This is a genomic window from Streptomyces sp. Act143 (genome assembly GCF_003143935.1).
Taxonomy (GTDB): domain Bacteria; phylum Actinomycetota; class Actinomycetes; order Streptomycetales; family Streptomycetaceae; genus Streptomyces.
Genome location: NZ_QFRX01000001.1, coordinates 506,080 through 563,750 on the forward strand (window position 1 = coordinate 506,080; position 57,671 = coordinate 563,750).

Sequence of the window (57,671 nt, forward strand, 5' to 3'; positions counted from 1 at the left end):
CGTCCCACTGCTGGCAGCGGCCGCTGTTGCAGGGGAACGAGCGGGGTCGTCGCGGCCGTCTTGAGCGGCTTCATGTCATCCCCCGGGTGTGCGAGTGGTCGGGCTCGCTCGCCAGGACTGGAACCGGGGCCCCACAGCCACCAGACGCTTCAGCTGTCCCGGAAGAGTCGGCGGACCGGCGGAGACAGACTTCAGGACGGGGACCGGGCGGGCGTCGTCCAGCACACCGCGCGAGGGGCCGGAGGCTCACCTGGAGGGTGCCTCGGCGAGCGAGAGTCTGTTCCCGTCGGGGTCCAGCACGACGACATGGCGTACGCCGTTGCTGTAGGTCTCGACCGGTTCGTGGCTGATCCCGTGTGCGGCGAGCCGGGCCAGGATGGCGTCGAGGTCGTGCACGCCGAGCGTGATCATGGCCCCGCCCACCCGCTCCGCGCGCGCGTCGCGATCGTCGACGACGACCCACGCGTTCTCGCCGACCCGCCACAGGCGCTCCGCGCCGATGATCTCGTCCGCAGGTCGCCCGAAGAACACCTCGAACCACCGCAGCGCCTTGGTCCGGTCACTCACGCACATGACGCTGTACAGGTCCACCGGGATCACCCCTCGTAGTCGTGTCGGAAGCCGGACCGCTGACGCGACCAGAACTCGTCGGAAGCGGCGGCCGCAGGGCGAGGTCGGCGTGAGACCCGGTCGAGCGGTCGCCCGCGGTGCGGCGCCACCTCGGCGGCGGGCCGGTGCCGCAGTACGCCGTCGGCATCGCAGGGCACGGCAGCGTACGGCGAACGGTTCCGGCTCCCGCGCCCGCCGCGGGGTGCGGCGGGCGCGGGAGCCGGTGCGGTCGGGTGGTTCTTCTCAGCAGGGGTTGACGGTCAGTTTGAACGTGGACGTCGTGTTGCGGATGTCCTGGGCGTTGTTGCCGGTGCGCAGGCAGTTGATCGTGGCCTCACCCACGGCCGGGCCCTGGCCGGGTTCGGGCATCTCGTTGGCCCAGATGCCGAAGCCGGACTTGGCGTCCCAGGCGTCACCGCTCTTGCGGGCGCCGGTGATGGAGATGTCGGTGAGGACGGTGTCCTTCACCGGGTTCTCGGGCTGGGTGCCGTTGTACTTGGTCTGGAACATGATGCCGCTGTAGGTGGGATCGACGATGTCGACGTGGTTGACGCGGATGCCCTGGAAGACCTTCGAGGCGGAGAAGAGCCAGATGCCGGGGAAGGTCTGATCGCCCCAGAAGTGGCCGCCGGCGCGGACGATCGAGATGTTCTCGAACGTCGTCGGATCGGTGCCGAAGCCGTTCATCGGGTAGCCGAAGTCCAGCGAGGAGATGGTGATGCCGGAGTAGACGAGGGTGTCGGCGATGTGGATGTTGCGGAAGGTGTTGTTGTAGCCGCCGTACACGGCGACACCCGCGGCACGCCAGGTCAGGGTGGTGGTGAGGTTCTCGTAGACGTTGTTCTTCATGTCGGCGCCGCCCGCGTCGATGGCGGAGAACAGGGCGAAGCTGTCGTCGCCGGTGGCGCGGGCGTCGTTGTTGGTGACGAGGTTGTCGGTGGAGCCGTTCGTCATGTTGATGCCGTCGGCGAACAGGTTGCGGATCCGGGAGTTCTTGATGGTCATGCGGTCGGTGTTGGCGCCCCAGTAGAGGCACACCATGTGCTCGTTCCAGATGTCGTCGATGGTGATGTCGGAGACGTTGCCGAAGTCGAAGACCTTGCCGGGGCCGTCGATGCGCGACGTGTAGTTGCCGAAGTAGGCGAAGCCCTTGAAGAGCGAGCCCTTGGCGGTGGCGTCGGCACGGAAGCCGATGTCGGTGTTGTCCTGCGTGGTGGGGGCGTGGAACTGGGTGTACCAGGGGCCGGCTCCGACCACCTTGACCGGCTTGCCGTAGACCTGGAACTTGCTCCCGGTCTCGTAGTCGCCGGGCGGGAGGTAGACGCCGACGAGGGTGTTGGTGGTGTCCATGCGCACCTTGTCCAGGGCGTTCTGCACATCCTGGTGCGTGAAGCCGGCGGGCACGGCGTACGTCGCTGGGTCGGGGTTGGCCGCCGGGGCGACCTGTTCGAGGTTGATGAAGTCGATGGTGTAGGTGGAGGTGTTGGCGGAGCCCTTCTGGAGGCGGATCTTGCTGCCGGCGGGCACGGTCTCGCCGAGCATGAGGTGTGCCTCGTCGTAGATGTGCCGTGGGGCGCCCGCGCCGGGCGAGTTGCCGGGTGAGGCTTCGGCGCCGTAGAGCCAGGCGTACTTGGAGGTGAGCGGGATGGCCTTCTTGAAGGTGCCGTCGACGTAGAGGTCGAGGGTGGCGTCGGTGCCGCCGCCGCCCGCCGCGTCGGGGATGGAGAAGCGGGTCACCAGGGTGTTGGTGGCGGCGCGGGTGGTGAACTCGACGTACTCGCCGGTGGCGTCGAGGCGGACGGCCTTGCGGCCGGAGGCCTCACCGGCGGGGTCGCCGACGGTGCGGTTGGGGCCGAGGACACTGGCGCCGCCGCCGGTGGTGCCGTCCTCCGCCTCGTACATGTCGTAGGGCATGTTGGCGCCGCGGCCGACGAACAGGGACTGGGTGGCGGTGTTGTTCTCGCGCTTGACGGGGAGTTCGTTGGTGTCGGCGGCGAGGACGGTCTTGATCGTGTAGGTGCCGTTGGCGGCCGTCCAGGGGCCGAGGGTGACGACCGTGGAGTCGCCGGGGGCGAGGGCACCGTCGTAGGAGCCGGTCAGGGTCTTGACCGTGGCGCCCTGCTTGTCGAGGAGGGTCAGGGTGACGCCGTGGCTGCCCGCGGCGGTGGGCTCGGTGCCCTGGTTCTTCACGGTCGCCTTGAAGTTGACGGTGTCCCCGGCCGACGGGCTGGAGGGGGTGGTGGTGACCGAGGTGGTGACCACGTCGGAGCTGGCGACCGGCTTGACCACCAGGGCCGTGGGGCGGGTGTAGGTGTTGTTGGACTCGTTCTGCTCGATGACCGTGCCCGCGTCGTCGGCGACGGCGCTGAGCTCGTAGGAACCGGCCTCGCGCTGACCGATGGAGGCGGTGACGGTGGTCTGGGCGCCGGCCGCGAGGGCGCCCACGTCGGCGGTGGCGACCTTGGTACCGCCCAGACGCACCGCGAGCTTGCTCGCCGCCGCGGCGGCGGGGCCGTCGTTGCGGACGGTGGCGGTGACGGTGATGGCGTCCGACTCGACGGGCGCGGCGGGTGTCGTCGTCAGGTCCGTCACCTGCAGGTCGGGGTTGGGGGCGGGGACGCCGATCACCTGGAACTCGGCCAACTGACCGGCCGGAGCGCCGGAGTTGGCGGTGAAGCGGAGCCTGACGTCGGCGGTGCGGGCGGTGAGCGGGATGGTGACCGTGTTGGCGTCGGCCGGGTCGAAGGCGTAACTCTTGGCGGCGACCAGGCTGGTGAAGTCGGTGGCGTTCTGGTCCCGTCCGAGGACCTCGATGGTCTGGGTGCGGGCGGACCAGGCGCTGTCGGGGTTCAGCTTGAGGACGAGGCGTTCGAGGTCGGCGTTGGCGCCGAGCTTGACGGTGAGGGTGTTGGGGTAGCTGCCGCCGGCGCCTTCCCAGTAGGTGGTGGTGCTGTTGTCGTTGGCGTTGGCGGCCACATAGGTCTGGACGGTGGAGGAGGCGTCGATCGGCTTGCCGACGGCGAGGTTGGAGCCGGTGCCGCCGCTGCCGTTGCGGGTGACGCTGTTGCTGTTGCCCGACTGGTTGCCGGCGGCGTCCTTGGCGCGGACGTGGTAGGTGACGGTGCTGGTCGCGGGCTGGGTGTCGGTGAACGTGGTGACATTGCCGGCGACGCTGTCCCTGAGGACGTTGTTGGCGTAGATGTCGTAGCCGCTGACACCGACGTTGTCGGTGGACGCCGTCCAGGTGAGTTTGATCTGGTTGCTGCCCGGCTCGGTGTAGGCGAGGTTGGCGGGGGCGGTGGGTGCCTGGGTGTCGCCGGCGTCACCGATGCGGGTGACGGTGTTGCTGTCGGCGGACTGGTTGCCGGCGGCGTCTCGGGCCCGGACGCGGTAGGAGACGGTCTGGTTGGCCGGGCGGTTGTCGGTGAAGGTGGTGACGTCGCCCGCGACGGAGGTGAGCAGGGAGCCGTTGGCGTAGATGTCGTAGCCGGTGACGCCGGTGTTGTCGGTGGACGCCGTCCAGGTGAGTCTGATCTGGCCGGTGGCCGGCTCGGTGTACGCCAGGTCGCCCGGGGCGCTGGGGGCCTGGGTGTCGCCGCCGCTGGGGCCGTAGATCTCCAGCTCGGATATCTGGGCGGCGGGCTGCACCGTGTTGGCGGTGACCAGGACGCGCACGAAGCGGGTGGTCGTCGCGTCGAAGGAGATCGTGGCGGTGTTGTCGTTCGCCGCGTTGAAGGTGTAGCCCTGCGACGCCGACAGATCGGTGTAGGTGCTGCCGTTGGCACTGCCCTGGATCTTCAGGGTCTGGCTGCGGGACTCCCAGCCCGCGGGGAGTTTCAGGACCACGCGGTTGACGGCGAGGGAGGCGCCGAGGTCTGCCTCCAGCCACTGCGGGAGGGCGTTGTTGGTGCTCTCCCAGTAGCTCGCGCGGTTGCCGTCGTTGGCGTTGGGCGCCGCGTACACGTCGGTGTGGCTGCTGGCCTTGAGGGTCTTGCCGGAGGCGAGATCGGCGGAGGACTCGCCCGCGGCGTGGACTTCGAGTTCGGAGAGCTGGGCGGCCTGCCAGCCGGTGTTGGCGCTGATGGCGATGCGGACGTAGCGGGCCTGCGCGGCGGGGAAGCCGATGGTGACGGTGTTGGCGGCCCCGGGGCTGAAGGTGTAGGCGGCGGAGCTCTTGAGGGTGTTGAAGCTGGTGCCGTCGGCGCTGCCCTGGACGGCGAGTGTCTGGGTGCGGCTGTCCCAGCCGCTGGGCAGCTTCAGGACGACTTCGTCGATGGACCGGCTGCTGCCGAGGTCGGCCTGGACCCACTGGGGCAGGCTGCTGCCCGCGCTCTCCCAGTACGTGGCCTGGTTGCCGTCGGTGATGTTGGCGGCGGCGTACCCGCTGTTGGCGCTGCCGGCCGAAGCGGTGTCGCCGAGCGCGATGTTGGGTCCGCCGGCGGCGTGGGCGGTCATCAGGGGCCCGCCCAGGGCCAGCAGGCTCGTGACGATCACGGCGCTCAGCCACCGTGATCTCCAGGTGGGGGTTCTCATCGTTCCTCGCATTTCGGGATCGCACGTTGGGGTGCGGGTCGCGGCTCCGGAGGGGGCATCTCTTTATGACGCCCTGGAATTCAGACTTTGCGTTGAACGGTCAGAGAGTTGCAGAGGTTTGTCGCAGCGTCTACAGCTCCGACACGGTGAGTTGTCGGCCCGCCGAACGCGCCCGGCCAGCGGGCAGCCACCCCCCGCATGAGCGCGGGGCATGCCGATTCGGCGACCCGCGCACGGCGGGCCGCCGGACCGGTTGCCCCGCAGGTCAGTTGCGGTTGATCACGAACTGGGAGCCCGGCTCCACACAGACGTCGCCCTCCGCCGAGTCCGTGATGGTCACGCCGGTCAGGGTGGCACTGCCGCGGGCCCCGCCCATGGCGAGCACACCGCAGCCGTTGCGCGACTTGTCGATACGGACGTTGCTCACCTGCACGCCCGGCATCGCACCGCCGCCGGTCTTGAACTGGAGGCCGTCGTAGGTCGAGTCATGGATGTCGGTGTCGCGGATCCTCACCCCCGGAATGTCCGGGCCCTGCGCGAACAGCGTGATGGCACCGAACTCCTGGTCCTCGTTCCAGAACGCCCCGCCGGTGCGGTACAGCGCGTTGTTGGCGATGAGGGTCTGTCCTGAGAACGGGATCGGGTCGTGGTCGGTGGCCAGCATGATGCCGGGGTAGTTCATGGTGTCGGAGACGACGTTGTTCTCGATCGTGTTGCCGTAACCGCCGTACACCGCGATGCCGTTGGCGCGCCAGGGCAGTTGGACGGTGTTGTTGCGGAAGTGGTTGTCGTGGCCGACGTCCACCGAGGTGTCCTTGACGTACTTGCTGGACCAGACGGCCAGGGCGTCGTCGCCGGTGTTGCGGAAGGAGGAGTTGTACACGGTCGAGTTGCGGGTGCCGTTGGCGAAGTTGATGCCGTCGGCGTAGGTGTCGCGCACCCGCATACCGGTGAACTCCAGGCCGTCGCCCGGGTTCCAGAGCTCGGGGATGTTGGAGTAGTCGCGGCCGACCCACACACCGACGTTGGCGTGCTCGATCCACACGTTGCTGATCTTCGTGTTCTTGCCGAAGCGGCCGTTGAGCCCGACGCCGCCCTCGGCGTTGCCGTCGCCGCCCCGGATGGTGCCGGAGCCGAAGACGGCGATGTCGGAGATCTTGGTGTTGTCGTCGATGTCGAAGCCGAAGTTGCCCTCGTGCGGGTGGTTGATGCCGCCCGCGTCCTGGGGTGCGGTCAGCGTGTACAGCTGCGAGTGCCACATGCCGGCGCCGCGGATGGTCACGTCCCGGATGCCGACCTGGTTGTACTGCCCGCGGTCGAGGGGGTCGTCGGTGAGGATCTTCTGCTCCTGGCGCCACTGCCCGGCGGGTATCCAGACGCAGGCGATGTCTCCGTTCTGGTCGGCCGTGACGGCCCGCTGGAGGGCGTCGGTGTCGTCGATGCCGTCGTTGGGCACCGCGCCGTAGGCGGTGATGGAGGTGCACTCGGCGGGCTTGGTGGCGGGCGGCGCCACCTGCTCCAGGTCGATCAGGTCCAGCACGTAGTAGGCGGCGGTGTCCCCCGCGTCGCGCTGGAGGCGGAAGGTGGTGCCCGCGGGGTAGGTGGTGGTCAGCAGCGCCTGCGCCTCGTCGAACAGGCGGCGCGCGTCGCCGCCGGGACGGTTGGTCAGTCCCTCGGGTTCGTCGGTGCTGCCGTAGAGCCAGCTGTGCTTGGACGAGAGCGTCAGCTTGCGCACGAACGTGCCGTCGGCGTACAGGCTGAGCGTCGCCTCCTGGCCGCCGCCGGCCGCCGCGTCGGGGATGGAGTTGCGTACGACGAGGGAGTTGGCGGCGTTCGTGGAGGTGAACTCGACGTAGTCGCCGGTGGTGTCGAGGCGTACGGACTCGCGGCCGGAGGACTCGGTGGCGAAGTTGGTGTGGCCGAACGTCCGCTTGCTGTCGGCGGTCAGCAGCGTGCCCCGGTAGCGGTCGGTCTCCGCCTCGTACTCGGTGTACGGCACGGCCGCCCCGCGTCCGACGACGAGGGAGCGGGCGAAGACGTTGTTGTCCTCGTTGGTCTCGGTGACCGTGCCGGTGGCGTCCGCGGTGGCCGTGAGGGTCGCGCCGCCGCTGGTGGCCTTCCAGGTACCGCCGATCGCGACATCGGCCGTGGCTCCCGCGGCGATCGCCCCGGCCGTGCCCTTGAGTGTCTGCTCCCCCACGGTCAGCTGGGTGACGCTGCCCGCCGGGACGGAGGTGGTGCCCCGGTTGCGGACGGCGACGGTGAAGGAGACGTCGGTGCCGACCGCGGGCGAGGCCGGGTTGGTGGTGATGCCGGTGACCGTCAGGTCGGGGCCCGGGCTCTGGGACACGGTCAGCTTGCCGGCCGCCGTGCGGCTGTTGTTGCTGTTGTCGGACTCGGTGACGGTGTCGCTCGGGTCGACGGCGGCCGAGACGGTGTAGGAACCCATCGGACGTTTGCCGACGGGCACGTCGACCGTGGCGGACTCCCCCGCGGCCAGCCCCGCGACGGAGGCGGAACCGGCGACGGTGCCCTCGACGCTGACGTCGAGCGCGCTCGCGGGTGCGGCGGCGGTACCGGCGTTGCGGACCGTGGCCTTGACCGTCACCGCGTCCGCCTCGGACGGCGCGGCCGGGGACCAGGTCAGGTCGGTGACGACGAGGTCGGGCTGCGGGGTGGCGGTGCCGAGCACCTCGACCTCGGCCACCTGGGCGCCGGGCGCACCGGAGTTGGCGGAGAAGGCGAGCCGGACGTCGGCCACCCGGCCGGTGACCGGGATGAGGACGCTGTTGCCGCCGGAGGAGGGACTGAAGGCGTAGTCGCCGCGGGCCTTCAGCGTCGTGAAGCCGGACACGCCCGTGGCGCGGCCGAGGACTTCGAGGGACTGCGTCCGCGGCCCCCAGACCGCGTCCGGGCTCAGTTTGATGCGTACGGCCTCGACGTCCGCGTCCGCGCCGAGCTTGACGGTGAGGTTCGCCGGGAAACCGGCCGACTCCCAGTAGGTGCCGAGGTTGCCGTCGTTGGCGTTGGCGGCGACGTAGTTCTGGGTGGTGGAGGATGCCTCGACGGGCTTGCCCCGGGCGAGGTCGCCCGCTTCGACAGGCGGCTCCTCGGGTTCCTGCCCGGCGTCACCGAAGACCTCCAGCTCCGACAACTGGGCTGCGTTCCAGCCGGAGTTGGAGGTCACCTGCACCCGGACGTAGCGGGCGGTCGAGGCCGGCAGGGCGATGTTCACGGTGTTGGCGGCGGACGGGTCGAAGGCGCGGCCCTGTCCGGCGGCGAGGGTGCTGAACGAGCCGCCGTCGGTGCTGACGAGGACGGACAGCGACTGGGTGCGCGCCTCCCAGCCGGTGGGCAGCTTCAGCGCGACACGGTCCAGGGTGACCTGCGCGCCGAGGTCGACCTGAACCCACTGCGGGAACGACCCGGTGGGCCCCTCCCAGTACGTCTGCTGGCTTCCGTCGGTGACGTGGGCGGCCGGGTAGCCGCCGAGGGCGCCGCCGGCCGTGGCCGTCCGGCCCAGGGCCAGGTTGGTCTCGGCCGCGGCGTGTGCCGGGGCGGGGAGCAGTCCGGTGGCTGTCAGCCCCGCGAGCAGCAGGCCGACCCCCAGCCGTCTGCTCAGGTTGATGCGTCTCATGGTGGCCTCTCCGCAATCCGGGCACGGTGCGGCAGCCCCGCCGCCACCGCTGGGGCCGGGCCTGCGGGCGCGGGTCGCGCGGCGGGGCCGGGGGTGGGGGGTGACGAGGTCGCGCGCCGAGGACCCAGCAGGACTTCACTGAGGGATGGCGCCGTTGAGTCGATTTATTGAGTAGTTCTGTGACTCAGTTGCAACGCTGAGGTGACAGGTTTCTCCAAAATGAGGTCTGTGTCAACGCTTCCGTCAGGTTCACGACAGAGAAATGCCGGGGAAACGACAACGGCACCGGTGTCACGTCCGCCGGGAAGGCGGTGACACCGGTGCCGTGCGGCGGCGCGGGATCAGACGGTCACGCGGCGGGCGGCGGTGCGGTGGAACCGCGCACCACCAGCTCCGGCTCGAAGAGCAGCTCACCCGGGTGCGCCGCGCTCCCCTGGATCTGTGCGCACAGCAGATCCACCGCCGCGCGCCCCATGGCCTCGATGGGCTGGCGCACCGTGGTCAGCGGCGGTTCCGTGCACGTCATGAACGCCGAGTCGTCGAAACCGACGACCGAGACCTCCGCGGGCACGGCCAGCCCCCGTCGGCGCGCGGCCCGGATGGCGCCCAGGGCGAGCGGGTCACTGGCGCAGACGATGCCGGTCACCCCCGCTTCGAGCAGCCGGGACGTCGCCGCCTGGCCGCCCTCCAGGGAGAAGATCGAGCGCTGGACCAGGGCGTCGTCCCACGCCGTGCCCACCGCGTCCGCGGCCAGCCGGGCGGCCGCCAGCTTGCGGCGCGAGGGCATGTGGTCCTCGGGCCCCAGGACCAGACCGATCTTCTCGTGCCCCAGGGAGGCCAGATGCCGCCAGGCCTGCTCGACCGCGACCGCGTCGTCGCACGCCACGCACGGGAAGTCCAGGCCGTCGATGGAGGCGTTGACCAGCACCACGGGGATCTTCCGTTCCGCGAGCTGGTGGTAGTGCTCATGCGGGGCGTCGGCCTGCGCGAACAGGCCGCCCGCGAAGATGACGCCGGAGACCTGCTGCTGCAGCAGCAGCTCCACGTAGTCCGCCTCGGACACGCCGCCCCGGGTCTGCGTGCACAGCACGGGCGTCAACCCCTGCTGGGCCAGTGCGCCGCCGATGACCTCGGCGAACGCCGGGAAGATCGGGTTCTGCAGCTCGGGGAGCACCAGGCCGACGAGCCGGGCCCGCTCGCCGCGCAGCTGGGTCGGCCGCTCGTATCCCAGCACGTCCAGGGCGGTCAGGACCGACTGGCGGGTGGCCTCGGACACCCCGGGCTTTCCGTTGAGGACACGACTGACCGTCGCCTCGCTGACCCCAACCTTCTTCGCCACCTGAGCAAGTCGTCGCGTCATGAACGCAAGCCTAGCGCAAAATACGCAAGCGAATTGCGGAAGGTTCCTATTTCTCGTCGTCTGCGCGACGCTTCGCCAGCAACCTCCAGGGCTTCCGTCGGGGCGGTGCTTGCAACGACCTGTCCGGCGGCCGAGAGGGAGCGCACCCGGCGGCCGGAGGGTGCCGGACTTGACCGCGTCACCAGGGCGCGGGCGCCGGGGGCTCCACCACCGGGGGCCGGTCGTCGCAGGTGAGGGTGTTCGGCAGCATCCAGCCGGCGAGCCAGCCCCCGTCATTGCCTCCGAGGTCGGTCAGCGCGAACTCCGATCCACCGGCCGGGAAGTTGAAGGAGCCGCAGTTGTTCACCCCGATCGCGCCGACATTGCGGGCGTCCACGTTCTCGAAGGTGGCGGAGCCCTTCGTGCGGGCGCTGAGCACGGAGTTGCCGGTGCCGTCCACCCGGATGTCCTTGAAGTGGACGGATGGGATGTCGTAGCGGTCCTTCACCCCGTACTCGCTGACGAGCATGATCGCGTTGTGGGTGCTGTCGAGGTAGTGATCGCCCGTGACCCGGATGTCGGCGTCGATGGAGCCGTCCAGGGCGTAGAACCACAGAGCGCCCAGCCCGATCCGCCAGTTCAGGTCGAGGGTGCCGGCGCGGACCGTGGTGTTGTCGGTGAAGTGCAGGAACCCGCCGAACGGCGTGGCGCCGAAGCGCGCCCCCGCGTGCAGTCCGCTGCCTTCGCGCACCGGGTCCGCGACCAGGTTGCCGCTGACGGTGTTGTCCCGCCCGCCGTAGATGGCGATGCCGTTGGCGAGGGTCGGGGACTGCACCGTGTTGCGGGTGAAGATGTTGCCGGAGTCGGCGGTCTTCTCCGACCACATCGCCAGGCCGTCGTCACCGGTGTTGCGGATGAAGTTGTTCTGCACGAGCGAACCGGTCACGCCCGTGTGGAAGTTGAGCGCGTCGGCGATCTGGTCGACGATGACGTTGTCGCGCACGCGCAGGTTCTCCATGGGGCCGTCGAACCACAACCCGGCCTTCGTGTGGTGCAGATACAGGCCGCTGATGGTGGAGTCGCTCATGGCGCCGCCGATCGCGTTGACCTGATCGGTGTCGACGCGGACACGGACGTCGCCCTCGACGGCGAAGCCCGACAGATGCACGTTACGGCTGCCGCCCTCCGCGGCGCTCTTGCCGTACAGGCCGACGCCCGTGTGCCGGGAACCGTCGGGCGCGGGGGTGTCCAGGGTGACCTGGCGGCCCTTGAGGACCGTGTACCAGCTGCCCGCCCCGGTGATCGTGACGTCGTCGACCTCGATGTGCCGGTCGACCTGGAAGGTGCCCGGCGGGAGGTAGACGGGCCGGTCGGCGCGGCGGGCGAAGGCGATGGCCCGCTCGATCGCGGGCGCGGCGTCCCGCCGGCCGGTGGGGTCCGCGCCGAAGCCGCGGACGTCCACTCCCCCACGCACAGTCCTCGGCGGGGCCACCAGCTGGGAGTCGAGCAGATCGATCACGGTCCAGGCCGCGCGGCTGCCCGCGGGCACCGTCAGGCGCACGCGGTCGCCCGCCCGGTAGGTGCGGCCCAGGAGCAGGCGCTGCTCGTCGTAGAAGTGCGTGGGCCGGAACGGCTTGTCGATCTGCGGGGCGGGCGTGGTGGCCGACGGCACGCACGAGCACTCGGTGATCCACCAGTCGGGGTGCAGCAGGCCGGCGCGGGGGTCGTTGGTGAAGGGGTACTGGTTGTAGAGCCAGGAGTACTGCGACGTGAGCGTCATGGTCGCGCGGTGCCGGCCGGCGACGCTCACGTCCAGGGGCGCGGTGGTCCCGCCGCCCTCGGGCGCGTCGGGGACGCTGTAGCGCACGTTCAGAGCGTTGGCGGCGCGCGGCAGGACGAATTCGACGTACTGCCCGGGCGTCAGCCGGACGGCCCTCCGCCCGGACGCCTCCGAGGCGAGGGTGTACGGGGTGCGGTCGGGCCCGATGACCGTGCCGTCCGTGGTGACGTTCTCGGCTTCCTGCTCGTCGAAGTCCACGTCCGCGCCGCGTCCGGCGACCAGTGCGGGGTCCAGTCCGGCGCGGGTGACGACCGGCCGGGTTCCGGAGGCGTCGGGTGTGCGGGCGGGCGCCGCGGTGGCGGTGCCGTCGGCCGCCAGGCCGAGGGAGAGCAGCGCGCACAACACGGTGGTGGCTCTCGCGCCGGTGCGGGCGCGGACACGTCTGGAGGACATCGGGGCTCGCTTCTGTCGAGGGGTGTGCGGTGGACGTGAACCAGGACCTGGACATGCGCGGGGTGGCACACCCCAAGGCGGCGGGAGCACGTGGAACCTGCGCGCCCGGCCGGCCTGCTCCGGACGGCCGGGCGCGCAGGGAACCGTGGGTCAGGCTCCGTCGGCGGCCCGCAGCCACACCGCCGTGTCCGGCGGCAGCGTGCCGTCGGCCCCGAGCGGCCCGCTGGCCAGCAGGAGCTCCCGGTGCGGGGGCAGGCCGGCGGGCGCGGCCGACAGGTTGACGACGCAGATCACTCCGCCGGGGCGGGCGAAGGCCAGCACTCCTTCCTCGGCGGGCAGCCACCGCATGGGCCCGTCGCCGAAGCCCGGCTCGGCGCGGCGGAGACGCAGCGCCTGCCGGTAGAGCGCGAGCATCGAGGCGGCGTCGGCGCTCTGGCGGTCCACGGCGTACTGTGCCCAGTCCTCGGGCTGCGGCAGCCAGGGGACCGCTCCCGCGCCGAACCCGCAGTACGGGGCATCCGCCTCCCAGGGCAGCGGGACCCGGCAGCCGTCGCGGCCCGGGTCGGTGCCGCCGGAGCGGAAGTGCATCGGGTCCTGGATCCGGTCGAGAGGGATCTCCGCCTCGGGCAGGCCCAGTTCCTCGCCCTGATAGAGGTAGACCGACCCGGGCAGCGCCAGGGTCAGCAGGGCGGCGGCGCGGGCTCGGCGGCTCCCCAGGGCGAGATCGGTGGGGGTGCCGAAACGCTTGGCGGCGAAGTCGAAGCCGGTGTCGTCCCGCCCGTAGCGGGTCACGGTGCGGGTGACGTCGTGGTTGCACAGCACCCAGGTGGCGGGCGCGCCGACCGGGGCGTGCTCGGCGAGGGTGTCGTCGATCGTGCGGCGCAGCCGGCCCGGCTCCCAGGGGCAGGACAGGAAGGTGAAGTTGAAGGCGGTGTGCAGTTCGTCGGGGCGCAGGTAGCGCGCGAAGCGTTCGGCGTCGGGCAGCCACACCTCGCCGACGAAGACCCCGCCGTACTCGTCGGCGATGGCCCGCCAGGACCGGTAGATGTCGTGCAGCTCGTCCTGGTCGATGTACGGGTGGGGGTCGACGCCTTCCTCGAAGTCGGCGAGCGCGGGGTCCTTGGCGAGCAGTGCGGCGGAGTCGATGCGGACGCCGGCGACGCCGCGCTCGAACCAGAAGCGCAGGACGTCCTCGTGCTCCTGGCGGACCTCGGGGTGGGCCCAGTTGAGGTCGGGCTGTTCCGGGGTGAACAGGTGCAGATACCACTCGCCGTCCGGGACGCGGGTCCAGGTCGGTCCGGAGAACTGCGAGGGCCAGTTGTTCGGGGGCAGTTCACCGTTCTCGCCCCGTCCGGGGCGGAAGTGGAACCGCTCCCGCTCCGCGCTGCCGGGGCCTGCGGCCAGGGCCGCCTGGAACCAGGTGTGCTGGTCGGAGACGTGGTTGGGGACGATGTCGACGATGACGCGGAGGTCGAGCGCCGCGGCCTCGGCGATGAGTTTCTCGGCTTCGGCGAGGGTGCCGAAGGCGGGGTCGATGGTGCGGTAGTCGGCGACGTCGTAGCCGCCGTCGACGAGGGGTGAGGCGTACCAGGGGGTGAACCAGACGGCGTCGACGCCGAGTTCGGCGAGGTAGGGCAGTCTCGCCCGGACGCCCGCGAGGTCACCGGTGCCGTCGCCGTCGCCGTCGGCGAAGCTGCGGGGGTACACCTGGTAGATGACGGCGTCGCGCCACCAGTCGTCGGTGCGGGGCGCATGAGGGGCTGCCACAGAGCGTTCCTTTCGGGCAGGAAGAGGTTCCTCGCCGCCGCCCCGGTTGCTGCGGGGCGGATGGACGGGGCGGCGGCGAAGTTCATGGGGGGTCCGTGCGGTGGGCGTCAGCCCTTGAGGCCTCCGGCGGTCAGGCCGCTCATGATGTTGCGCTGGAAGACGAGGAAGATGAGCAGCGTCGGGATCGAGGCGATGGTCAGTGCCGCGATCAGCACGTTGACGGGCACACCGTTGGACAGCGAGTAGATACCGACGTTGAGCGTCTGTCTGGCCGGGTCGGGCAGGGTGAGCATCGGCCACAGGAAGTCCTTCCAGACTCCGACGACCGCGAAGATCGACACCACGCCGAGGATGGGCCGCGAGATCGGCAGCACGATGGAGCGCAGGGTCCGCATCGGACCGGCCCCGTCCATGGATGCGGCGTCCAGGAGCTCCTGCGGGATGGAGTCGAAGAAGCGCTTCAGCAGGAAGATGTTGAACGCGTTGGTGACCGACGGCAGCCAGATCGCCCAGGGCGAGTTGAGCAGGTTGCGCTCCACGATCGGCACGTCCAGAACGGTCAGGTACTGCGGTACGACGAGGACGGTCGCCGGGATCATCAGCGTGGCGAGCATCATGCCCAGGATCGCCTTGCCCAGTACGGGACGGAGCTTGGACAGCGAGTACGCGGCCGCGACGTCCAGGACGAGTTGGAAGGCGAGCGCGCCGAACGCGTAGTAGAGGGTGTTGAACAGCAGAGAGGACAGGTCCATGACGTCCCAGGCCTGGCTGTAGTTCTCCGGTGTGAAGCTTCGGGGCACCAGGGTGGGCGGGGTCTGGATGACCTCCTGGGTGTCCTTGAAGCCGCTGGAGACCAGCCAGTAGAGCGGCCCGAGGAACACCAGGCTGAATCCGCCGACGACCAGGGCGAAAACGGTCCAGTACACCGCCTTGCCCTTGCGTTTGGCGAGGACGGCCGGCGCGATGAGGGTGCGTGTGGACATGGTGGACTCCCCTGGCCTACTTGTCCTCGGCGCGGCTGAGCTTGACGTACAGCGCCGACAATCCGGCGAGCAGTACGAGGAGCATCAGACCGAGCGCCGCCGCGGCACCGTAGTTGTTGAAGTTGAAGGCGTACTGGTAGATGAGGTAGACGACGGTGGTCGTGGACCCCTCGGGGCCGGCGCCGCCGGTCAGGAGGAAGGGTTCGACGAAGACCTGCATCGTCGCGATGATCTGCATGAGCAGCATCAGCGACAGGATGAGGCGGGTCTGCGGGATGGTCACGTGCCAGATCTTGCGGAACAGGCCCGCGCCGTCGAGTTCGGCCGCCTCGTACAGCTCACCGGGCACTCCTTGGAGTGCGGCGAGGTAGATCAGGGTGGCGCCGCCCATGTTCATCCAGGTCGCGGCGATGACCACGGACAGCATGGACAGGTCGGGGTCCTGGAGCCACTGCTGTTCGGGCAGGTGCAGGAAGCCGAACAGCTCGTTGAGGAGCCCGTATCCGGGGTCGTAGAGGTACTTGAAGAGCAGGACCGAGGCGACGGGCGGCAGCATCACGGGCAGGTAGACGAGCAGGCGCAGATAGCCCTGGCCGTGCCGGAACTCGTTGATGACCACCGCGACGACGAACGGCACCGCGAAGCCGAACACCAGCGCCAGGACGGTGAACAGCAGGGTGTTGCGCCAGGCCTGCCAGAAGGCGGGGTCGTTGAAGACGGTGACGAGGTTGTCGAAGCCGACCCAGGTCGTCCGGCCGCTCTCGGTCTTCTGGAAGGCGAGGAAGAACTCCCGGATCATCGGATACCAGGAGAAGACCAGGAAACACAGGACGGCTCCGATGAGGAAGCCGTGGGCCGTCAGGTTGCGCCTGAGGCTTCTGGCGAAGGAGCCGCCGGGGGCCGACGGGCCCGCGGTGCGCGGCTCGGGAGGGCGGGGAGGTCCCGCCTTGCTCGGGGTCAGGCTCGGGGCCGACATCGTCGCTCCTCGGTACTCAACTGCCGTGTCTGCGGCCGTATCTGCTGCCGTTGCAGCGGACGTATCTGCTGGCGTTGCTGCTGCCGGGCGGGGCCGCCGCGGACGGGCGGCCCCGCCCCGGCCGGTCACTGGTTGGCCAGGACCTGGTTGACCTGCGACTCGGCGGTGGACAGGAGCTTGTCGATGTCGGCGTTCTTGTTGGTGAGGATGCCGGACATCACGTTGTCGAGGACCTTGTAGATCTCCTGGGCCTTCGGCGGCTCGGCCTTGCCCGGGACCGGGTTGTCCATGAACGCCTTGAAGTTGGCGACCGGCATGGTGGCGTTGGCCTGGCGGGCCGCGTCGTCCTTGGTCTTGGACTCGTTCAGCCAGAAGTTGGGCTGCGGGACACCGACGGGAAGCTTGTCGGCCTTGGTGCGCTCCCAGTCGAACTGGCCCTTGCCGACGGTGAGGTTCTTGAAGTTGAGCCAGGCGATCGCGGCCTTGACCTTGTCGCCCGAGATGCCCTTCTTGATCATGTAGTTGTTGCCGCCGGCGAGGGTGCTCTGGCCGCCGGGGATCGGCCCCATGCCGAAGTTCTCGTACTGGGCGCCCAGTTGCTGGACCATGTACGCGATGTCGTCGGGTGCGGCGAGGAACATGCCGAGCTTGTCGGTGGCGATCTGCTTCTGCAGGTCGCCCCACTTCAGCAGCTGGGTCTTGCCCATGCTGTCGTCGTCCCAGCGCATGGCGTGGAGGTTCTCGGCGACCTGCTTGCCGATCTCGTCGTTGAAGGCGGCCTTCTTCCCGGTGGCGTCGACTATCTCGCCGCCACGGCTGTACATCTGGGCGGTGAAGTGCCAGCCGCCGGTGTTGCCGGCGCTGTACTCGCCGAAGCCGGCGATGCCGTCGCCGAGGCCGGCGATCTTCTTGGCCGCGGCGCGGACCTCGTCCCAGGTGCGCGGCGGGGTGTCGGGGTCGAGGCCGGCCTGCTTGAAGAGCTTGCGGTTGATCAGCAGGCCCATCGTGTAGTTGCTGGTGGGCAGGCCGTAGAGCTTGCCGTCCTTCTTGAGCTGCCCGAGGACGTTGGGGTCGATGTCCTTGAGCAGCGGCACCGTCTTGTCGTTGACGTACGCGCTGATGTCGGCGGCGCCGCCCTCGGAGAGGACCTGGTCCAGGTCGGTGAAGTAGGTGTAGAAGACGTCCGGCTGCGACTTGGCCTTCAACATGGCCGTGAAGCGCGCCGGTTCCAGACACTGCCCCGGGGTGGAACGTCCCTCGATGGTGACGTTCGGGTACGTCTTGTTGAACTCGGCGACGTCCTCCTTCCACTCCTTGAGCTCGGCAGCCTTCGCCGTCGGGGGCATGCAGTCGATGGTGAGGGTCACCTTCGTCTTGGGGTCCAGCGGGGCGGACGGGTCGCTCGATCCGCTCCCCTCGGAGTTGTCCCCGTTGTCACTGCTGCTGGTGCCGCAGGCGGCCAGGGCGGTCAGTGTCAGGGCGGAGACGAGAGCGACCGCGCTGGCGCGGCGCGTACGACGGAACCGGGCAACTCTCATGGGTGGGTCCCCTTCGGGCATGACGTGGAGGAGGCCCCACCTTCGGTACAGGTGCGTTGTGGGGCGGGCCACACTCAACCACCGCCGACAAGTGAACGCAAGATTGCGCGTCAAATTCGTAATTGCTCGACAATGCGGTGTCGTCTGGGCAGCAACGAAGCAAGGGAGACGCGACTGCCGACCTACGCCACAACCGCCGGGAGGGCCGGCAGAGGGCCACGCCACGACTCGCACCCGGGGCCGTGCCGCCGAACCGCCGGTAGCGACGGCAAATCGGAAGCGGTGCCGCCGGGCGGCGGCCAAAGGGCGAACGACCAGCGGAACCGGAGGACGCGGCGGCTCCACGCCGCCGGGCAGCACGGGCCTGAACGCATCCGCCCCACCCGCGCCCCGGCCTCACCGCACTGCATGCCTGCTGCGACGGCACTTCGATGCCGTCCGCCCGACCCGCTTCCGCAAACTCCGACGCTATGGACGCAAAGGCTTGATAAGCCCGAAGGGCCAGGGGCTGCGATTGCAGCGCCTGGCCCTAGCTCTCAGCCCGACCGGCACGGCCGCCCGGCCGGGCCCGGACACCTCAGGCCGGCTCCTCGACCGTGTGCGAGTCGGTGAGGGCGAGCGCGCCGCCTGCGGCGATCAGGCCGACGAGCACGGCGAGCACGCCGTAGATGATCCGCTCGCCGTGGAAGAAGGACTGCACGAGGTCGTCGCTCCAGACGCCCGCGGGCAGTCGGGTGGTGACCAGTGCGGCGATCAAGGTGCCGACCACGGCCGTGCCGACGCTGGTACCCACCTCCTGGGCGGTGTCGTTGAGCGCCGCGCCGATCGAGGTGCGGTTGTCCGGCATCGCGTCGACCAGGGCGATGGCGCAGATCGTCATGACGGTGCGCAGCCCGACGGTCATCACGACCATGGAGGCGGCGATCGCGACGTACCCGTGGTCGACACCCCAGGCCAGCCCGGCGAGCGCGCCCGCCAGACAGGCCGCACCGACCAGGCAGGCGATGCGGTGGCCGAACCGCTTGGCGAGACCTTCCGACAGCGGGGTGGCGACGATCATGGTGACGATGATCGGCAGGTTCGCCAGACCGGCCCGCACGGGGCTCCATCCATAGGCGTACTGGAAGTGCAGGATGAGCCCGAACATCACGCCGGCCATCGCGATGGACGTACCGATCTGCGCGATGGCCGCGCCGCGGACGGTCCCGCCGGAGAAGATGGTGAGGTCCAGCATGGGGGCGGCGCTGCGGCGCTCGTGCCGCACGAACGCGATGCCCGCGGCCAGGGCCCCGGAGATCGACGCGAGCGTGGTGGCGGAGAGCCAGCCGTGCTCGACGCCGCTGGTCAGCGTGTAGCAGGCCAGGCCGATGGTGAGGACGCTCAGGACGGCGCCCGGCAGGTCGAGCTTGTCGTCGGTCAGGTCCTGAGGACGGTCGGCGGCGACTCCGAGCCGCACTCCGATGCCGGCGATCAGGGCGATGGGCGCGTTGATCAACAGCAGCCACTGCCAGCTGACATGCGCGAGCGCGGTGCCGCCCAGCAGCGGGCCGAGCACGAACCCGGACATGCCGACGACGATCATCAGGGTCATCGCCCGCATGCGCAGGGCCTGGTCGCCGAAGAGCCGGAAGACGAGCGAGTTGGTGATGGGGGCCATGGCCGCGGCGGCGATGCCGAGCCCGGCCCGCAGGGCTATGAGCTCCCCCGCGGAGTCGACGGCGATGACGCCGAGGCTCAGCAGGCCGAACACGGCGAGGCCGATGAGCAGCACCCGTCGGCGTCCGAGGCGGTCGGCCAGCGACCCCGCCGTCAGCAGGAGACCGCCGAAGGTCAGCGAGTAGGCGCCGGTGACCCATTGCAGGGCGGTTGTGCCGCTGCCGAGGTCACGGCCGATGGTCGGCAGCGCGATGGACAGCAGCGTGTTGTCGACCATCTCGACGAAGAAGGCCAGGCAGAGCGCGGTCAGTGGCATCCAGGCCGCGCGCAGTGATGAGTAGGTACGGGTGGAAGCGGACTCGGTGGTGGTGGTCGCGGTCATGGCCGGCCTCCTCTCTGAACGTCGCCGAGCCTCGGGAGGCGCTCGGCGTGGGAACAGGGTTCGATTAACGAACGGCGTTCTATACTGGAACGCCGTTCGACAGTAGAACGTAGTTCGATGAAGGCGCAAGTCTGTGATTGGATGGATGCCATGCCACGCCCGCGCACACGTACCGCTACCGAGAGCACTCCCCGAGGGCGCCAACGTGCTTCGCACTCCATGGAGGCCGTCCTCACCGCAGCCGTGGCCCTGCTGGACGAGGCGGGCGCATCGGCCCTGACCTTCCGCGCCCTCGCCGCCCGGCTCGGCACGGGTGTCGGCACGATCTACTGGTACGTCTCCAACAAGGACGAACTCTTCGACCGCGCCACCGATCACGTGGTCGCCGGGATGCTGACCGCCGTCGAGGAACAGCCGCAGAGCGACGACCCGATCGCCGACCTGCGCGAGATGGCCGTCACCCTGTTCGACGCGATGATCGACCGACCCTGGCTGTCGGCCTACTTCATGCGCAACACCGACGTCCAGGGCCACTCGCTGCGCCTGTACGAAAGGCTCGGCCAGCAGACACTGCGCCTCGACCTCACACCGCGGCAGCGCTTCCACGCCGTCTCAGCGATCTTGGGCGTCGTGGTCGGCACCGCCGCCGACCTGGGCGCGGAACTCCCCCAGGAGCTGCTCGACGGGAAAGTGGACCGTGTGGAGTACCTCAGCCGCTACGCCGAGACATGGCGGTCGCTCGATGCGGCGGAGTTCCCGTTCGTCCACCAGATCGCCGACGAATTCGCCGAGCACGACGACCGGGACCAGTTCCTCGCCGCACTGGAACTGACACTGGCGGGCCTGCGCCTCCAGGCCGAAACCCCCGACACTCACTGACACGCCCGGCCCGCGCCACCCGGGGCACAGGACCCTCATCCTCGGCCGCCCTGTCCGCCGGCGGCACCTCCGGGGCCGCGATCACCGCCGGGCGCGGGCGACGACCCGACCTGACGTCGCACCGGCCCTCCGGCAGACTGGACCGCGTGGAAGAGACGGACCGGCAGCTCGATGAGCGGCTGGAGAAGGCCATCATGAGCCTCCTGCAGCGCCGCGCCGACACCGCGTCCATCTGTCCGTCCGACGCGGCGCGCGAGGTCTACGAAGGTGACGGCGACGGCTGGCGGGCCCTGATGGAACCCGCTCGCCGAGCGGCATGGCGCCTGGTGGCGGCCGGCGAGGTCGAGGTGACGCAGGGCGGCCGACCGGTCATGGAGACACAGGCGCGCGGACCCGTCCGGATTCGGCGCGCACTTCGGTGACGGCGGCGTGGCGCGGGCACGTACCGCGGCAGCTGCAACCTGCGACCCGACACATCCACCGGATCCGGCGCGGGACCACGTCCAGCCGCATCGTCCGGTGTCGCGACCGAGCTGACGTCGGATGTGCCCGATGATCTGGTGGCGAGCTCTGGACCCGTGACGCCGTCGGCCACGCGCTCACCCCTCGGGAATGGATCAGGCGCACCGGAGATGCGGGACCGCAGGGCCCCTCGACCAGCAGCGGATCACCCGAGACCTGCATCCCCCTCGCGGCGCAGAGGCGAAGGGGTCGGAGAGCGAGCGAGCCGGAGGAGAGATCGTGGATAACTCGGACAGTGGTCGGGACGCAATGCCGGAGGGCTGCGCCGGGGATTTCGCCCAGGTCGGTGATGACCGATGACGAGATGGACGCCCCGGCCCGATGGCGGACGGCCGTCGGGAAAACCGTGTTCCCACACCTGGACGGCCGACCCGACACCGCTGAGTGAGGCGTGCCCGTCCTGCGCGGCACGCGGGCGGGTACCGGATGGCCAGTTGCTGTGCCTGACCTGCGGACACGTGGGCTGCGACGACAGCTCTCCGGGTGCGCACGCCACGGCCCACTTCGACGCCAGCGGACACCAGGTGGCCCGGGCTCTGGGAAGCGACCGCGCATGGGCCTGGTGTTACGAGGACGAGGTGTACCTGGACCCGCTGGACGAGCCTGTGCCGCCGCCCGCACCGCGCAGTCCCGAGTCCGTCTGGGACTACCCGCGGCCACCCGCCGTGCGGGAGGACGACCGCCTCGTACGGGTTGAGTGCGCCGGCACGGTGGTGGCCGAGACCCGCCGAGCGGTTCGGGTACTTGAGACCAGCCATCCCCCTGTCTTCTACATCCCTCCGCAGGACGTCCGCACCGAGCTTCTGTTCCCGGCGGTCTCGGGCCGGACCTGGTGCGAGTGGAAGGGGTCGGCCCAGTACTGGGACGTCATCGTGGGAGACGACGCACGCGTTGGCGCCGCTTGGAGCTATCCGCGTCCCGAGCCCGAGTACACAGCCCTCGCCGGCTTCTACGCCTTCTACCCGAGCCGCATGGACCGCTGCGTGGTCGCCGGGGAAGAGGTCACGGCGCAGGAGGGCGACTTCTACGGCGGCTGGATCACCTCGGAGATCAGGGGGCCGTTCAAGGGTGCGCCGGGCACCCAGTTGTGGTGAAGCAGCGAGCCGCACCGGCCGTTACAGTGGAAGAACCACCTCTGCCGGGTCTGCGGCACCCGTGTGTCGCAGCCGGGTCGCCACCTGAACCGCGCGGAGGTGCACTGTGCTGCACGACCCTGTCGCCCCTCGCCGCCTCCCCAGCGATCGAAGCTGGATGCGAGATGCCGCCTGTCTCGACGAAGATCCGGAACAGTTCTTTCCGCTCACGGAACTGAACAGCAATCCGCAGGTCGACCAAGCCCGCACTGTGTGCCGCCGTTGCCCGGTTCTCCTCGCCTGCCGTTTCTGGGCCGTCGAGCACGGCGAGGACGCCGGCATCTGGGGTGCCACGACGGCGGCCCAGCGGCGTGCCATCCGACGCGCGATGCTCGACGAGCGACGCCCCGACACGGAGTAGACACCGCAGGTGGCATCAGCTCTCCCCGTCAGTCTCTGTGCGAGATGCCCGACGAAGGGAAGCCGTGTGGACGCCGCTGTACGCCACCGTCGCCTACGCAGCCGGCCACGCCCTGGGCACCGCCTCCGACCGTCGTGCACGCACCCGCATCATCACCAGCCTGACCGCCCGCACGGACACGGCCGCGGCGCGAACCCTCTGGCCCTACGCGGGATGGTGCGCCTTCGCCACCGTCCTCAACGCATCCCTCGCCCGGCAGAACTCCACGCGCTGACTCTCAGCTCGCGGGCACCCGCACAGGGGAACGACCGCCCGCCGGCCACGCCGGCGGCGCACCCCACCATGCGTCTCCGGCGTCTCGCCCGCAGGCTGACTGCATGGCCACCGATCATCCTGTCCTTGTGTACCCGCCCGCCGAGGACGGCGGGCGGCGCGTGCGAATCGACGACCACTTCGTCGGCATCGCCTACAGCGTCCTCGACATCGCCGCGTTCGTTCAGGAAGCCGGGCTCCAGGATTGGGACGAGATGGACGTCGTTCGGTCCGCGCTGATCGAGTGGCGGGGCGGCGGCCCGGATACCTGGCGGGCTGACTGATGACGACAAGCCGGCTCGCTGAGGTCCGTCGGACCCGATCCACAGCTCGGTGCGCCGGGGCGACGCCCCGCAACCGTGTCCGTGTCGTTCCGCCCGGCCGCCGGTCCGTCGTCGTCAGCCCACGGGAATGACGTCCCAGACGATCTCGATGTCTCTCATCGCTTCTCTGCCGTGTGCTCCGAGTGCGTGGGCCCGGGCTTCGTCGAAGACATTGTCGAGCCCCTCATCGACCGTGAGCACCCGTCCCATGAACCCGCACGCGGAGCACACCGCGTACATCACTGCCAGGGCCTTGTCGGGTCGCGTTCGATCGGACTGTTCCATGGTCAACCTCCCAGGCATCATTCGACGATGTGCGCTGCTTTGGATGCGGGAAGTGACTTCCATCGGGAACTTCACGGGTCAGCGGCGGTGCGATGCGACGCGGACGTTCACGCGGGACAGGTCACCGCCGTAGTGAGCCTGGAGCCGTGGGTCCATGATGCGCCGCCACAGCGGAGGAAACCACGCCATCACCATCATCGTCGCGTAGCCGGAGGGCAGTTGCGGCGCCTCGTCGAAATGGCGCAGTGTCTGGTAGCGGCGCAGGGGATTGGCGTGGTGGTCGGAGTGCCGCTGGAGCTGGAACAGGAACAGGTTGCTGACCGTGTTGTTGCTGTTCCAGCTGTGCCGCGGTGACACGCGCTCGTAGCGCCCGTCGGGGCGGCGTCGCCGCAACAGCCCGTAGTGCTCCAGGTAGTTGACCGTTTCCAGCAGGCAGAACCCGAGCACCGCCTGGAGGAACAGGTAGGGCAGGACGACAGGCCCGAAGCACAGTGCCAGCGTGGTGAACAGCACCACGGTCAGCGCCCAGGCCGTCAGCACGTCGTTGTGACGGCTGACGGCACGTCGGCCGCGCCGTTCCAGCCGTCGGCACTCCAGATGCCAGGCCGAGCGCAGACTGCCGGCGACCGACCGGGGCAGGAAACGCCAGAAGCTCTCCCCCATGCGGGAACTCGCGGGGTCCTCGGGCGTTGCCACGCGGATGTGGTGGCCGTGGTTGTGCTCGACGTAGAAGTGGCCGTAGCCGCTCTGCGCCAGCGCCATCCGGCTCAGCCTTCTCTCCAACTGCGCGCGTTTGTGACCCAGTTCGTGTGCGGTGTTGATGGCCACGCCCGCGACCACGCCGGTGGTGGCGGTCAGACCCAGGCTGTCCACGACCGACAGCGACCCGCCCGCCCACCGGCCGCACGCCCAGACGACGGCGCCGAACTGCAGGGGCAGGTACAGATAGGTGCACCAGCGGTAGTAGCGGTCCGCCTCAAGGCGTGGCATCGCCTCCTCGGGAGGGTTGGCGCTGTCCTCGCCCGTGACGTGGTCGAGCACCGGCAGCAGAACGAACGCGAAGACCGGCCCCCACCACCACAGCGCTCGGGCGCCGGTGAGAGCGACGAGCCCTGCTGCCTGAAAGGGCAGCGTGGGAACGGCCAGGGCGAGCAGCCACATGTACCGCTTCGGATCACGCCACCGTTGAGCGCCGTCACCGTAGCGCTGTGCCATGAGGACCTCCGGGCAGGGATGTCGCGCTTCCGCCGCCCGTACGGGAGGGAGCCGGCGGAAGCGCGACCGGGGGGAGTCCTGAGGTTGTCAGTGCCCGGGGTCGCTGACAAAGGTGGCGCGGCGTCAATATTTTGACGGACCGTCAGATGCGGTAGCGGTACTCCTTGCCGAGCGGGCCCCCTGACACACTGTCCGGATGGTTGCGGTCACTCCTGTATCGGAACGCCCTGATCCGCCGCGTGTCGCCTGGCGTCGTCAGATGCGCGAACGCGTACTGCGCGAGGCGTGGACGCTGGCCGCGCAGAACGGCTGGGACCGCGTGCGGATCGCCGACCTCGCAGAACGGGCTGAGGTGTCGCGGCCCTCCATCTACAAGGAGTTCGGCGACCGGGCAGGGGTCGGACAAGCCCTGGTGGAACGCGAGACCGAGCACTTCCTGCTCGGTCTGGCGGCAGTGCTGGGCGCGGACCGGCGGAGTTTCTACGATGCCCTGCGGGAGGGCGTGGCCCACGCGCTCGCCGAAGGGCGACGCAATCCGTTCATCCGCGCCGTGCTCATGGCCGCGCGGGGCGGCACCGACGCGTTGCTTCCGTTCCTGACGAGCCGGCCCGACCCGGTGTTCTCCTCCGCTCGTGATCTCCTGACCGTCTGGTTGGCCGAGACCGTGCCGGGGGCCGCGCAGCAGCGGCGCGTGGAGGCCGCGGACGTGGCGGTGCGGCTGACGCTCAGCCACATGCTGCTGCCCGGCCCGGGCGACGCTGACGTCCCCGCCCGCGTCGCCCGTGCCACGTGCGCGGTTCTCGGCGTTCCCGGCGCCTCGGCGGGCTGATGATCATCCGGCCCGCTATGCCTTGCGGGCCAGCCCTGCGGCGATGAGGTGTTCCCAGACCGTGAGTTCTCGTCTGCCTCCGATGTCCCTCGCGTCGTCGGTCTCGTCGGGACGCCACAGGGACGCGGGCACGATGCCTGGGTCGAGGATCTCCAGGCCGTCCAGCAGGGAGGCGATCTCCGCGTCGGTGCGCCACCGGCCGCGGCCGAACGTCTGCTGGAGGACCGCCTCGGCCTCCGCGGTCTCCGGGTTGTTGCCCGAGCGGAAGTGGCTGATGAAGAAGTAGCTGCCCGAGGGGACGTGATCACGCCAGTGGCGGACGATGCCGGCCGGGTCCTCGTCATCGTTGACGTGGTGGAGGATGGCGCTGAAGATCACGGCGACCGGGCGAGCGAAATCGATGATCTTGAGCGTATCGGGGTGCGTGCGAATGCCCTCGGGATCGCGCACGTCGACCGCGACGACGCGGGTCCGGTCGTTGTCCTCCAGCAACGCACGGCCATGGACCAGCACTTGGGGATCGATGTCGACGTAGACCACCCGGGACTCAGGCGCGTGCCGTTGCGCGACCTGGTGGACGTTGTCCGCGGTCGGCAGGCCGCTGCCCAGGTCGATGAACTGCCGGACACCGGTGGTCCTCGCGATCTCCCGGACCGCGCGGGTCAGGGCCGCGCGGTTGGCGAACGCGATGGCGACCGAACCGGGCAGATCACGCTTGAACACATCGCCGATCTCGCGGTCCACGGCGTAGTTGTCCTTGCCGCCGAGCAGGTAGTCGTAGACGCGGGCGATGCTGGGCTTGGTCGGGTCGATGGCGGGGCCGTCGTACGTCATGGCGGTCATTCTTCCCGACAACATCGCCGGTGTGTCCCCGATCGGGGCCTTCTCTCAAGCTGTGCAGAGGACACCGGCGTCGTGTGCCGTAATCCACTGGGCGAATTCCGCGAAGGGATCAGCCGTCCGCGAGCCGGGCTGCCGTGCGCACCCGACTTGATCGGGCACAGGATGTCGGGTCAGGCACGGTGCGCCCTGCCTAGCGTGGTGGTCGTCAACAGGAAGGAAGCCTGGCGTGCTGGAGCGACTGAACCAGGCCATGGAGCACATCGAGGGCCGTCTCAGCCAGGACATCGAGGTGGCCGAGCTGGCCCGTGTCGCGGCCACCTCGGAGTACCACCTGCGCCGGATGTTCTCGGCGCTGGCGGGCATGCCGCTGTCGGAGTACATCCGGCGCCGTCGGCTCACCGTCGCGGGAGCCGACGTACTCGCGAGCCGCGAGACGCTGCTGGAGATCGCGGTGCGCTACGGCTACGGCTCCGGCGAGGCGTTCGCCCGGGCGTTCCGCGCCATGCACGGCGTCGTCCCGGGCGAGGCCCGACGCACTGGCGCCGCGCTCAGCTCTCAGCCCCGGATGACCTTCCGTCTCATCATCGAAGGGAGCAGCAGCATGCGATACCGCGTTGTGGACAAGGCGGACTTCACGGTCGTGGGGCTCAAGAAGCGCGTACCGCTGGTGCATGCCGGGCCGAACCAGGCGATCATCGACTTCGTGCGCGGCATCGACCAGCGGACCCTGGAGCGTCTGCAGCAGTTGTCGGACCAGGAACCGGAAGGCATCGTCGCGGTCTGCGACGATCTCGACCCCGGCCGCGCCGAGGGCACCGAGCTCGACTACTACCACGCGGTGATCACCTCCGCGGCTGCCCCTGAGGGCACCACCGCCCTGGCCGTCCCGGCCGGCACCTGGGCGGTCTTCACCACCTCCGGGCCGGCACCGCAGGCCATCCAGGAGCTGTGGCGGGACGTCTTCACCGAGTGGTTCCCGTCGAACCCGTACCGCAGCCGTACCGGCCCCGAGATCCTGCGCACCCGCCTGTCGCCCGGGACGAGCGAGGCCGACGCCGAACTGTGGCTTCCGGTGGAACCCGAGCTCGGCTGACACAGGAGGCAAGCCGGGGGCAGGCGCGTGCGAGCGCTCCGGTCGGTCCTGTCGGCCGGTCCCCGGCGAGAGCGGCTCCTTGACCACGCGTGGGTGGGTTCTGCTTTCGAACCTGCCCCGTGGGCCTCCCCCACGAGGCGTTCTGGGTCGCCGTCGCCCGGCGGCGGGGCGTTCGTTCGCTCTCCTTGTGCGGTCCAGCCGGCAAGTAGGGTGACCGGTATGGCGACCGATGCGGATGGCGGCGTGGAATGGCGTGAGTTCGCCGAGCAGATGGCACTGCTCGCGCGCGAGTTGCTGTCCCAGGAATCCGTGCAGGCGACCTTGGACAAGATCGTCGAGTCTGCGGTCGAACTGGTTGACGGCTGTGACGCGGCTGGAATCCTGGCCGTGCGCAAAGGGCGGGCGGTGACCGTGGCCGCCCATGGGGAGATGGTGCGGGAGTGCGACCGGCTGCAGGGTGAGCTGGGCGAGGGCCCGTGCTTCGACCTGGCTCGGGGCAAGGGGGACGAGCGGGTCTACCGGATCGCTGACCTCACCCGGCCGCAGTCGCAATGGAAACGGTTCGCGGCCGGGGCTCAGCGGCTGGGGGTGGGCAGCATGACCGGCGTCCTGCTGTACACCGACCGTGAGGACTTCGGCGCGCTGAACCTCTACGCGCGCCGGCCCGGCGGCTTCGGCAAGGACATCGAAACGGCGGGCTGGCTGCTGGCCTCGCATGCCGCCGTAGCCCTCTCCAGCAGCAGGACGATCGACCAGTTGCAGCACGCCATGGACTCCCGACACGCGATCGGCGAGGCCATGGGGATCCTCAGGGAACGCCATCAGCTCAGCGAGGAGGACGCCTTCAGTGTTCTGCGCCGTATCTCCCAGCAGCACAACATCAAGTTGCGGGACGTAGCTCAGCGGGTGCGCGCCCAAGGCCCAGATCCTGCTTGACCGGGGGTGGCCAGGAGCCGGCCCTCACTCCTGGCGATCACCGTGTGCGGCATGGGCGGGCAGCGGCCGGGCTCCCCGCCCATGCCGCGTTCACGTGGCTCGGCGGTAGGTCAGCTCTTCGCCACCGCACAGGTGTAGGGGGACGTTCCGGATCCGCTGAAGGCCTCCATGTCGAGGTAGTAGGTGCCCGTTCCGGAGGCGGTCCGCTTGAAGGTGAGGGCCTCGTCGGTGCCCGCGCCGTCGTTGACGGAGCGCTGAAGGGTGCTGCCGGCGGAGTCGAGCCAGTACGCGTCCGCGTCGTAGGCGGCCGGTATGGCGCAGGTCAGGGTGACGGTCTGGCCGGAGGCCAGGGAGAACTTGTAGTAGTCGCGGTCGCTGCTGGACTTCATGTCGCCGGAGAGGGTCACGGGGGCGGCCGACGCGGTGGCGTCGTCGGCGGTGTCACGTGTGTCGTTGGGTTCGGACTCGGACAGGGTGCTGCCGCCGGACTGGCCGCAGTCGGTGACGGGTGTGCCGCTGTAGAGGTTGGCGTCGGGCACCCCGCCGATGACGCTGCGCAGGTAGTAGCCGCAGGTGGGCCGGTTCCTGAAGTCGAAGCCGGTGCCCGGTGTCAGACGCCAGATCTTGAAGCCGGAGTACGTCAGCGGCGTGCGGTCGACGGCCTGCTCGGGCTGGTGGTCGCCCAGGACGACATAGGCGTCCTTCCCGTACTGGGTGCCCTCGCCGTTGCGGTCGATGAAGAGCGAGCCGCCTTCCTCGACGCCCACTCCCCAGGCCGCGCCGCCCGGGGTGAGACCGTCCTTGACGGCCCTGGCGACGAACGCCATGGTCCGCCCCATGCGGTCACGGGTGACGAAGTGGGAGTCGTTGACGACGGCGCCGTAGTCGGCCCACTGGAACATGCCGGTGGTGAAGCTGATGGCACGGTCGTAGGGGTTGGCGAGGGCCGCGGAGCTGGTGACGCTGCCCTGGCAGGCGTCGTAGACGACGGGGCTGTTGATGTGGTGGCCGGCGCTTCCGCCGCCGGATCCGCCGCCCTTGGCGACGACCGACTCCACGGAGGCCTCCAGTGCGGTGCCCTTCCAGGCGGCGTACCGGCACTGGTCGCCACCTGCGAAGTAGACGAACTCCGCATTGCGGATGTCCGTGTTCACCTGTGCGTCGTTGCCGTCGCCGGCGGCGGTGAGGGTCCACGTCGTACAGGAGTTGACACCCGCGAGGGACATGACGGTGTCGCACTCGGGGGTGGTGCTGCCCGACGTGGGGGCCGATCCGGCGAGGACGACGACGTCGAGGCTGCCGCTGCCGCCCCGGATGTCGTCGATGGCGCGTGCCATCGAGGCGGCGACCACACCGCCTGCCCCGTTCATGGTGAACGCGGGCCCGTTCCAGGAGGTGCGGCTCGCATCGGTGGCGCTTCCGAGTCTGATCCGGTCGGCGGCCGCGTGGGCCGGCTGATGAACGGCCAGGGGCAGGGCCAGAGCGCCCATCGCTACGGCTGCGTAGGCGAACGTGCGGGCGCGGCATGACGTCATGAGGGCTCCAGGGGCTGGGAGGGGGCTGCGTTCAGGGCGGGCGCTCGCCTTCATCGCCGAAGGTGGCAGCGCATTGAGTCGGTAGCGGAAGATACAAGTCGCTCACCAAAAGCGGAAGATGTACTGCGGATCTCCGGCCGCGCGAGCATCTCGCTTCGATCAATAAGCAGGTGAAAGCCCATATAGCCGTGTCCATGAGCCCTGGAACGCCGCGTTACGCGAACGTAACGCCTGATACATCTAGTCAAGCCAAGGTGGATTCTGTAACTTCGCTGCTGTGTTGCCGACGGCAGGGATCCGTCGGTAGAGATCCCGAGAGGTTCCATCACCATGAACACTCGACTCGCCCAGCGTGTCTCAGCTGCCGCTGCGGCTGCCTTGGCCCTGACCACCCTCTCCGCCTGCGGGGACGGCGACGACGCCGCGCCCGCGGGCGCGAGCAAGGTCTCCGTCGCCGGAGTGGAGATCAAGAAGGACCAGGCCCTGCACGACCTGCTGCCGGACCAGATCAAGAAGGCCGGAAAGGTACGGGTGGCGACCGACGTGCCCTACCCGCCGTTCGAGATGTTCGTGAAGGAGGGCGAGAGCGAGCTCACCGGCCTGGACCACGACCTCGGCCAGGCGCTGGGCGCGAAGCTCGGCGTGAACTTCGCCTTCACCCCGCAGAAGTTCGACGGGATCGTGCCCGCCATCCAGGCCGGCAAGTTCGATGCCGCCATGTCCGCCATCACTGACAACAAGGAGCGCCAGCAGGTCGTCGACTTCGTCGACTACTCCCACTCCGGCTCCGGCATCCTCGTCGCCGACGGCAACCCCTCCAAGATCGCCGACCTGGACGGCCTGTGCGGCCAGAAGGTCGCCGTCCAGGCCGCCACCAATCAGCTGGACCTGCTGAAGTCCCGCCAGCAGGCCTGCTCCGCCGCGGGCAAGGGGGAGATCGACATCCAGACCTTCCCCAAGGACTCCGACGCCCAGCTGGCCCTGCGCTCCGGCAAGGTCGTCGCCCAGGTCCTCACCAAGCCCGCCGCCGGCTGGGTCGCCAAGACCGCCGACAACGGCAAGGCCTTCGACCTGGTGGAGGACGCGGCGGCGCCGGGCGGGTACAACGCCTCCCCCAACGGCATCGCCATCAGCAAGCAGCTGCCCGAGCTGACCGACGCGATCCAGAAGGCCCTCCAGGCCCTCATCGACGACGGCACAGTCAGCAAGATCTACGGCAAGTACGGCGTGGCCTCGATCGCGGTGCAGAAAGCCACCCGTAACGCGGCGGTGGACTAGGCATGACCGTCACCAAGAACCCACTCGGGGCCCCGCCCACGGACCGGCCGAGCGCACCGGAACTCGAAGTCGTCCCGGTCCGCAACTACGGCCGCTGGTGCGCCGCGGCAGCGTCGGTACTGGCGCTCGTCGGCCTCATCGGCTCCCTGGCCAGGAACGACAATCTGCGCTGGGACGTCGTGGGCGACTACCTGTTCGCAGACCTGATCTTCGACGGGCTCGGCACGACGCTCTGGCTGACCGCCGCGGCCATGGCGCTGGGTCTCGGACTGGGCACGCTCATCGCGGTCATGCGGTTGTCGTCCAGCCCGGTCCTGTACGGCATCGCCACCTTCTTCGTCTGGGTCTTCCGCGGCACCCCGCTGCTCGTGCAGATCATCTTCTGGGGTTATGCCGCCGCGCTCTACCAGTACGTGAAGATCGGCATCCCCTTCACCGAGGTCACCTTCTTCCAGACGGAGACCAACAGCCTGCTCACGCCCGCGATCGCGGCGCTGCTCGCCCTCGGCCTCAATGAAGCCGCCTACGCCTCCGAGATCGTCCGGGCCGGCATCCAGTCCGTCGACTCCGGTCAGGCCGAGGCCGCGCACTCGCTCGGCATGCGTCCGGCACTGACGATGCGAAGGATCGTGCTGCCCCAGGCGATGCGGGTCATCATCCCGCCGATGGGCAACGAGACCATCAACATGCTCAAGATGACCGCCCTGGTCTCGGTCATCTCCGCGCACGACCTGATGTCCAACATCCAGGACGTGTACGCGCAGAACTACCAGGTCATCCCCATGCTCGTCGTGGCCAGCATCTGGTACCTCGCCCTGGTGACCCTGCTCAGCATTCCCCAGGCCTGGCTGGAGCGCCGCTACGGACGCGGCACCGCCCGCGGCCGACAGGTCTCCCCGCTCCGGCGGATGCTCGGCGGCGCCGCGGGGTCGGTCGTCAAGAAGGACAAGGAGAACGCCCGATGACCGCGACCATGGTGCTCGCCGAGGGCGTGCGCAAGCGCTTCGGCAGGCTCGAGGTGCTCAAGGGCATCGACCTCAGCGTCGACCGGGGGCAGGTGTGCTGCCTGCTGGGGCCGTCCGGCTCCGGCAAGTCGACCTTTCTGCGCTGCATCAACCACCTGGAGAAGGTCGACGGCGGCAGGCTCACCGTCGACGGCGACCTCGTCGGATATCGCCAGCAGGGCAACAAGCTCCACGAACTGCGTGAACGCGAGGTCGCCGCACGACGCCGCGACATCGGGATGGTGTTCCAGCGCTTCAACCTCTTCCCGCACATGACCGCGCTCGACAACGTCATGGAAGCCCCCGTCAAGGTCGGCAAAGTGTCCAAGGCGGAAGCCCGTGAACGGGCCCATCTGCTGTTGCGGCGGGTCGGCCTTGGCGACCGGGGCCACCACTACCCCGCGGAGCTGTCGGGCGGCCAGCAGCAGCGCGTCGCCATCGCCCGCGCGCTGGCCATGCGGCCCAAGCTGATGCTCTTCGACGAACCGACCTCCGCTCTGGACCCGGAGCTGGTGGGTGACGTCCTGGACGTCATGCGGCAACTCGCCGCCGACGGCATGACCATGGTCGTCGTCACGCATGAGATCGGCTTCGCCCGAGAGGTCGGTGACACCGCCGTCTTCATGGACGAGGGCGTCGTCGTGGAGGCGGGCGATCCCCGCCAGGTCCTCGTCGACCCGCAGCAGGAACGCACCCGTGCCTTCCTGTCCAAGGTCCTGTGAGCGCGCCGCCCCGTCGGCAGGAACGCGCCGCAGACCTGCTCGGCCTGGCCCGTGGACGCCGCTCCGGCTATCTGGAGGACCTGCGCGAACTGGTCTCCATCGACTCCGGCTCCTACGACCCCGACGGCGTCAACAAGGTCGCCGACTGGGTGCAGCAGCGCCTGCTGCGGACCGGATTCACCGTCGAGCGCGTACGTCTGCCCGCCGCCGGGACGTTCCGGGCCGGAGACGCGCTCGTCGCCCGCAAGCAGGGCACCCTGCGGTCGGCCGAGGGCGGCCGCAGGATTCTGCTCGCCGGTCACATGGACACGGTCTTCGACCGCGGCACCGCGCAGGCCCGGCCGTTCACGGTGCGCGGTTCCACCGCCCACGGACCCGGTGTGAGCGACGACAAGGGCGGGCTGCTCGCGGGCCTGACGGCGCTCGACATCCTGCACGAGCAGGGCATGACCGGCTACGACGAGCTGATTCTGCTCGCCACTCCCGACGAGGAGATCGGCTCGCCTGCCAGCCGCCCCCTCATCGAACGGACCGCCCGTGACGTGCACTACGGCCTCGGCCTGGAGTGCGCCCGCGAGAACGGTGACCTCGTCATCGGCCGCAAGGGCGTCGCCGACTTCCACATCACCGTCACCGGCCGAGCCGCCCATGCCGGCATCGAACCCGAGCGCGGAGCCAACGCCGCTCTGTCGGCCGCCCATCTGATCGTCGAACTGCAAGCTCTCAACGGCCGTTGGGACGGCGTCACCGTCAACGTGGGGACCATCAGGGCCGGCAGCCGCGCCAACATCGTCTGCGCCGATGCGGAACTGCGCGTCGAGGTGCGGGCCGCCACCAGCGCCGATGTGCAGCGGGTCAGGCGGGCGATCCAGGACGCCGCCGCCCACCCCGCCGTCACCGGCACCACCATCCATGTCGAACAGCTCGACCTGTGCCCACCCATGGAAGTCACCGACGCCTCCCGCCACATGCTCGGCCTTGCGCGACGGGCCGGCCGTTCCATGGGCGTGACGCTGGACGCGACCACCACCGGCGGGGTCGGCGACGCCAACCTGATCGCCGGCACGGGAGTACCCACCCTGGACGGTCTGGGCCCCGTCGGCGGGGCCGACCACACCCCCCAGGAATGGCTCGACATCACCAGCGTCCCGCAGCGCGTCGCCCTCCTGGCCGCTCTCGTGGCGGAACTCGGCAGCGCCGCCCCCCGATGAGCGGGGCACCACCCCCGCGGTCCCCGACCTGCCGGGCCGACGTCGTAGCGCTGCCCGCCGTGGCCCACGATCCGCCTCAGCCCGATACGACCGGTTGCCCCCGGCTGCCGAAGGACCGCTCCCACCCCCAGCACCGGCACCTCACGGAGAGCCCATGCGCACACATCCCCGCTTCACCCGCCGCGCCGCCCTGGCCGGCGGCCTCGCCCTCGCCCTTGTCGCCGCCGCGCCCGCGGCGCAGGCCACCACCGCACCAGCCGGCCGCGGCGACGGCTCCCTGGTGCTTGTCGGCGGCGGCCTGAAGGACGACAACGCCCAGGTCTACGGCGAGATCATCAGGCGTGCCGGCGGCACCGCCGCACGCATCGGAGTCATCACCGCAGCGTCGGTGCCCGAGAGCCAGGACCCGAACGCGGGCGACCCCGACCGGTGCAGCAACTCCGTGTGCAACGGCGCCTACTACGCCGCCCTGTTCGAAAAGCACGGCGCGGCCGACGCCCAGTGGCTCCCGCTCGACCTCGACCACATCGCGAACGCCGACTCCGATGCCGTCGTCGCCCAGGTCAACTCCATGACGGGCTTCTTCTTCGGCGGCGGGGACCAGTACCGCTACGTCCAGACCCTGCTGCGCGGTCCGCGCCAGAAGGACTCCAAGGTCCTGGCCGCGATCCGCGCCAAACTGGTCGGCGGAGCCGTCGTCGCCGGTTCCTCGGCCGGGGCCCAGATCGCCTCCGGACCCGGCATGGTCAGCGGCGGCGAGTCGTACGAAGGGCTGCGCGACGGCAGCGCGCCCGGCTATTTCGAGGACCCCACCCGGCTCGGCTACCTTCCGCGGGGCGGCTTCGGCTTCCTGCGCTCGGCCCTGATCGACACCCACACCGGAGCCTACGGTCGAGAGGGCCGCGCCTGCCGTCTCGCGGCCGACACCGGACACGACCGCGTCTACGCCCTGGACGAGAACACCGCACTCGTCGTCGAACACCCGGGCAGCAGCCACGAACAGCTCACCGTTCTGGGACCTAACGGTGTCGCCGTGCTGGACCTGCGCGGCGCCCGCACCGACACCTCCGCCGCCGGATGGGGCCTGCGGGGTGCCCGCTACACCTACCTCACCGACGGTGATCGCTACGACGCACACACCTGGCAAGTGCAGCCCTCCGAAGGCAAGAAGCGCCTGACACCCACCAGCACCTCGCCCGTACCGCCCAACACGGACGTCTTCCACTCCGCCGCCAACCCGGGCGGCACCGCCTACTCCTTGCGCACCACAGCCCGTGCGCTGGCCGAGACACGCGCCCAGATCAGTGCCACCGCCACCACCTTCGAAACCGGACCTCGGTTCACCGTCACCTTCACCAAGCCCGGCACCTTCGCCGCCTGGAGCACCGACGACCGCACCGCGCACACCCTCGTGGGACTCCGCATCGCGATCACCGCGCACTGACCCGGCCCACGAACGACAGCCGCGCGGTCCGGGCGCCCGCTCTCAGAGCAGCCCGGTGCGACGCGCGACCTCCTCGCCGTCCTTCATCCGCTGATGCGCGCCGCCACCGAGCCGGTCCAGCACCGCGGAGATCAGTGCCTCGATGAGCGCGAGCGTCGGAGCCAGGCTGTCGTAAGGAGAACCGGAGGCCACTTGGCTGATGAGCACGACGTCGGCATGCGCCGCGGCGGGCGAGAGCCAGGGGTCCGTGAAGACGACGACCTTGCCGCCGCGTTCACGGGCGAGCTCGGCGATGACCGTCAGATCCTCCTCGTAGCGCCGGTAGTCGAAGACGACCGTGACGTCGCGGCGCGTGAGCTGGGTGAGGAACGAGGTGCGCTCGACATCCCGGTCCGGGAGAAAGGAGACCTGATCCCGCACCTGCATCAGATGCAGACCGAGATAGCGCGCCAGCAGGTGGGTGAAGCGGCCGCCGGCGAGATGGACTCGCCGGCGGGGGTCGGCGAGGAGGTCGGCCGCGGTCTCGAAATCGTGCAGGGAGACCTCGTGGAACGTCTGGGCCAGGGCCTGCTGCAACAGCGTCAGCTGAGGCTCCAGCGGCGCCTCCCGGTCCGCGCCCACCGCCGGTCCACCGGTCTCCGCGGACTCGTACAGGGTGATCGGGGAGGCGTTGCGGGCGTCCAGCTCCGCGCGCAGCGCTGCCTGAAGATCCGGAAATCCCTGATACCCGAGACGAGTGGCGCAGCGGAGAACCGTGGGCGTCGACACGGCCGCGCGTTCGGCGATGGTCGCCACGGTTTCGAAGACGGCCGCCGGATAACCGGCGAGGAGCACGCGGGCGACTTTGCGTTCTGCTGGGCTGAGATCCCCCAGGCGAGAGCGGATCTCGTCGGCCAGCGTGCCGCTCATGGTGCGGTCCTCTCCCAGTGTTCCGGTTCACGGCGGGCGCCCTTCAGGCTCCTGCCTGCGGCCGTACCACCTGAGTACTCGCGTCTGCCACCCGGAGAGCGATACAGATAGGCGCACGGCTCGCCTAACTGTACCGCCTGTTACTCCGGCGCAGACAGCTCCCCCGCAACCGCCGCGGCCTCGCCGGGTCAGCCGGTCACACGCACGCCGAACTGGAACGATCCGATCGTGTTCATCGACTCGTAGCGCACGTAGGCGCCCGGGTACGGGGCGTGCAGCACCTGATTGTTGCCCGCGTAGAGGCCGACGTGTTCGGTGTTGTTGAAGAAGACCAGGTCACCGGGCTTGAGCGCACTCATGCCGATCCGGGGTCCGTCGTTGACCTGCGTGTAGGTGACGCGGGATATGTGCACGCCGGCCTGCGCGTAGGCCCACTGCGTGAGGCCGGAGCAGTCGTAGGAGTTGGGGCCGGTGCCGCCGCGGGCGTACGGCTTGCCGATCTGGGAGGCGGCAGCGTTCAGGGCGGCCGCGCCGAACGGGGAGGCGGCCACCTCGTTGCCGAGGTCGACGCGTTCCGCCGCCGTGCGGCTGGCACGGGCCTCGGTGTCGGCGATCTCCTGACGCTCGGCGGCGGTCAGGGAGTTCAGCAGCTTCTGGGCCTTGCTGAGTTTGGCCTGAATCTCCTTCTTCTTCTCGCCCAGCTCGGTGCGGGTAGTGGCGAGATCCTTCAGCTTCTCCGTCGCCTCGGCGCGCTGCTGGGCCAGTTCGCGCTGTTTCGTCTGGACCTTCTTCAGCGCCTCCAGCTGCTGAGCGGAGAGCGACTCGAGCGTGGACGCCTTGTCCAGATAGTCGTCCGGGTCGGCGGAGAGAAGCAGCTGGACCGAGGGGTCGATGCCACCGGAGCGGTACTGGGCGCTCGCCATCGTTCCGAGACCCGTGCGCAGCTCATTGAGCTCGTCCTGCTCGCGGGCGACCTTGTCCTGGATCAGGCCGATCTCCTTCTGCAGCTTCTCCTGCTTCTCCTTGGCCCCGTCGTACTGGTTGGTGGCCCGCTCCGCCTCCTTGTAGAGCTTGTCGACCTGCGTCTTCACCTCGCTCTTCGTGGGCTTCGGGGCCGCGTTGGCGGCCTGCGAGGTGAGAGCCACGGCAGCGGCCGCGGTCGCGGTGAGCACGCTCACGCGGGCGCGGCTCTGCGGTTTGGGTCGGCGGTGAAGCGCCACGAAGACGAACTCCTTCTTCCTCCACCGCCCACACGACAACCACGGTGGACGGCGACCCCCCACCGCCACTCGCCTGGTGCGAGCGATCATTCGTGCGAAGGTTCGAGTCCCCACCTTAGTGATCTTCTTGTAATCATTTCAAAGTTTGAAGGGATCAACTCCAGCCACGTTCCACACTCTTGGGGCGCAACTCGTCAGAAACATTGACGCACCCTCAGCTCAAATCTATCTTCCGACCGAGGTTCCGCACAGCGTTCGTGATGTCGAACAATCGGATCCTCGCCTCAGCGATCAGCCCATCGAACCGGCCGAGCCCGGAGGGAGAGTCGGACGTGTACGTGCACGCGGAACATCCCATGTCCATCTCGACGTCAGGGCGGCAATCGGACGTCCTTTCGTGATCAGTCGGCTTATCGCGTCGCAAGGCTAGACAGGGATATCGCGCATGCCCCTTAATCCATCCCATGTATCAGCGGAAGGGGGCGACGGGACCCCCGCACCACCAAGTGCTCACTCCCTCCTCACCGAAAGGTGCAAGATGGCCCCCTCCCTCAGCAGACGGCGCCTCCTGCAAGCAGCCGGGGCGACCGCCGCCGCCTCTGCCGCCGGATCCTTCATCGGCGTGCCCTCCGCCCATGCGGCCATCCCTCCCGCGAGGGCCGACATCGGGGTCTCCGCGCACCCCTTCGCCCTCGGCCAGGTCCGGCTCACCACGAGCCGGTGGCTGGACAACCAGAACCGTACGCAGAACTACCTGCGGTTCGTCGACGTCGACCGCCTGCTCCACAACTTCCGCGCCAATCACCGGCTGTCCACCAACGGCGCGGCTGCCAACGGCGGTTGGGACGCGCCGACCTTCCCCTTCCGCACCCACGCCCAAGGGCACTTTCTGACGGCATGGGCCCAGCTGTACGCCGTGACCGGGGACACCGTCTGCCGGGACAAGGCGGTCACCATGGTCGCCGAGCTCGCCAAGTGCCAGGCCAACAACAGCGCCGCCGGCTTCAACGCCGGATACCTCTCCGGCTATCCCGAGTCCGACTTCACCGCGCTGGAGCAGCGGACCCTCAGCAACGGCAACGTGCCGTACTACACCGTCCACAAGACCCTTGCCGGTCTGCTCGACGTGTGGCGGCTCATCGGCAGCACACAGGCCCGGGACGTGCTGCTCGCTCTCGCCGGGTGGGTCGACTGGCGCACCGGCCGGCTCAGCGCCCAGCAGATGCAGACCATGCTGCAAACGGAGTTCGGCGGCATGAACACCGTGCTGACCGATCTCTACCAGCAGACGGGCGACGCACGGTGGCTCACTGCTGCCCAGAGGTTCGACCACGCCGCGGTGTTCGACCCCCTGGCGGCCAACCAGGACAAGCTCAGCGGACTGCACGCCAACACCCAGGTCCCCAAATGGATCGGGGCCGCCCGGGAGTACAAGGCCACCGGCACCACCCGCTACCGGGACATCGCCACCAACGCCTGGAACATCACCGTCAACGCGCACACCTACGCCATCGGCGGCAACAGTCAGGCCGAGCACTTCCGGGCCCCCAACGCCATCGCCGGCTACCTGAACAACGACACCTGCGAAAGCTGCAACACCTTCAACATGCTCACCCTCACCCGGGAGCTGTTCGCGCTCGACCCGAACCGGGCCGCACTGTTCGACTACTACGAACGGGCGTGGCTGAACCAGATGATCGGCCAGCAGAACCCGGCCGACAGCCACGGCCACGTCACCTACTTCACCCCGCTGAACCCAGGAGGCCGACGCGGTGTGGGCCCGGCATGGGGCGGCGGCACCTGGAGCACCGACTACGGCACCTTCTGGTGCTGCCAGGGCACGGGCCTGGAGATGCACACCAGGCTCATGGACTCCGTCTACTACCGCAGTGACAACACCCTCATCGTGAACCTGTTCGTGCCCTCGGTGCTCACCTGGTCGGAACGCGGAATCACGGTCACCCAGACCACGGCATACCCCGCCGCCGACACCACGACCTTGCAGGTCACCGGCTCCGTCAGCGGAACCTGGGCGATGCGCATCCGCATCCCGGGCTGGACCACCGGGGCCACCGTCAGCGTCAACGGCGTCGCGCAGAACATCACCACCACCCCCGGCAGCTACGCCACCCTGAGCCGCTCGTGGACCTCCGGCGACACAGTCACCGTCCGCCTGCCCATGCGGGTCATCATGCGCACGGCCAACGACAACGCGAACGTCGCGGCGATCACCTACGGTCCGGTCGTCCTGTCCGGCAACTACGGCGACTCCGCGCTCAGTTCCCTTCCGACGCTGAACACGGCGTCGATCACACGGACCAGCAGTACGTCGCTCGCCTTCACCGCCACCGCCAACGGCTCCACGGTCAACCTGAGCCCCTTCCATGACGCGCACGGCCACAACTACACCGTCTACTGGAACACCAGTGGCACCGTCCGCCTCGCCAACGCGGGCAGCGGTCTCGTGCTGGGCATCCAGGACATGTCCACGGCCGACGGTGGCCGTGCCTTGCAGTGGCAGGACTCGGGCACCGCCGACCACGACTGGCAAATGATCACCGACGGTGACGGCTTCCGCTTCCGCAACGCGAACAGCGGCAAGGTGCTCGGCGTGCAGGACATGTCCACCGCCGACGGGGCGAGCGTCCTGCAGTGGTCGGACAACGGCACCGCCGACCATCGATGGACGCTGCTCGACCAGGGAGACGGAACCTACAAGATCCGCAACGCGAACAGCGGCAAGCTGCTCGCCATCGCGAACAACTCCACCGCTGTCGGCGCGTTCGCCGTCCAGGCCCCGGATGACGGCACCGCCGACAACCGGTGGCGCATTCTGCGGAGCTGAGTCCCCGGCGAGACCAGGCCCAGGTCGCTCTCCGCCTCTCTCCATGCCCGACTCTTCGACCGACATTCGACATATCGAACATAGAGGCCGAGTCGCAGCCCATCCGTCCGGACGGCCCCTGACCAGGCCGCCCGGAACCGCTCACCCCAGGAATGAGGTCCCCATGCTCAGACGTACAACCCGCCGCAGGCAGCTGTCCGTGATGCTCGCGGCGCTGATCGCCTCGGCGGCGACGCTCGTCGCCGACCCGGCACAGGCGGCCACCAGCGGCGCACTGCGCGGCGCGGGTTCCGGCCGGTGTCTCGATGTGCCGGGCGCCAGCCAGACCGACGGCACGAGCCTGCAGATCTACGACTGCTGGGGCGGAACCAACCAGCAGTGGACGCTGACGGACAACAACGAGCTGACCGTCTACGGCAACAAATGCCTGGACGTCCCGGGCCACGCCACCACGGCCGGCACCCGCCCGGTGATCTGGTCCTGCAACGGCGGCACCAACCAGCAGTGGCGAGTCAACTCCGACGGCACAGTCGTCGCCGTGGAGTCCGGGCTGTGCCTGGACGTGTCGGGCGGCGCCACGGCCAACGGCACGGCGGTGCAGCTCTGGAACTGCACCGGCAGCAGCAACCAGAAGTGGAGCGGCCTGTCCGCACCGTCGGGCGGCACATGCGCTCTTCCGTCGACGTACCGGTGGTCCTCGACCGGCCCGCTGGCGCAGCCGGCGAACGGGTGGGCCGCGCTGAAGGACTTCACCACCGTGACGTACAACGGCAAGCACCTCGTCTACGCGACCGTCTCTGACGGATCGTCGTGGAAATCGATGGCGTTCAGTCCCTTCACCAACTGGTCCGACATGGCATCGGCCGGCCAGACCCAGATGAGCCAGGGTGCGGTGGCTCCCAAGCTGTTCTACTTCGCGCCCAAGAACATCTGGGTGCTGACCTCGAACGGGTGGGGCACCCAGTGGCCCTTCGTCTACCGCACCTCGAGCGACCCCACCAACCCCAACGGCTGGTCGGCGGCGCAGCCGCTGTTCACCGGCAGCGTCCCCGACGGCAGCGCGATCGACCCGACCATGATCGCCGACGGTCAGAACATGTACATGTTCTTCGCCGGTGACAACGGCAAGATCTACAAGTCGAGCATGCCGATCGGGAACTTCCCGGCCAGCTTCGGCTCCTCGTACACGACCGTCATGAGCGACACGGTGAAGAACCTGTTCGAGGCGCCGGAGGTCTACAAGGTCCAGGGCCAGAACCAGTACCTCATGATCGTCGAGGCCCGGGGGGCGAGCGAGCAGCGCTTCTTCCGCTCGTTCACGGCCACCAGCCTGAACGGTCCGTGGACCCCGCAGGCCGCCACCGAGTCCGCTCCCTTCGCGGGCAAGGCCAACAGCGGCGCCACCTGGACCAACGACATCAGCCACGGCGACCTGGTCCGCAACAACCCCGACCAGACCATGACCATCGACCCCTGCAACCTGCAGTTCCTCTACCAGGGCCTGGCCCCCAACCAGCCGCCGGGCACCGACTACATCAAGCTGCCGTACCGGCCGGGCCTGCTCACCCTGCAGCGCTGACCCGAGAACGCACGACCAGCGGCTCGTGACCGTGCCTGACAGGCACGGTCACACCGGTGACCGGCGGTGGCCCCCCGGGGAGACCTGTCAGCCTCCGCTTCAGCGCCATTCCGCGTGGGTGTTGATGTGCGGCCACAAGGACACCTGGCTGCCGACCGCGTTCCTGCCCCGGTGGACCTTCAGGTTGGAGTACCACGGGGTGATCAGCGTGTACGGGTTGTCCGTGTGGACGATGGTGGTGTCGAAGAGCTGGTTCTTGCGCTTGTTGCAGTCCCAGACGACGAGTCCTTGTCCCTTCTTGTAGCGTCCGCCCGGCACATCCAGGCAGAGGCTCCGTTTGTCCCACGGGTGGAAATACCAGCCATAGCCGTCACGGCCCTGCTCCAGGCACCACGTCTCGTTGCCCCGGCCGCCCGACCACGGGTAGGTGATGACCTTCGCCCCTTTGTGGCTGCCGCCGGACACATTGAGATAGACGAACGCCCCAGGACCACCCGGGGTGCGGAAGGTGTACGGATGTTCCTTGCCATCCACCTTCTTGCAGACGACAGCCGCTGCCTGGCTGCTGGTGCCGGCGGCGTCCGCAGCGGTCGCCGCGGCCGGCACGGCTCCGGCCGCCAGCACGGCCGCCACCGAAATCCGCCCCAGTCGATGCTTGTGCATGATTCCCCCTTGGGCCGACGAGAAGGAGCCTGCCTCCGGCGTCGAGCACCGGTTGGCGGGTATCAGCCTCGCCGGTCCCGGTGAGACGACGCGATGCTTTCAGCGACGGCTGAATCGTCGTCGGATCAACAGGAGTTCACGTGATACGGGTGCACTGCACACCTGAGGATCTGCTCAGGACCACCTTCGCCGACCGCCCGGCACCGCTGATGGACGTCGGCCTGGCACTCGCCATGTCGCAGCGCCGCGACGCGCACCCCGTATTCAGCCCGTGGCGGCGGCGCGTGGCACGCGCTCTCCCGCGGCAGGCCCGGCCGCTCCTGCAGCTGGTCTCACCGACGGGCGCGGGACCGTTGTTCCTTGACCCGCCGGGCCTGGGCCTGGAGGAGGGCGTCGATCGGATCATGGCCACCCCGCGCGCCTATGTCCGTACCGAGCTCGAGCGCGTCACCTCGATCGACCGCCCGCTCACCTCATGGATGCGCCATCTCGCCGACCGGGACCGGAACGCCTGGCAGATTCTCGAACGGGCGGTGCGCGCCGCGCACGCCACCGTCATCGAGAAGGTGTGGCCCCGTATCCGGGCAGGGTTCCACGCGGAGATGGCGTGGCGCTCCCGCCTGCTCGCCCAACAGGGCCTGCACGCCGCGCTGACGGGGCTGGCGCCCGGCATCCGGTGGCGGGGACTGACCCTGGAGGCGGCGGCTCCCCTCGATGCCGAACACACGTTGCACGGCCACGGCATCGTCCTGCTGCCCTCCCTGCTCTGGGCCGATCACGTCCTGGCGGCGCCCCAGTCCGACGGGCGGCTCCTCCTGGTCTATCCCGCCGTGACTCCCCTGCCCCTGCACAGCGGCCCACCGTCCCAGGACCCGCTCGCCGCTCTCGTCGGTCACACCCGAGCCCACGCCCTCCGTCTGCTGCAGCGCCAGCACACCACCACCGACCTGGCACATGAGCTCGCGGTCAGCCCCGCAGCCGCGTCCATGCAGGCCAAGGCGCTACGAGAAGGCGGCCTGATCGTCTCCCGGCGGGACGGCAAAGCCGTATGGCACTGGTGCACACCCCTGGGCCTGGATCTCCTCGCCCATGCAGGCACAAGCGACATGGGTTGATCACCGGCCGGCTCGGGCCAGGCCTTCTCAGACATTGGCCCCTGCCTGCGTGCTGCGTCAGGTACTCGGGTCAGCCTGGTCGTCGGCCGCGAGGAGTGATCGCAGCGCGGCGGTGGAGCGCGCCGTACCCGCACCGTGGCACCGAAGCCACCAACAGTCCCTGCTTGTCGAGGGTGTGTGCCACGCTGCGGGTCAACACGGTCGGCTGTGCGGTCATCGGCGTGTTCATGGTGGTCATCACCGACGTGTGGGCGGCGCACCGGCTGGTGCGGCCGCTCTTCGGCACCGGGGTGCTCGGCGGGTTCACGACCTTCTCGACGTACGCCGTCGACATCCCGAAGCTGGTCGACGCCGGCCGTCCTCGGACCGGTCTGGCCCATCTGACCGCGACGCTGCTCGCGGCGCTCGCAGCGGTGTGGCTCGCGGTGGCGGTGACGCGCCGCGTTCTTGCCTGGAGGCAAGGACGGTGATGACGAGGCTGACGGGCAGTGCCCTGCGGGTGACGGTCATCATCGTGGACACCGAGGAGCGGGTGCGGGCGTTCCTGCCCCAGCTCGACGAGCTGGTCCGGGGATCGGCAGAGAACCGGACCAGGACGGTTACGGCGGGAGCCGGCGCCGGGAGCTCGTGAACAACGCCGGGGGTCGGCGGTCACGGCGCTCGACTTCCTCACCTCCCGTCGCCATCACGGCTTTCCCCTCGCTCCCGGCTGTTCGACGCCGCCTTCAGCGGCTGAGTCCGTACGGCAGCTCCGGCTCGGCCGCGCCGATCTCGATGAGCCGGTTGTACTTGGCGACGCGCTCACCCCGGGCCGGGGCGCCGGACTTGATCTGCCCGCATCCCGCGCCGACGACGAGGTCGGCGATGAAGGAGTCCTCGGTCTCCCCGGAGCGGTGGGAGACCATCTGCGCGTATCCGGCCTCGCGGCTGACGCGGATGGCCTGAAGCGTCTCGGTGACGGTGCCGATCTGGTTGACCTTGATCAGGGAGGCGTTGGCGGCCTTGTTCTCGATCGCCTCGGCGATGATCGTCGGGTTGGTGACGAACAGGTCGTCGCCCACCAACTGGATCCGGCTGCCGAGCCGTTCCGTCAGGCGCACCCAGCCGTCCCAGTCGTCCTCGCCGAGCCCGTCCTCGATGGACCAGAGGGGGAAACGGTCGACCATCTCCTCGTAGCGATCGATCAGTTGGTCGCTGGTCAGGGCTTCGCCCGCCACCGTGTACCGGCCGTCCGCGCCACGGAACTCGCTGGCGGCCGGGTCCAGGGCGATGGCGATACCGGAACGGCCCGGCTCGTACCCCGCATCCGTGACGGCCTCGACGAGCACAGTCAGTACGTCCTCGGGGCGGGCGATGTCGGGGGCGAAGCCGCCCTCGTCGCCCAGCCCTGTCGGGTGGCCCTCGCGCGCGAGGCGGGCCTTGAGTTTCGCGTACACCTCGGCGCCGGCGCGTATCGCCTCGGGCAGGCTCGGTGCGCCGACGGGGGCGAGCATGAACTCCTGGAAGTCGAGGTCGTTGGCCGCGTGGGCGCCGCCGTTGACGACGTTGAAGTGCGGTACCGGCAGGAGGGGCCGGGTGCCGGCGGCTTCGGCGAGATAGCGCCACAGTTCCTGCCCGGCGACTTGGGCCTGGGCGCGGGCTGCGGCGAGGGAGACGCCGATGACGGCGTTGGCGCCCAGGCGGGACTTGGTGTCGGTGCCGTCCAACTCGATGAGGGCCGCGTCGACTTCGCCGAAGGAGGCGTAGGAGCGGTGGGTCAGCGCGGCGGCGATCTCGCCGTTGACATGGGCGACGGCCTGGGTGACGCCCTGGCCGCCGTACCGGCTCTGGTCTCCGTCCCGCAGTTCGACGGCCTCGCGGGTACCGGTGGACGCCCCCGAGGGAACCCCGGCGCGGGCACGGAGTCCGTCGGCGGTCTCCAGGACGACGGCGAGGGTCGGACGGGCGCGGGAGTCAAGTATTTCGGTGGCGTGCAGACGGGCGATGCGGAGCATGGGTGTTTTCTCCTGCCTCATGAGGATGTGGGACGGTGCTCAGCTGTGGCTTGGGTGGCACGTTCGCGGGCGGCGTCGATCTCGGCGTACGCCTGGTCGCGGCCCTCCCAGTGCGAGCCCTCGACGGACTTTCCGGGCTCCAGGTCCTTGTAGACCTCGAAGAAGTGGGTGATCTCCAGCCGGTCGAACTCCGGGATGTCATGGATGTCCTGCACGCTCGCGTAGCGCGGGTCGTGGGCGGGCACGCACAGCACCTTCTCGTCCGGGCCGTGCTCGTCCCTCATCACGAACATGCCGACGGCCCGGCACTCGACGGTGCAGCCGGGGAAGGTCGGGTCACCGGTCAGGACCAGGGCGTCGAGCGGATCGCCGTCGCGGCCGAGCGTGCCGTCGATGTAGCCGTAGTCGGCCGGGTACTGGGTGGAGGTGAACAGCATCCGGTCCAGCCGGATCCGATGCAGTTCGTGGTCCATCTCGTACTTGTTGCGGGAGCCTTGGGGGATCTCCACTGTCACGTCGAACTGCACGGCGGTCTCCTTGCCTGCTCGGTGTACGGGACTTGTGGGGTCACAGGTGTGGCAGCCCTTGCGCAAGGCGAGTCTTCGCCTGCCCTTCGGCTCGTCACCATGCCGCCGTGCGGGAGGTGTCCGTGACGGGGAGACGGCAGTACGTTGAGGAGTGATCCCCCGCGCGCGAGGAGGTGGGCGATGGGTTCCGACGCCGCTCGCCTGACCATCCACCTGGACGGGGCTGCGCTGTGGCACCACCGCCCCGCCTACGCCGAGCTCGTTCACCGCGCCCATCGAGAAGGGCTGGCCGGGGCGAGCGTCTTCCACGGCTTCACCGGCTTCGGGGCCCCCGGCACGATCTACCGTGAGCCGCCCGCCCACCTGGCCGCCAAGGGCCCCTGCGCGGTGGTGCTCGTCGACTCCGAGGACCGGTTGCGGTGCTACCTGCTGTGCGTGCGGGAGGTGCTGGAGCACACCGAGGCGGTCGCCATGCTGGACCGGGTCCGCATCCACCATCCTGAGCCGCGGGCCGTCGGCTAGCTCGACCCTGTTCATGACCGGTTCACCTCTCCTTGCTGCCCGGCCCCTGCATGGAGGGCGTCGCGCAGGCGGCGTAGCTCGTCCGCGGGCCGGCCCAGGCCGTTGATCTGCAGCCGGGCCGCCTCGGTGCGGGCATCAGGGTGGGAGGTGAACGCCAGGTTCATTGACTGGCGCACCATCCACAGGTCGTAGGCGAGCAGCCGCCCCGCCTGCGCCTGGACCGCCGCCAGGTCGGGGTCGGTGAGCGGCAGGTCCCGCAACCGGCCGCGCGCCCGGTGGAGGGCCGAGCCGGCCCCACCGCAGTCCTGGGCAGCCTGCCCGGTCACACCGTCCGGCTCCCCGCAGGCGGCCACCGCCGGATCGGCGAGCCGCTGAGCGGCCACGGCCTCGTCCAGAACCGCCAGCAGCGCCCTCACCTGCGCCGGGCGGGACAGACGGGCGGGTACGGGGCGACGCCGGCGCAGGCGGGCCGTGAGACGAAGGGCGCCGTGCCACAGGCCGCCGCCGGGCAGGGACAGACGAAGGGGCGGGCCGAGCGCACGGGACACGGGCATGGCTCCTCCTGGTCAGCACGACTGGACCAGGGACCGTCAGTGGACGCCTCCGCGGTTGCGGCGAGCCCCCTCACCGACACGCCCGTGAAGAACGGGGTGTGCCCTTCCAGTCTGCGCCTCGATCCATTCCAGGCCGGCCCACCCCCATCTGTCTTGGGCCGGATGGGGCAGCCGTCAGGAGCGGGTCAGCACACCATCAGCACCGAGCACGCAGCATGGCGGCTGAATTTCTCCGCGGGTGGAACCCAGGAAACGGCCCCATACCGATGAGTCCCCGCTGTGGCCGACCACGATCGGGGTCCGCCCGATGCCGACCGTTCTGTGGCGTGGACGATCTCCTGTGCCGTACGCACGGCACGGGTCTCGCTCATCGGCCACCTCTCCCACGGTCGCCCCATAGCGCGGCGGATGCGCCGCCACCGCGATCAGCTGCTGCGCGGTCCTACCGGGCGAAGCCGTGGCGGTTGCTTCTCGGCGGTTCTCCGACTCGGACTCCGCAATCTGGGAACCGGGTGAGGGAGCCATGGCACAGGAGGGGCGCCAGGTACGGGCGGCCCAGCTCTCGCGGCGGAGAAGAGGCGACGATGACGCGCGAACACGATGGGCGACCGGCCGACCCGGACGGTGCGCGGACAGCTCCCGGCGGCGACAGCAGCATGCGGCGTCGCCGTCGGCCGCTGCACGAGCGGCACGAGCGGCACGTCGAGGAGACGGTCGAGATCGATGTGCCGGTGCGTACCGCGTACAACCAGTGGACGCAGTTCAAGACCTTCCCCCGGTTCACGACCGTGGTGCGTGGGGTCGAGCAGATCAGGCCCACCGTGACCGCCTGGACCATCGGCTACGGCCCGCTGCGCCACCGCTTCGCCGTGGAGATCGTCGAGCAGGATCCCGATGCCTTCCTGGCCTGGCGCGGTCTGGAGCAGTACCCCTCCCACCAGGGCGAAATGGAGTTCCGGCCGACGCAAGGGGGCGGCACGGCCGTCACCCTCCGGATGCGGCTCCGACCGCGAGGAGCTACGAAGGCACTCACAGGCTCGCCACGCGCCGGGCAGCTGATCGCCCGGCTGGTGCGCCGCGAGCTGTGGAACTTCAAGCAGTTCATCGAGGGTCTGGGGCAGGCGAGCGGAGCCTGGCGCAGCACCATCCGCAACGGCCGCGTGCAGCACGACCACCCGGAACCGCCCCGCAGCCGCGTGGCCCACTGGCCCGTCGGCTGAGCCGCGCACCGGAACACGGCACAAAGAAAGGCGAACCCATGCAGAAACCGCCCGCTGAGGAGCCGGAGACCACCCTTTCCGTGACGCCACCGAAGAAGTGGGCGGCCGGAGTCCCGGCGGTCGTGCACGCGCTGGAGTACTCCCTGGAACAGACCTCGCCGCGCAGGACGGGGGTGGACCTGCTGGCCATGAACCAGGTGGGCGGCACCGACTGTCCCGGCTGCGCCTGGGCGGACCCGGCCCCTGGGCACCGCCATCGCAACGAGTACTGCGAGAACGGCGCCAAACACATCAACGACGAGGCGACCACACGCCGTGTCACCGCCGACTTCTTCAGGCAGCACAGCGTCTCCGACCTCGCCGGGCGCTCCGACATGTGGCTCAACCAGCAGGGGCGGCTCACCGAGCCGATGATCAAGCGCCCGGGCTCCGACCACTACGAGCCGATCAGCTGGGACGACGCCCTGGGCGTGCTCGCGGCGGAACTCACCACGCTCGCCTCCCCCGACGAGGCCGTCTTCTACACCTCGGGGCGGGCCGGCAACGAGGCCGCCTTCGTCCTGCAGCTCTTCGCCCGCGCCTTCGGCACCAACAACCTGCCCGACTGCAGCAACATGTGTCACGAGTCCAGCGGATTCGCCCTCAGCGAGACCCTGGGCACCGGCAAGGGCACCGTCGGTCTCGACGACCTCCACCACGCCGATCTGATCTTCCTGGTCGGGCAGAACCCCGGAACCAACCATCCGCGCCAGCTCACCGCGCTGGAGGAGGCCAAGCGCAACGGGGGCCGGATCGTCGCGGTCAACCCGCTGCCGGAAGCGGGGCTGCGGCGCTTCAAGAATCCGCAGAAGCCACGAGGAGTCGTCGGACGCGGCACCCAGATCGCCGACCGCTTCCTGCACATCAAGCCCGGCGGCGACCTCGCCCTCTTCCAGGCGCTCAATCTCCTGCTGCTGGAGGCCGAGGACGCCCGGCCCGGAACCGTCCTGGACCACGACTTCATCGACGCCCACACCTCCGGTTTCGAGGAGTTCGCCCGGCACACCCGTACCGTCGACTGGGACGACGTACACACCGCGACCGGGCTCACCCGCCAGGAGATCGAGCAGGTCCGCGACGAGGTCCTGCGCAGCGAACGTGTCATCGTCTGCTGGGCGATGGGCATCACCCAGCACAAGCACGGGGTGCCCACCATTCGCGAGATCGTCAACTTCCTGATGCTGCGCGGCAACCTCGGGCGGGCCGGCACGGGCGCCTGTCCGGTCCGCGGGCACAGCAACGTCCAGGGCGATCGGACCATGGGCATCTGGGAGCAGATGCCGGACTCCTTCCTCGACGCGCTCCAGAAGGAGTTCGGCTTCGACCCGCCGCGCCCCCACGGGCTGGACTCGGTGAACTCGATCAAGGCGATGCGCGAGGGCCGCGTCAAGGTGTTCCTCGCGCTGGCCGGGAATTTCGTCCGGGCCGCCCCCGACAGCGAGGTCACCGAAGAGGCGATGCGTTCGTGCCGGCTGACCGCCCACATCTCCACCAAGCTGAACCGGTCGCACACCGTCTGCGGTGCCACGGCACTGATCCTGCCGACCCTCGGCCGCACCGAACGTGACCTCCAGGCCTCGGGCGAGCAGTTCGTCACGGTGGAGAACTCCATGAGCCAGGTGCACACCTCCCGGGGACGCCTCGAACCGGCTTCTCCCCTCCTGCTCAGCGAGGTCGCGATCCTGTGCCGACTGGCCCGACGCACTCTCGACGGCCGGGCGGACATCCCCTGGGACGAGTTCGAAGGGGACTACGACACGATCCGCGACCGCATCTCCCACATCGTCCCGGGGTTTCACGACTTCAACGCGCGGGTCACCCGCCCGGGCGGGTTCCAGTTGCCGAACGCCGTGAACGAGGGAGTGTTCCGCACCCCGGTCGGCAAAGCCCTGTTCACCTGCAACGAGCCGGTCGTGCCGCGCGCACCCGCGGGACATCTGCTGCTGCAGACCCTGCGCTCGCACGACCAGTGGAACACCGTGCCGTACACGTTGAACGACCGCTACCGCGGTATCCACGGCAGCCGCCACGTCGTGCTCGTCAACCCTGACGATCTCCGCGAGCTCGGTCTCGCCCAGGGCGATCGCGTCGACCTGGTCAGTGTCTGGGCGGACGGCACCGCGGACGGCGTCGAGCGGCGCGCCGAGGACTTCGAGGTGGTCTCCTATCCGACGGCCAAGGGCTCGGCGGCCGCCTACTATCCGGAGACGAACGTCCTGGTGCCGTTGGAGAGCGTCGCCGACATCAGCAACCAGCCCACGTCCAAGGGCATCGTCGTACGCCTTGAGCCCCGGTAGGGCGGGCCCCGACAAACAGCGTGGCGCAAGTCGCGTCGGCGCCTGACCGGGCAGCGAAACACCTGGGGCCGGTAGGCGTCACCCGGCGCGTCAGGCGGTCGGGCGGTCGGGCGGTCGGGCGGTCGGGCGGTCGGGCACTCCTCCCGAAACGATCATCGGACCGGTCAAGAGTGACCGGCTGGGGATTCACTCGTTTGAACAGGTGCAACAGCAGCGTGTCTCCCTCCGGAAGGCCTGCCCGACCATGCGTTTTGGCTCACTTCGCCAGCCCACCGAGCGTCTCGACACGCCCGTCCTGGAAGCCGAAAACGCCCTCGTGCACCAGTACGCCGATCTGGTGCGCCTCGCGTACATCACGCTCCCCCCGTCGCTGGGCCGGCACCAGAAGGTGAGCGTGTCCCATTCGGTGGTGCAGCGCGCGCTGCCCAGCGCCCGCCTGGCACGGGCGAGGTCGTCCGTTCCCGCGCCGCGCCGCGCCGCCGCGGATCACGCACGCCCAGAGCATCCGTATCTCGTGACGGTGCTGCGCCGCGTCCTCGCCTACGACCGGCGTCCGCCGCTGTGGCCGGCCCGACTCGGTGCGCCGCGCGCCTTGGTGCCGCGCCTTCCGATCGTGCTGGGACTCAGGCTGTTCCCCCGCCCTGGCGGAGCGGAGGCGCTGTCCCTGACCCGCTCCCTGGCCGGTCTGTCCGCCGAGACGCGGGCCGCGTTCGTGCTGTGCTCGGTCTACGGCCTGACGGACGACACGGTTGTCGACGTGCTCAAGGCGGCCGGGGCGAAGGACGCCGCCGGCGCCGTGCGCGACGGCCGAGCCTTCGAGGCGGACGAAGCCGACGCGGCCCGGACGCTGGCGCTGTCGGAGGAGTTCGACGCCTGCGTCCTGCAGGCCACCGCGACCGACCTGTTGCGGCGCAGGCACCGCGCCCGACTGACTCTGGTCGCCTGTCTGGCCGGTCTGCTGGCCGGCGCGATGCTGCTGGCACAGCTCGCCCCCGACCCGGCCCCCACACCCACGGCCCCGCAGCCCGTGGCCGCTTCCGGCCTGCGAGCGGCAGATCTCACACGCGCTCCGGCAGACCAGTGGGACAACACCGCGCGCATCGACTTCACCGCGTGGCCACCCCGTGGTTCCCGGCTCGACGACGAGCAACTGCTGAACCGCGCGCTGTCCACATGGGCGCGACCGGGGCCCGGCACCCACGTCGTCACCACAGCCGCCACCTCCCCTGCCCCACCCGCCTCCGCACCACAACTGCTCTACGCGGGCGAGGTCGACGCACACGCCGTGGTGCTGTTGTACGACGGACAGCGTCTGGCCCGCTACCGCGAGGACCCGCGGTCACACAGCCGCACCCAGCTCTCGGTGGCGCGGGTCGACGACGCGGACGTGACGACCGCGGCGGCCGTCGAGCTGAGCACCGGACGCAGCGGTGCCCGCTACCTGATCGCACCCTGGGTGGCCGAAGTGCAGTCCCGGGACCTGCTGCGCCCCGATGTCATCGCACAGGCGCTGGACACGACCGAGGACGGTGTCACCGAGCCGGTCCCGTTCACCGCCGGGAGCGGGACCGGCTGCGACAGCCGTCCGGTCCTGCAACTGCGTTCCTCGGCACGGATCGCCGAGCGCCACGCCTTCCTGCTCGCCGGTCTGGGCGACCTGTCCCCCGTGCACCTGACCTACACGCCGCTGCCGGGACACGGCACGCCACCGCCGCGCCAGCCGAGGGAGGCCACGGGGCCCGCCGCCCTGGTGGCCTGGTCCCACCAGGCGTGTGCCCTCGCAGACCTGCGCGGCACCGGCACCCGCGCGGTCAACGCGTGGGAGTTCGCCGAACAGGATCTTCCCGACGGCGGCAGCCGGGCGGTGTGGACATGCATGCGCGAGTCGTCCTGGCGCGGCCCCGGCGATGTGACGGTGACGCTGCGAGTGGCCGGGGACGGGACGAAAGCACCGGCGCGTCCGGTGTCGCACGTCCGGTCGACCGCGCTGTGCAGCCGCTTCGGCCAGCACATCGTGGCCGGCACGGCGTGGCGCTCACCAGCGGGCCGCTGGTACGCGCTGGCGGCCGGGAGCCGCGCCGTCACCGGCATCACGGTCAGCGGTGATGTCACGGCTAAGACTCCCGCACGGACTGTCGCTGTGCGCACACCGAAGCGCCCGCGGTTCGACGTGAGTGCCCAACTGGCCACCGGGGAACGGCTGGACGGGGTCACGGACGAGAAGTGAGACCCCCGGCAACGACGATGCCGAGCAGCGCGCATCCGCGCAGCGCGTCGACATGGCGTAACCGGGGTGGGGTGTTCGGCCGCAGCGTTTCTGTCATGCAAGAACGCCAGGCACGGTAGAGGTGTGGCACGAACCGGTGCGCCCGAGAATGCGCGGTGGGGCCGGCCCGACCCGCCGGAGGGAGCCGGCCCTGGTCCACGCCGCCCCGAGGTCACCCGATCAGATGCCACATGTCGGCGCGGACCAGTAGGGCGAAGGGTCGAACGCCACATGTGTGTGGTCGTCGTGGCCCGGGTAGCCCGGACCGAGGATTTCCGAGAATCCGTGGGTGCGGGCCTGCTGGGCGAGCCGGCACAGGCTCACCGAGCCGGTCAGGTCGGCGGCGTCGCCGTAAAGGTGGCGACTCGTGGACGATCCCCCGACCGCGCTGTTGCAGGCGTAGGAGCGAAAGCCGCTCGAAATCGTGATCGGCACGTCACCCAGTGCGTGGCGCATCGCCTCGAGTTTCCACATGGTCTTCAGGGCGTTGGCCCTCGCGGTGGCCGCGGAGACCGCACCGCCCGACCAGTCGGAATTGCACTTGTTGAGTTCCGCGTAGCTGAAGTGGACCGGCGTGCAGTCCGCGTCCTGGAGGGAGTAGATCTTGGCGTAGGTCGCAGGTCCCGCCACGCCGTCCGCGGTCAGACCGTACGCCGTCTGGAACTTCTTGACCGCTGCCGCGGTGCGCTCCCCGTACTGGCCGTCGTAGGAGAGCCGCTCGCCCGAGGTGACCCACCCGGCGACACGTATCTGCAGTTGTGTCACATCACTGCCGGACGCCCCCACCGAGAGGGTGCGTCCCCAGGTGTAGCAGTCGTCGGCCGCAGCGGTACCGGCGCTGGCGCCCACCCCCACCACCACGCCTGACGCGATCATGACAATCGAAGCGAGCAGTCTTGCTACGCGTACGAGCATCCCGGCCTCCCGACCGTACGTCCCGGAACCGCCCCAACGGACGGACCGACTGTCACAGCGTGACCATCCACCGCTCAGGGTGCGGCCGTACCGCTACGCGCGTCAACCACGCGCGCACTCGCCTTCCGGTGGCCGAGGCGGACGGCCATGCCCCCGGACGTTCACGCCGCGGACCGAACAGAGCAGAGGGATCGGCCGAAACCGGTCTCCGTCGCATCGCGAAAGGCCGGACAGGGCGGGCGCGGATCGAAGCCGGGCACCCGTTCCCGGCGGAGCAGCCGCCGGGAACGGGTGTGCCGGTCAGAAGTCGTCCGCGCCGTTGCGGAGCTCAGGGGTCCAGTAGCCGATCAGTGCCTGGGCCGGGTCGGCGGCGATGCCGTCCGATCCGGGCGCGGAGACGGCGATGACCGTCGAGTCGCCCTCCAGCATGAGGGAGAACGCCGACACGGGTTCGTTGTCCTCGTCGGTTCCGCCGTTCGAGACCTTGAGCAGGGCGTAGGCGGGAGCCCCCGCGGCCAGTACGACCGGGGCGGCGGGCTTGCTCTTGGCGACGGCAGGGACGTCCTGCTTGTGGCTCTCCAGGAGCTGGACGTGAGGGAAGCCCGCCAGGCGGCAGGAGTGCCCCGAGGTGTTCTTCGCGGTGAGCACGAGGTGGGTGTAGGGCGGCCCGTCCTGCTTGGCCGCGGTGATGGTCACGTCGGCGGCGGAACACACCGGCGTGGAGGTGCTCGTCTGCCGGCCGCTGGAGTTGTCGGAGCCGGTCGAGCTGCCGGAGCCGTTGGAACTGCCGGAGCTGTTCGAGTCCGCCGTGCCCGAGGACTTGCCCGACCCCGTCGAACCGGCGGAGTCCGTGGTCGTCGCTGCCGCGGAGGCGCCGTCCGTCACCGTCGCGGTGGTCGAAGCGGGCGGCGTGGCCGCGGCCTTGTCGTCGTCTCCGCCCTGGCAGGCGGTGAGGGAAAGGGCGAGTGCCGTTCCGGCGACAGCCAGCATCGTGGAACGGGTGAAGAAGGCGGTCATGATGGGTTCCCCCGCTGAGGTGGTGCAGAGCCGTCGGCCTGTTGCCGACGGCCAGGATGGTCTGGTGGGCGTGACGCGCGCGGCAGGCCGTCCGCGCCCGAACTTGAGCGCATGGGGCCTGCGGCGCCTTGCGCGTCGGACTTCAGTTGATCACCGCGACACCTCCGCCACCAGGCGGTTCTACCGGCAGAACTACCGTCCGTCATACTTCTGCCGGAGGCTCGCGCAGGGGGAGCCGGACGATCGGGGATCTCAGCGGTGCGCTCTGCCATACCGGCCGGCGACGAGTTCAGGCAGCAACTACGGCACTTCAGGACCCGTGCCGGGCTCAGTCAGGAGGCGCTCTCCGAGGCAGCCGGAGTCAGTGTCAGGGCAGTGGCCGACATGGAACGCGGGCGCACCCTCGGGCCGCAGCGCCGCACGGTCCAGGCTCTCGCCCAGGCCCTGGGGCTGAGCGAGGACGAGGCCGCGGGTCTGGAGAAGTCGGCCGCGCTGGGGCGACCGCGTCCCCGCACCGCCACGAGTCCGGCCGGGCCCGTCGCCCTGGCTCTGCCGCGCGACATCCGGGACTTCACCGCACGCGGCCCCGCACTCGCCCGGCTGCTGGAGCTGGCGGCTGGCCTCGGGGACACGGACCCGGGCGGCAACGAGCCCACGGTCTCCGCGGTTTCCTTGATCACGGGACAACCCGGGCTGGGCAAGACGGCGTTCGCCGTCCATGCCGCGCACCGCCTCGGCCCGCACTTCCCCGACGGACAGTTCGCTGTCGACCTGCGCGGCATGGACGCCGAACCGACATCGCCCAGGGATGCGCTGGCCAGGCTCCTCGGCGCCATGGGCATCGCCGACGGCGCGCTGCCCAGCACTCTCGACGAGCGTGCCGCCATGTGGCGTTCGCTGCTGCGCGACCGCCGGGTGCTCCTGCTGCTCGACAACGCCCTCGACGAGGACCAGGTCCTCCCCCTGCTGCCCGGTACCGGCCCGTCGCTGACCCTGGTCACCAGCCGCAACTCCCTGGCGGGCCTGGATTCCGTCCACCGCACCGATCTGGCACTGCTGCGGCGTGAGGAGGCCGTGGAACTGCTCACACGCATCCTCGGACCGGAACGCGTCCAGGCCGAGGCCCAGGCCGCCCGCGACCTCGCCGACCTGTGCGGACACCTGCCGCTGGCGGTCCGCATCGCGGGCCAGCGCCTGCTCAGCCGGCCGCACGAACGCCTCGCCAAACTCGCCGCCCGGCTGGCCGCCGAGGGGCGCCGCCTCGACGGCCTCGAGGCCGGAAGCCTGCGGGTGCGTGCCGCCTTCGCCCTGTCCTATCGTCAACTCCCGCCTGACACCCGGACCTTCCTGCGCCGCGCCGCGCTGGCCGCCGGGCCCGACTTCGGTCCCGAGACCGGCGCCCTGCTCGCCGGGCTCACCTTCGACGAGGCCGTCGCCTGCGCCGAGGACCTCACCGACGCCGGGCTGCTCCAGAGCGACGCCGTCGCCGAGCGGTACCGCTTCCACGATCTGCTCCGGCTCTACGCCCTCGAACAGACCGAGGCGGAGGACGGTCCCGAGGTCCGTGACGCCGCCCTGGACCGTACGGCGCGCTGGATGCTCGCCCGGGCCACCGCAGCCGCCCTGCACTACGAGGCCCACCGGGAACGGGCCGTGCGCGCCGCTGACCCCGATCCCGACTCGGCGCCGACCGGCAAGAGCGAGGCACGGGCCTGGCTGGAGGCCGAACGGGCGCAGTGGCTCGCCGCGCTGCACCGAGCGCACCGGTCAGGTTGGCACCGGGAGGTGCTGGACACGGCGGAGGCCATGCACTGGTTCTCCGACATGACCCAGCACTGGGAGCAATGGGTGGAGGTGTTCTCCTGCGCCACCGACTCGGCCCGCGCGCTGGGTGACCGCCGGCAGGAGGCGGTGCACCTCAACTATCTCGCCTGGGCCCACAATCTCTGCGCTCACAACCCCGAGGCGGCCCTGGCCTCGGCCGACGCCGCCCTGGAGGCGGCCCGGGACTGCGGGGACGGCCTGCAAGAGGGCTGGGCGCTCGGCTACGGCGCGGGCGCGCTCCACCGACAGGGCCGAGCGGAGGACGCGCACGACCGGCTGCGGGAGTCGGCCCGCTGCCTCGCCGCGCTGGACTCGCCCGAGGCCCGGCTGGCCGAACTGACCATCCTCAACACCCTGGGCAACCTGCTGCGGCACCTGGGCCGGGCCGCCGAGGCGCTGGAGATCCACCGCCGCAGCGAGCAGATCTGCCGGACGGGGGTCCCCGGCCGTACCGACGAGTTGGTGGCCCTGTACCACGCGGTCGCCCGGCAGCAGATCGGCAACGACCTCGTGGCCCTGGAACGCTGGCACGAGGCCGAAGCTCCATTGCGGCAGGCGCTCGCCGACTTCGAGGCGGCACACATGCC

At 69.9% G+C, this 57,671-nt stretch carries 45 protein-coding genes and 1 pseudogene (1 of these 46 running past the window's edge); 24 read left to right on the forward strand and 22 right to left on the reverse strand.

What is annotated here, in order from left to right; translation table 11 throughout:
• Positions 1–246: 246 nt before the first annotated feature.
• The 10 genes from DI272_RS02215 to DI272_RS02260 form a co-directional block, all read right to left on the reverse strand.
• Entirely contained in the window at positions 247–567 is a 321-nt protein-coding gene (locus tag DI272_RS02215; RefSeq protein WP_219933837.1) for a VOC family protein, read from the reverse strand.
• A 285-nt stretch (positions 568–852) separates the two neighbouring features.
• The gene (locus DI272_RS02220; RefSeq protein ID WP_181387062.1) at positions 853–5,142 is read right to left on the reverse strand and encodes a discoidin domain-containing protein; all 4,290 of its coding nucleotides are present in this window, start codon (positions 5,140–5,142) and stop codon (positions 853–855) included.
• A gap of 265 nt (positions 5,143–5,407) precedes the next feature.
• On the reverse strand, positions 5,408–8,779 hold the full coding sequence (locus tag DI272_RS02225) for a CARDB domain-containing protein (RefSeq protein WP_109493439.1): 3,372 nt from the start codon (positions 8,777–8,779) through the stop codon (positions 5,408–5,410).
• Between the two features lie 349 nt (positions 8,780–9,128).
• Positions 9,129–10,139 (reverse strand): LacI family DNA-binding transcriptional regulator, encoded by a 1,011-nt coding sequence (locus tag DI272_RS02230; RefSeq protein ID WP_109493440.1) that lies wholly within the window; start codon positions 10,137–10,139, stop codon positions 9,129–9,131.
• Positions 10,140–10,317: 178 nt separating this feature from the next.
• A complete protein-coding gene (locus tag DI272_RS02235; RefSeq protein ID WP_109493441.1) occupies positions 10,318–12,351 on the reverse strand; it encodes a glycosyl hydrolase family 28-related protein in 2,034 nt (677 codons plus the stop codon).
• A 150-nt stretch (positions 12,352–12,501) separates the two neighbouring features.
• Complete coding sequence (locus DI272_RS02240; protein WP_109493442.1) at positions 12,502–14,118, reverse strand: glycoside hydrolase family 13 protein; 1,617 nt, start codon at positions 14,116–14,118, stop codon at positions 12,502–12,504.
• A gap of 107 nt (positions 14,119–14,225) precedes the next feature.
• On the reverse strand, positions 14,226–15,101 hold the full coding sequence (locus tag DI272_RS02245; protein ID WP_109493443.1) for a carbohydrate ABC transporter permease: 876 nt from the start codon (positions 15,099–15,101) through the stop codon (positions 14,226–14,228).
• Between the two features lie 16 nt (positions 15,102–15,117).
• Positions 15,118–16,077 (reverse strand): carbohydrate ABC transporter permease, encoded by a 960-nt coding sequence (locus tag DI272_RS02250; RefSeq protein ID WP_109493444.1) that lies wholly within the window; start codon positions 16,075–16,077, stop codon positions 15,118–15,120.
• A 125-nt stretch (positions 16,078–16,202) separates the two neighbouring features.
• On the reverse strand, positions 16,203–17,615 hold the full coding sequence (locus DI272_RS02255; protein WP_109493445.1) for an ABC transporter substrate-binding protein: 1,413 nt from the start codon (positions 17,613–17,615) through the stop codon (positions 16,203–16,205).
• Positions 17,616–18,192: 577 nt separating this feature from the next.
• Positions 18,193–19,653, reverse strand: coding sequence for an MFS transporter (locus DI272_RS02260; RefSeq protein ID WP_109493446.1), 1,461 nt, complete (start codon positions 19,651–19,653; stop codon positions 18,193–18,195).
• A gap of 219 nt (positions 19,654–19,872) precedes the next feature.
• Between DI272_RS02260 and DI272_RS02265 the strand changes: the two genes are divergently transcribed.
• From DI272_RS02265 to DI272_RS02290, 6 genes are all read left to right on the forward strand, one after another.
• Positions 19,873–20,532, forward strand: a complete 660-nt coding sequence (locus tag DI272_RS02265; RefSeq protein ID WP_109493447.1) for a TetR/AcrR family transcriptional regulator — start codon at positions 19,873–19,875, stop codon at positions 20,530–20,532.
• A 146-nt stretch (positions 20,533–20,678) separates the two neighbouring features.
• Positions 20,679–20,954, forward strand: coding sequence for a DUF3253 domain-containing protein (locus tag DI272_RS02270; protein ID WP_109493448.1), 276 nt, complete (start codon positions 20,679–20,681; stop codon positions 20,952–20,954).
• A gap of 396 nt (positions 20,955–21,350) precedes the next feature.
• Positions 21,351–22,148, forward strand: coding sequence for a DUF427 domain-containing protein (locus tag DI272_RS46145; RefSeq protein WP_109493449.1), 798 nt, complete (start codon positions 21,351–21,353; stop codon positions 22,146–22,148).
• A gap of 157 nt (positions 22,149–22,305) precedes the next feature.
• Positions 22,306–22,548 carry a WhiB family transcriptional regulator gene (locus tag DI272_RS02280; RefSeq protein ID WP_109493450.1) on the forward strand — a complete coding sequence of 81 codons (243 nt, stop codon included), beginning with the start codon at positions 22,306–22,308 and terminating at the stop codon, positions 22,546–22,548.
• A 64-nt stretch (positions 22,549–22,612) separates the two neighbouring features.
• On the forward strand, positions 22,613–22,822 hold the full coding sequence (locus DI272_RS45060) for a tryptophan-rich sensory protein (RefSeq protein WP_258314435.1): 210 nt from the start codon (positions 22,613–22,615) through the stop codon (positions 22,820–22,822).
• A gap of 103 nt (positions 22,823–22,925) precedes the next feature.
• On the forward strand, positions 22,926–23,144 hold the full coding sequence (locus DI272_RS02290; RefSeq protein WP_109493452.1) for a hypothetical protein: 219 nt from the start codon (positions 22,926–22,928) through the stop codon (positions 23,142–23,144).
• A 114-nt stretch (positions 23,145–23,258) separates the two neighbouring features.
• On the opposite strand, the gene DI272_RS02295 is transcribed toward DI272_RS02290, so the two are convergent.
• The gene (locus tag DI272_RS02295) at positions 23,259–23,468 is read right to left on the reverse strand and encodes a hypothetical protein (RefSeq protein WP_146238304.1); all 210 of its coding nucleotides are present in this window, start codon (positions 23,466–23,468) and stop codon (positions 23,259–23,261) included.
• Between the two features lie 78 nt (positions 23,469–23,546).
• Positions 23,547–24,683 carry an alkane 1-monooxygenase gene (locus DI272_RS02300; RefSeq protein WP_109493454.1) on the reverse strand — a complete coding sequence of 379 codons (1,137 nt, stop codon included), beginning with the start codon at positions 24,681–24,683 and terminating at the stop codon, positions 23,547–23,549.
• Between the two features lie 259 nt (positions 24,684–24,942).
• On the opposite strand from DI272_RS02300, the gene DI272_RS02305 reads away from it, so the two are divergent.
• Positions 24,943–25,512 (forward strand): TetR family transcriptional regulator, encoded by a 570-nt coding sequence (locus tag DI272_RS02305; protein ID WP_181387064.1) that lies wholly within the window; start codon positions 24,943–24,945, stop codon positions 25,510–25,512.
• Between the two features lie 15 nt (positions 25,513–25,527).
• On the opposite strand, the gene DI272_RS02310 is transcribed toward DI272_RS02305, so the two are convergent.
• Entirely contained in the window at positions 25,528–26,355 is an 828-nt protein-coding gene (locus tag DI272_RS02310) for an SAM-dependent methyltransferase (protein WP_375138022.1), read from the reverse strand.
• Positions 26,356–26,581: 226 nt separating this feature from the next.
• Here DI272_RS02310 and DI272_RS02315 point away from each other — a divergent pair, with 226 nt between their 5' ends.
• Together DI272_RS02315 and DI272_RS02320 are read left to right on the forward strand one after the other, a co-directional pair.
• Positions 26,582–27,448: an AraC family transcriptional regulator gene (locus DI272_RS02315; protein ID WP_109493456.1), complete on the forward strand. Its 867-nt coding sequence runs from the start codon at positions 26,582–26,584 to the stop codon at positions 27,446–27,448.
• Between the two features lie 219 nt (positions 27,449–27,667).
• Complete coding sequence (locus DI272_RS02320) at positions 27,668–28,384, forward strand: GAF and ANTAR domain-containing protein (RefSeq protein WP_109493457.1); 717 nt, start codon at positions 27,668–27,670, stop codon at positions 28,382–28,384.
• A 110-nt stretch (positions 28,385–28,494) separates the two neighbouring features.
• Here the strand turns inward: DI272_RS02320 and DI272_RS02325 are convergent, their stop codons facing one another.
• Positions 28,495–29,919 (reverse strand): pre-peptidase C-terminal domain-containing protein, encoded by a 1,425-nt coding sequence (locus tag DI272_RS02325; protein WP_181387065.1) that lies wholly within the window; start codon positions 29,917–29,919, stop codon positions 28,495–28,497.
• A gap of 330 nt (positions 29,920–30,249) precedes the next feature.
• On the opposite strand from DI272_RS02325, the gene DI272_RS02330 reads away from it, so the two are divergent.
• From DI272_RS02330 to DI272_RS02350, 5 genes are all read left to right on the forward strand, one after another.
• On the forward strand, positions 30,250–31,197 hold the full coding sequence (locus tag DI272_RS02330) for an ABC transporter substrate-binding protein (RefSeq protein ID WP_109493458.1): 948 nt from the start codon (positions 30,250–30,252) through the stop codon (positions 31,195–31,197).
• Between the two features lie 2 nt (positions 31,198–31,199).
• Positions 31,200–32,162 (forward strand): amino acid ABC transporter permease, encoded by a 963-nt coding sequence (locus DI272_RS02335; protein ID WP_109493459.1) that lies wholly within the window; start codon positions 31,200–31,202, stop codon positions 32,160–32,162.
• Positions 32,159–32,923, forward strand: coding sequence for an amino acid ABC transporter ATP-binding protein (locus DI272_RS02340; protein ID WP_109493460.1), 765 nt, complete (start codon positions 32,159–32,161; stop codon positions 32,921–32,923). Before DI272_RS02335 ends, DI272_RS02340 begins: the two co-directional genes overlap by 4 nt.
• On the forward strand, positions 32,920–34,134 hold the full coding sequence (locus DI272_RS02345; protein WP_109493461.1) for a M20 family metallopeptidase: 1,215 nt from the start codon (positions 32,920–32,922) through the stop codon (positions 34,132–34,134). The genes DI272_RS02340 and DI272_RS02345 overlap by 4 nt, the downstream gene beginning before the upstream one ends.
• A gap of 154 nt (positions 34,135–34,288) precedes the next feature.
• Positions 34,289–35,578, forward strand: a complete 1,290-nt coding sequence (locus DI272_RS02350; RefSeq protein WP_109493462.1) for a cyanophycinase — start codon at positions 34,289–34,291, stop codon at positions 35,576–35,578.
• Between the two features lie 42 nt (positions 35,579–35,620).
• Here the strand turns inward: DI272_RS02350 and DI272_RS02355 are convergent, their stop codons facing one another.
• A complete protein-coding gene (locus DI272_RS02355; RefSeq protein WP_109493463.1) occupies positions 35,621–36,487 on the reverse strand; it encodes a MurR/RpiR family transcriptional regulator in 867 nt (288 codons plus the stop codon).
• Positions 36,488–36,675: 188 nt separating this feature from the next.
• Positions 36,676–37,707 (reverse strand): C40 family peptidase, encoded by a 1,032-nt coding sequence (locus DI272_RS02360; protein ID WP_109493464.1) that lies wholly within the window; start codon positions 37,705–37,707, stop codon positions 36,676–36,678.
• 538 nt (positions 37,708–38,245) lie between these two features.
• Here DI272_RS02360 and DI272_RS02365 point away from each other — a divergent pair.
• Both DI272_RS02365 and DI272_RS02370 read left to right on the forward strand, forming a co-directional pair.
• On the forward strand, positions 38,246–40,552 hold the full coding sequence (locus DI272_RS02365; RefSeq protein WP_109493465.1) for a beta-L-arabinofuranosidase domain-containing protein: 2,307 nt from the start codon (positions 38,246–38,248) through the stop codon (positions 40,550–40,552).
• A gap of 163 nt (positions 40,553–40,715) precedes the next feature.
• Positions 40,716–42,131 carry a non-reducing end alpha-L-arabinofuranosidase family hydrolase gene (locus tag DI272_RS02370; RefSeq protein WP_109493466.1) on the forward strand — a complete coding sequence of 472 codons (1,416 nt, stop codon included), beginning with the start codon at positions 40,716–40,718 and terminating at the stop codon, positions 42,129–42,131.
• 99 nt (positions 42,132–42,230) lie between these two features.
• Here DI272_RS02370 and DI272_RS02375 read toward each other — a convergent pair whose 3' ends face one another.
• Positions 42,231–42,794, reverse strand: a complete 564-nt coding sequence (locus DI272_RS02375; protein ID WP_146238305.1) for an RICIN domain-containing protein — start codon at positions 42,792–42,794, stop codon at positions 42,231–42,233.
• 149 nt (positions 42,795–42,943) lie between these two features.
• Between DI272_RS02375 and DI272_RS02380 the strand changes: the two genes are divergently transcribed.
• From DI272_RS02380 to DI272_RS44110, 3 genes and pseudogenes are all read left to right on the forward strand, one after another.
• On the forward strand, positions 42,944–43,909 hold the full coding sequence (locus DI272_RS02380; protein ID WP_146238306.1) for a helix-turn-helix transcriptional regulator: 966 nt from the start codon (positions 42,944–42,946) through the stop codon (positions 43,907–43,909).
• Positions 43,843–44,379, forward strand: coding sequence for a CrcB family protein (locus DI272_RS02385; protein WP_258314436.1), 537 nt, complete (start codon positions 43,843–43,845; stop codon positions 44,377–44,379). The genes DI272_RS02380 and DI272_RS02385 overlap by 67 nt, the downstream gene beginning before the upstream one ends.
• A 23-nt stretch (positions 44,380–44,402) precedes the next feature.
• Positions 44,403–44,540 (forward strand): annotated as a pseudogene (locus tag DI272_RS44110) (DUF190 domain-containing protein); the annotation flags it as partial.
• Between the two features lie 94 nt (positions 44,541–44,634).
• Here the strand turns inward: DI272_RS44110 and eno are convergent.
• The gene (eno, locus tag DI272_RS02390) at positions 44,635–45,903 is read right to left on the reverse strand and encodes a phosphopyruvate hydratase (protein ID WP_109493470.1); all 1,269 of its coding nucleotides are present in this window, start codon (positions 45,901–45,903) and stop codon (positions 44,635–44,637) included.
• Between the two features lie 17 nt (positions 45,904–45,920).
• Complete coding sequence (locus DI272_RS02395) at positions 45,921–46,430, reverse strand: inorganic diphosphatase (protein ID WP_109493471.1); 510 nt, start codon at positions 46,428–46,430, stop codon at positions 45,921–45,923.
• Between the two features lie 180 nt (positions 46,431–46,610).
• Here DI272_RS02395 and DI272_RS02400 point away from each other — a divergent pair, with 180 nt between their 5' ends.
• Positions 46,611–46,952, forward strand: a complete 342-nt coding sequence (locus DI272_RS02400) for a DUF190 domain-containing protein (RefSeq protein WP_109493472.1) — start codon at positions 46,611–46,613, stop codon at positions 46,950–46,952.
• 11 nt (positions 46,953–46,963) lie between these two features.
• Here DI272_RS02400 and DI272_RS02405 read toward each other — a convergent pair whose 3' ends face one another.
• Positions 46,964–47,506 carry a hypothetical protein gene (locus DI272_RS02405; RefSeq protein WP_258314437.1) on the reverse strand — a complete coding sequence of 181 codons (543 nt, stop codon included), beginning with the start codon at positions 47,504–47,506 and terminating at the stop codon, positions 46,964–46,966.
• Positions 47,507–48,090: 584 nt separating this feature from the next.
• Here DI272_RS02405 and DI272_RS02410 point away from each other — a divergent pair.
• The 3 genes from DI272_RS02410 (at position 48,091) to DI272_RS02420 (ending at position 53,289) form a co-directional block, all read left to right on the forward strand.
• Positions 48,091–48,726: an SRPBCC family protein gene (locus tag DI272_RS02410; protein ID WP_109493473.1), complete on the forward strand. Its 636-nt coding sequence runs from the start codon at positions 48,091–48,093 to the stop codon at positions 48,724–48,726.
• Between the two features lie 38 nt (positions 48,727–48,764).
• Positions 48,765–51,062, forward strand: a complete 2,298-nt coding sequence (locus DI272_RS02415) for an FdhF/YdeP family oxidoreductase (protein WP_109493474.1) — start codon at positions 48,765–48,767, stop codon at positions 51,060–51,062.
• A 244-nt stretch (positions 51,063–51,306) separates the two neighbouring features.
• Complete coding sequence (locus tag DI272_RS02420) at positions 51,307–53,289, forward strand: hypothetical protein (protein ID WP_109493475.1); 1,983 nt, start codon at positions 51,307–51,309, stop codon at positions 53,287–53,289.
• A gap of 219 nt (positions 53,290–53,508) precedes the next feature.
• Here the strand turns inward: DI272_RS02420 and DI272_RS02425 are convergent, their stop codons facing one another.
• Complete coding sequence (locus DI272_RS02425; protein ID WP_109493476.1) at positions 53,509–54,243, reverse strand: D-Ala-D-Ala carboxypeptidase family metallohydrolase; 735 nt, start codon at positions 54,241–54,243, stop codon at positions 53,509–53,511.
• 300 nt (positions 54,244–54,543) lie between these two features.
• Positions 54,544–55,260, reverse strand: a complete 717-nt coding sequence (locus tag DI272_RS02430; RefSeq protein WP_109493477.1) for a DUF4232 domain-containing protein — start codon at positions 55,258–55,260, stop codon at positions 54,544–54,546.
• Positions 55,261–55,518: 258 nt separating this feature from the next.
• Here DI272_RS02430 and DI272_RS02435 point away from each other — a divergent pair, with 258 nt between their 5' ends.
• A protein-coding gene (locus DI272_RS02435; RefSeq protein WP_109493478.1) for a tetratricopeptide repeat protein crosses the window boundary here: on the forward strand, positions 55,519–57,671 show its 5' portion. It continues 181 nt past the right edge of the window; 2,153 of the gene's 2,334 nt are visible here — the first part of the coding sequence; it begins with the start codon at positions 55,519–55,521; its stop codon lies off the right edge, out of view.

Coding starts and splice junctions, on each gene's coding strand:
- DI272_RS02220 (WP_181387062.1), bottom strand. CDS start 5,142: ATGAGAACCCCCACCTGGAGATCACGGTGGCTGAGCGCCGTGATCGTC.
- DI272_RS02225 (WP_109493439.1), bottom strand. CDS start 8,779: ATGAGACGCATCAACCTGAGCAGACGGCTGGGGGTCGGCCTGCTGCTC.
- DI272_RS02230 (WP_109493440.1), bottom strand. CDS start 10,139: ATGACGCGACGACTTGCTCAGGTGGCGAAGAAGGTTGGGGTCAGCGAG.
- DI272_RS02235 (WP_109493441.1), bottom strand. CDS start 12,351: ATGTCCTCCAGACGTGTCCGCGCCCGCACCGGCGCGAGAGCCACCACC.
- DI272_RS02245 (WP_109493443.1), bottom strand. CDS start 15,101: ATGTCCACACGCACCCTCATCGCGCCGGCCGTCCTCGCCAAACGCAAG.
- DI272_RS02250 (WP_109493444.1), bottom strand. CDS start 16,077: ATGTCGGCCCCGAGCCTGACCCCGAGCAAGGCGGGACCTCCCCGCCCT.
- DI272_RS02255 (WP_109493445.1), bottom strand. CDS start 17,615: ATGAGAGTTGCCCGGTTCCGTCGTACGCGCCGCGCCAGCGCGGTCGCT.
- DI272_RS02260 (WP_109493446.1), bottom strand. CDS start 19,653: ATGACCGCGACCACCACCACCGAGTCCGCTTCCACCCGTACCTACTCA.
- DI272_RS02265 (WP_109493447.1), top strand. CDS start 19,873: ATGGAGGCCGTCCTCACCGCAGCCGTGGCCCTGCTGGACGAGGCGGGC.
- DI272_RS46145 (WP_109493449.1), top strand. CDS start 21,351: ATGACGAGATGGACGCCCCGGCCCGATGGCGGACGGCCGTCGGGAAAA.
- DI272_RS02280 (WP_109493450.1), top strand. CDS start 22,306: ATGCGAGATGCCGCCTGTCTCGACGAAGATCCGGAACAGTTCTTTCCG.
- DI272_RS02290 (WP_109493452.1), top strand. CDS start 22,926: ATGGCCACCGATCATCCTGTCCTTGTGTACCCGCCCGCCGAGGACGGC.
- DI272_RS02295 (WP_146238304.1), bottom strand. CDS start 23,468: ATGGAACAGTCCGATCGAACGCGACCCGACAAGGCCCTGGCAGTGATG.
- DI272_RS02300 (WP_109493454.1), bottom strand. CDS start 24,683: ATGGCACAGCGCTACGGTGACGGCGCTCAACGGTGGCGTGATCCGAAG.
- DI272_RS02305 (WP_181387064.1), top strand. CDS start 24,943: ATGCGCGAACGCGTACTGCGCGAGGCGTGGACGCTGGCCGCGCAGAAC.
- DI272_RS02310 (WP_375138022.1), bottom strand. CDS start 26,355: ATGACCGCCATGACGTACGACGGCCCCGCCATCGACCCGACCAAGCCC.
- DI272_RS02320 (WP_109493457.1), top strand. CDS start 27,668: ATGGCGACCGATGCGGATGGCGGCGTGGAATGGCGTGAGTTCGCCGAG.
- DI272_RS02325 (WP_181387065.1), bottom strand. CDS start 29,919: ATGACGTCATGCCGCGCCCGCACGTTCGCCTACGCAGCCGTAGCGATG.
- DI272_RS02330 (WP_109493458.1), top strand. CDS start 30,250: ATGAACACTCGACTCGCCCAGCGTGTCTCAGCTGCCGCTGCGGCTGCC.
- DI272_RS02335 (WP_109493459.1), top strand. CDS start 31,200: ATGACCGTCACCAAGAACCCACTCGGGGCCCCGCCCACGGACCGGCCG.
- DI272_RS02340 (WP_109493460.1), top strand. CDS start 32,159: ATGACCGCGACCATGGTGCTCGCCGAGGGCGTGCGCAAGCGCTTCGGC.
- DI272_RS02350 (WP_109493462.1), top strand. CDS start 34,289: ATGCGCACACATCCCCGCTTCACCCGCCGCGCCGCCCTGGCCGGCGGC.
- DI272_RS02355 (WP_109493463.1), bottom strand. CDS start 36,487: ATGAGCGGCACGCTGGCCGACGAGATCCGCTCTCGCCTGGGGGATCTC.
- DI272_RS02365 (WP_109493465.1), top strand. CDS start 38,246: ATGGCCCCCTCCCTCAGCAGACGGCGCCTCCTGCAAGCAGCCGGGGCG.
- DI272_RS02370 (WP_109493466.1), top strand. CDS start 40,716: ATGCTCAGACGTACAACCCGCCGCAGGCAGCTGTCCGTGATGCTCGCG.
- DI272_RS02375 (WP_146238305.1), bottom strand. CDS start 42,794: ATGCACAAGCATCGACTGGGGCGGATTTCGGTGGCGGCCGTGCTGGCG.
- DI272_RS02385 (WP_258314436.1), top strand. CDS start 43,843: ATGGCACTGGTGCACACCCCTGGGCCTGGATCTCCTCGCCCATGCAGG.
- eno (WP_109493470.1), bottom strand. CDS start 45,903: ATGCTCCGCATCGCCCGTCTGCACGCCACCGAAATACTTGACTCCCGC.
- DI272_RS02400 (WP_109493472.1), top strand. CDS start 46,611: ATGGGTTCCGACGCCGCTCGCCTGACCATCCACCTGGACGGGGCTGCG.
- DI272_RS02405 (WP_258314437.1), bottom strand. CDS start 47,506: ATGCCCGTGTCCCGTGCGCTCGGCCCGCCCCTTCGTCTGTCCCTGCCC.
- DI272_RS02410 (WP_109493473.1), top strand. CDS start 48,091: ATGACGCGCGAACACGATGGGCGACCGGCCGACCCGGACGGTGCGCGG.
- DI272_RS02415 (WP_109493474.1), top strand. CDS start 48,765: ATGCAGAAACCGCCCGCTGAGGAGCCGGAGACCACCCTTTCCGTGACG.
- DI272_RS02420 (WP_109493475.1), top strand. CDS start 51,307: ATGCGTTTTGGCTCACTTCGCCAGCCCACCGAGCGTCTCGACACGCCC.
- DI272_RS02425 (WP_109493476.1), bottom strand. CDS start 54,243: ATGCTCGTACGCGTAGCAAGACTGCTCGCTTCGATTGTCATGATCGCG.
- DI272_RS02430 (WP_109493477.1), bottom strand. CDS start 55,260: ATGACCGCCTTCTTCACCCGTTCCACGATGCTGGCTGTCGCCGGAACG.